We start from the raw sequence: 56,309 nt of genomic DNA on the forward strand, positions 1-56,309 counted from the left end.
GGATAGGGCGTTTCGCACAGGCCCGCGACCTTGAACACTTGCGGCAGCCAGCTTGCGGGCGGCAGACCGTCGACGATCGGCTGAAGGGCATCGAAACCGCAACTGAAGCCGGGATGCGACTGCACATAGACGTGACGTGCGGCGGTGGCGAGGCCGCCGAGCGCCGAAACCGCGACGAGCGTCTCCAAAAGCGCAATGCCGCGCCAGCTACGGAAAGCCGCGCCGAGAAACGCGAAGACCGCGATCAGCACGAAGAAATAGCGCTGGATGATGCACAGCGGGCAGGGATCTTCGCCGTGGAAGAATTGTAGATAGAGCGCGCCGCCGACGAGACTGAGACTGACAAAACCGAGCAGCACGAGCAGGCGGCGCTCGCGGCGCATCACCCGGTCATCCTGATGCATCGTGAAGTGATTCAAAGAGTTGTTCATTATTTCGCAACGATTCGAGAAGGAAGCACCTGAGTTGCGCGCGTATCGCGGTGAATTCTAGCGCGAACACCCGATGCGCAAAATCGGCCGCGACGTTCAGCCCATTTTCAGGCGCTCAGCGCGTCGTTTCCAGCACCGCTTCGACCGCGCGTCCGATCGACAGCAGCGTGTCGTCGGCGTTCGGCGCGGCCGCGAGCATCAGGCCCACAGGCGCTTCGCCGCGCGGATGGCACGGCAGCGACAGCGCGCACGCATCGAGAAAATTGAACGCGGTCGGGTTGCGCAGGATCAGCGCATTGGTGCGCGTGAAGGCGTCGTCGTCGCTTTCGAGATCGGCGATGCGCGGCGGCAGCACCGGCACCGTCGGGCAGATGATCGCGTCGAAACGCTGCCACAGCGTCGTGCGCGCTTCCTCGATCATCGCGGCGCGCGCTTCACACAAGTCGATGTAATCCGCCGCGCTCGCCGCTTCGGCGCGCTTCAGACGCGCGAGCACGCGCGGGTCGTATTCGTCGCCGCGCTCGGCCATCAATTTCCGATGCCACGCGTAAGCCTCGATCGCGACGAGCGGATAGCGATTGATCTCGGGCAGCCGGTCCAGCGGCGCGAAACGCACGTCTTCCACGAGCGCGCCCGCGGCGGCGAGATGATTGACCGCCGCGGCGACCGCACTCGCGACCGGCGATTCGACGCCATCGGTCACGTAGTTCGTGAGCACGCCGAGGCGCACGCCGTCGAGCGGACGCGTCGCGGGCACGCTGGAATCGCGTCCGGCGAGAATGCGGTCGACGAGCGCGCAGCACGCGACCGACACGCCGATCGGCCCGAACGAATCGAGCGTCTTCGACAGCGGCACGCCGCCTTGCTTTGGAATGCGGCTCGCGGTCGGCTTGAATCCGGTGAGGCCGCACAATGCGGCGGGAATGCGGATGGAACCGCCGGTGTCGGTGCCGAGCGCGACGGCGGCCATGCCGTCCGCCACCGACGCAGCCGCACCCGATGACGAGCCGCCCGCGATGCGCGCGTCGCCCGGCACGTTCGCATGCCACGGCGAACGCGGCGTGCCGTAGTGCGGATTCAGCCCGAGGCCGGAGAACGCGAACTCGCTCATGTTGGTGCGCCCGACGATCACCGCGCCCGCACGGCGCAGGCGCGCGACGGCGACGGCGTCGGCCTTCGCGGGAGCGGCGTTGCGCAGCGCCTTCGAGCCGGCGCGCGTCACTTCGCCTTCGATATCGAAAAGATCCTTGATCGACACCGGAATGCCCGCGAGCGGCGAGAGCACGGTGCCTGCGCGGCGCAGCGCATCGTGGGCGTCGGCGGCGGCGCGGGCGTGTTCGGCATCGACATGAAGGAAGACGGTCGCACCCTGGCCGGCAGGATCGGCGATACGTTCGAGCGCCGCTTCGACGAGCGCGCGGCTCGTCGTGCGGCCGCGCTTCAGATCGGCGGCGAGTTGGGCGAGCGGGGCGAACTGCGGCGAAGTGGTGGGCATGGCGTCGGGCAGTGGCGTGGCCGGCAGCGAGAAGGCCGGGCACGCCCGGCGCTTCGCATCGGCAGTGAAGGGATGGGCGCGCCGTGTCGCAAGGCTGGAGCGCTCAAGGTGGCAGTCATTCTAAGCCACCGGCGCCGATCGAACACCGCTCAGATCGTGCGCGAGAAGCGTCGCAGGCCCGCTTGTCCCAGATAACGGTCGAATACCGAGGCGACATTGCGCACCAGCATGCGTCCGGCGGGCAGCACGCGGATCGCGTCGCGCGAGAGGTCGATGAGGCCGTCTTCCGCCATCGGCGCGAGGCGCGCGAGTTCGTTGGCGAAAGTGGCGGGAAATTCGATGCCGTGTGCGCGCGCGACATCGTCGAAACGCAGTTCGCCGCCGCACATGAGACGCATGATGACGTCGCGGCGGAGTTGGTCGTCGGTGCCAAGACGCACGCCGCGCGTGATGGCGAGATCGCCCGCATCGATCGCGGCGGCGTAGTCGGCGAGATCGCGTGCGTTTTGCGCATAGACATCGCCGATCTTGCCGATCGACGACGCGCCGATGCCGATCAGATCGCAATCCGCCCGCGTGCTATAGCCCTGGAAGTTGCGCTGAAGCGTGCCGGCCTCGAACGCGCGCGCGAGCTCGTCGCCGGGCAGCGCGAAATGATCCATGCCGATGTACACATAACCCGCGTCGCACATGCGCGCGATCACGCGCTCGAGAATCGCGAGACGCACGGCGGGCGAGGGCAGCGCGCTCTCGTCGATCTGCCGCTGCATCTTGAAGAGCGTCGGCATGTGCGCATAGCCGAACACGGACACGCGATTCGGTTTCAGGTCGATGATCGCGTCGAGCGTGCGCGAAAAGCTCTCGACGCTCTGATGCGGCAGGCCGTAAATCAGGTCGACGCTCACGGACTTGAAGCCGTTCTTGCGCGCGGCGTCGAGCACCGTTTCGGTCATCTCACGCGGCTGGAGCCGATTGACGGCGCGCTGCACGCGCTCGTCGAAATCCTGCACGCCGAGGCTCAGCCGATTGAAACCAAGCTCGCGCAGCAACGCGATCGTCGCCTCCGATGCTTCACGCGGATCGACTTCGATCGAATATTCGGCGCGCTCGTCGTCGACGAGATTGAAATGCGCGCCCGTGGCGGACATCAGTTCGGCCATCTCCTCGTGCGAGAGGAAGGTCGGCGTGCCGCCGCCCCAGTGAAGCTGCGTGACCGGACGCGAGGTGTCGAAAAGCGCGGCCTGCAGAGCGAGTTCGCGCTTCATCCGGTCGAGATACGGGCGCGCGTGCGCGCGATTTTTCGTCGCGACCTTGTTGCAGCCGCAATAGAAGCAGACGGTGTCGCAGAACGGGATGTGGAAGTAGAGCGAGAGATCGGCGTTCGCTTTCGCCTTGCTCGCGGCTTCGCGATAATGCGCGGGATCGAAGGCGTCGGTGAACTGTACGGCGGTCGGATAGGACGTGTAGCGCGGGCCGTGCGCGTCGTAGCGCGCGAGCAGATCTGGGCGAAAGAACGGAGCGGCGGCAGTCATGGCGAACCTCGGGGAATCGTCCGAGTGTAATCGGGCGATGGGGGCGACATTTGCGTGATAACGTCGCAGCCCGATAGCAGCGAATTGACGAAGCGCAAAGCCGATGCGTGGGACAATATCGTTTCTTTTCATGCGGTTCAGTGTCGCCATGTCGATCGATTCTTCGTCTCATGCCTGCCGGGAAGCGTGCGGCGCCTGCTGCATCGCGCCGTCCATTTCGAGTCCGATTCCGGGGATGCCGGACGGCAAGCGCGCGGGCGAGCGTTGCGTTCAACTGGGCGACGATCTGCGCTGCAGGATTTTCGGAGATCCGCGCAGGCCGGCGTGCTGCGGCGGTTTGCAGCCGTCCGTTGAGATGTGCGGAGAGACGCGCGAATATGCGCTGACATGGATCGAACGACTGGAAGCGCAAACGCGGCCAACCGATGCCCGAACCGCGCCGCACGGCGCAGACTTGAAAAAAGCTTTGGAGGATTACGCATGACGGAACCCGTCGCGCCGCTGCGGCGCCGGTTCGTGCTGGCAGGACTCGTGTCCCTGTGCGCACTCGCATTCACATCGACGGCGCAATCCGCGTCGAACTCGATATTCCCCTTCATTCCGGACCACTACACATTTTCGACGCAGCAGGTGCAGGAAGCCGTCGCGCGGAAATTTCCGCTGCAACGTACGGCTTCGCAAATATTCGACGTCGTCCTGAGTAATCCCGTCGTCGGCATGGCGCCGGATCGTAATCGCGTGACGGTGCGCGTCGACGCGCGTCTGTCCACGCCGTTCATGCCGAATCCCGTGATCGGCGCGTTCACGCTCTCGACGCAACTCGGCTACGACGCGCCGAGCCGATCGGTCATTCTCGTGTCGCCATCCGTCGACGATGCGCAGTTCAGCGGCGACGCCGCGCAGTACAACCAACAGATTGCATCGGTAGGCGCGCAACTCGCGGCGCAACTGCTCGACCGCTATCCGATCCACACCTTCAAGCCAGAGGAACTCCAGTTCGCCGGCGTGTCTTACGAACCCGGTACAATCACAGTCCTTACAAACGGCATACGTGTGCAGATCGTTGAGAAGTGAGTCGAAATCTCTGCGCAATGTGCTCCATAAGCAACGGCGATAACGGCGAACAAGGGCTGAACGGATGGACTGGATATTGATGGTGAAGGCGCTCATTCTGGGCGTCGTGGAGGGCTTGACCGAATTTTTGCCGGTTTCAAGCACGGGGCATCTGATCGTCGCGGGCAGCTTGCTGAACTTCACCGACGCACAATCGAAAACCTTCGACGTCGTCATCCAGTTCGGCGCCATTCTTGCGATCTGCTGGGAATATCGCGCGAAGATCGGCTCAGTGGTCACGGGCCTGCCCGCACGCGCCGACGCGCGGCGCTTCACGCTGAACGTGATCATCGCGACCATTCCGGCCATCGTCCTGGGCTTGCTGTTCGAGAAGAGCATCAAATCAGTGCTGTTCTCGCCGGTGCCGGTGTCGGTGGCGCTGATCGCCGGCGGCGTCGTGATCTTGTGGGCGGAGTCGCGTCAGCGCGAACGCGCCGTCGCGCCGCGCGTACATTCCGTCGATGATCTTTCCTACGCGGATGCCTTCAAGGTCGGTCTCGCGCAATGCTTCGCGCTGATTCCGGGCACCTCGCGTTCCGGCGCGACGATCATCGGCGGGATGCTGTTCGGACTCGAACGACGCGTCGCCACGGAGTTCTCGTTCTTCCTTGCGATTCCGATCATCTTCGGCGCGACGCTCTACGAAATGGCGAAGTACTGGCGCACGCTGACCGTGAACGACTTCGGGCTCTTCGCGATCGGGCTCGTCGCGGCGTTCATCAGCGCCTTCGTCTGTGTGCGCTGGCTGCTGCGCTATGTCGCTTCGCACGATTTCACCGCGTTCGCGTGGTATCGCATCGGCTTCGGCTTGTTGATTCTGATCGTCGGATATAGCGGCGGCTTGAGTTGGGCCGACTGACCGCGCTTTCGCCGCGCACCATGCAAAACGCCACGGCTTGCCGTGGCGTTGTCGTTTCTGCGCGGCGCGTTCTTAGCGGCGGCGGAACATCAGATCCCACACGCCGTGCCCGAGCCGCAGTCCGCGTCGCTCGAACTTCGTGACCGGACGGAAATCGGGGCGCGGCGCGTAGCCGTCCGCGGTGTTTTCCAGCGCCGGTTCGGCGCACAGCACTTCGAGCATCTGCTCGGCGTAATTCTGCCAGTCGGTCGCGAGATGGATATAGCCGCCCGGCTTCATGCGCGACACGAGCAGCGCGACGAACTTCGGCTGGATCAGGCGGCGCTTGTGATGACGCGCCTTGTGCCACGGATCGGGAAAGTAGATGTGCACGCCGTCGAGACTGTCGGGCGCGATCATGTGTTCGAGCACTTCCACGGCGTCGTGCTGAAGAATGCGGATATTGCCGAGCCCTTGCTCGCCGATCAGCTTCAAGAGCGCGCCCACGCCCGGCTCATGCACTTCCACGCCGATGAAGTCGTCGCCCGGACGCGCGGCCGCGATTTCCGCCGTGGTCGCGCCCATGCCGAAGCCGATCTCAAGCACGCGCGCCGCGTGCCGGCCGAAGAGCGCATCCCAGTCGGCGGTCTGGGGCGTGTAGGGCACGACATAGCGCGGACCGAGATCGTCGATCGCGCGCTGCTGGCCCGGCGATACACGGCCCGCGCGCGTGACGAAACTGCGGATGCGTCGATGGCGCAGCGTGGCATTTTCGTTGACGTCGGACTGGTCGCCGGCGTCGTCCTTGGGATCGTGGTTCATGAGGCGATGCTGAAAACGGATGCGGGAAACTAAAAAGCCGCCCAAACGTGACTTGGGGCGGCTTTCGCTGGGATTCTGGAGCGGGCGATGGGAATCGAACCCACGTCAGTAGCTTGGGAAGCTACGGTAATGGCCATTATACGACGCCCGCTTGAGCCGGGTATTGTAAGCGCAACGCGTCCCGAGGCGCAATTGCGCGCGGCGCTCAGATTCCGAAGAGCGTCATCGACACGGCGACGCGCGTCACGACCATCAACAGCACCTGGACGATCACGAACAGCAGGATCGGCGAAAGATCGATGCCGCCAAGGCGCGGCAGGATGCGCCGCAGCGGATCGAGGAACGGCGCGGTGATCTGATAGAGCAGCGGCATCGCCGGCGATTGCGGATTGAGCCACGAAAGCAGCGCCATCAGGATCGTCACCCAGATGATCAGATTGAGCGCCCACTTGACGACGGTCAGCAGCGCGACGAGCAGAAGGATCGGCACCATGAGCGTCGGATCGACGCCCGCGAGGACGACCATCAGCGTGACATAGACAGCCGATGCGATGAACGCCGCGACGATGCTCGCCCAGTCGATCTTCCCGCCAGGCAGGATCTTGCGCAGCGGCAGGACGAGCCAGTTGGTCGCCTGCATGACGGCGTTCGACACTGGGTTGTAGGGCGGCATGCGCACGACCTGTATCCATGCGCGCAGCAAAAGCGCCGCGCCGAACAGGGTGAAAAGCGTGTTGAGCAGAAAACGGGCGATATCGCCGAACATCTCGGGTCCTCTAGGATGCGTGCGCAGTGTCGCGACGTGCGCCGGGTCGTAATGACGAAATGACGAAAGGGTGGTGGAACGCGCGGACGCTAGCGGGCGCGGATCCGCTCGATGGTGGTCCCGGAGGTGCGGCCGCCTGTACGGCGCGAATCGTGAATGCTGACCTTGATCATTGTTCGTTCTCTGGACTTGAGTGTCGTGCCGAAGTCAACGCGGCGCGCCGGTGCGCGATTTGCACCGTGCCCTTCGATGAAGCTTCGCGATTTACCGATGCGGCGACTCGAATTCCCCGCCCAAGAGGCGTGCCTGATGGGGCGCCGGACGTCACCATAACATGGCTTTAGGGCCGCTTGGGGACGTTGTCGCACGCGGCGCAAGCGATTCTCCGGACAATCACATGAAAGGCAAGTGAAAGTGGCCGGCAACGATGCTCGGACCGCCAATCCCGTCGTCGGAAAACCCTGTGTTGCCAATTTGAGACGGTCGCGAAAAGGCGCATTTCCCACAAAACTGGCAGGATATAAATAGGAAAAGCGAAAGTTCGAATGGTCGCACACCGCCCGAAGTTTTCTGGTGAAAGCACGGCGCGCGAAACGGATAAGCGGCTCCGCCCGAAGGGCATGTTTTCTGCTGTACGTGGTTGAACGCACAATCGACGGTAATTCTTGGTCTCTTTGCGAACATCGAGGAACGAGCAGGCGCTCAATACTAAAGAGAAGACGGATTCAGCGGGAGACGGCACATGGCCGAAGGCGGTCGCTCTCCCATCGAGGTTCATTCGCTACGTTCGGAGGTCGCCGTGAGCATTTTCTCTTATCGAAAGCATCTGCGATTCTTGAGCCAGGCCCAGCGGCGCCGCTGGTGGGATCAGAAAAAGCGCCTGACGCCGCGGGTGGTTATCGGCGGGGCGTATGTTCCGCCAAACGTCACGCGTGAATTCGCTTATGTGAAAGTAGGCTAAAACGCGCCCAACAATCTCGCGCTGTACGTGAAAAGCCCCGCCGGGCGCGTTGTCCGGCGGGGCTTTTCCGTTCATTTGTAAATAGACGTTACGCGTGTTTTATTACTCTCGACGAGGTACGTCGCACGCGTACCGCGGATGTCCGCCGAACGGCCGCTCCGCGCGCATTCGCGGGCGACGCCTGGCTTTCAATCCCGCGCCGACGTTAAGAAACTTGCAATTTGCAACAAATGGTCCATGCGACCGATCGTCTTTTTCGATAAATTGAGTTCATCCGTCGCTCGTGAGCCGTAGGATCCGGCCAACACGCGAAGCGGCGAGGAGAACTAAAGTGAAAAAGCTCGGTGGTTTGTTGGTTGCTGGTGCGCTCGGCGTCGGTTTTGTCAGTGCCGCGCAGGCGCATGTCTCGATTGGCGTGGGCATCGGGGTGCCGTCCTATCCGGTGTATGCGGCGCCGCCCGCGCCCGTCTATGTGGCTCCGCCGCAGCCGGTGTACGTCGCGCCGCCGCCGCCCGTCGTCTATGCGCCGCCGCCCGCCGTCGTCGTAGGCGGATACGGCTACTACGGCCGTCCGTACTATCGGCATCACGGCTACTACCGTCATGGTCCGGGCTGGCGTTATTGATCGGTCCAGTCGGCGAATCCGGAAGGCGATGCGAGCGTGCATCGCCTTCTTTCGTTTCAGGGCTTTTGAATTCGGCGACGGAACTGGGAGAATGGTGATTCCCTTCAACTCGCACGCCCACGCCGATGTCCTCTCTTCCCGCCCCGACTTTCGATGATGTCGCCGATGCCGCCCGGCGCATCGAAGGCGTCGCCCATCGCACGCCCGTCCTGACTTCGCGCACCGCCGACGCCATCGCGGGCGCGTCGCTCTTTTTCAAGTGCGAGAACTTCCAGCGCATGGGCGCGTTCAAGTTCCGCGGCGCGTACAACGCGCTCTCCCATTTCGACGACCGGCAACGCGCCGCGGGCGTCATCACCTATTCGTCGGGCAACCACGCGCAGGCGATCGCGCTGTCTGCGAAGCTCGCCGGCATCCGCGCGACGATCGTGATGCCCGAGGACGCGCCCGCCGCGAAGATGGAAGCGACGCGCGGTTACGGCGGCGAAGTGATCACCTACGACCGCTACACGCAAAACCGCGAGGAAATCGGCCGCAAGCTGGCCGAAGAGCGCGGCATGACGCTGATCCCGCCTTACGATCATCCGCATGTGATCGCTGGGCAGGGCACGTCGGCGAAGGAACTGATCGAGGAAACCGGGCCGCTCGATTATTTGTTCGTGTGTCTGGGCGGCGGTGGCCTCATCGGCGGATGCGCGCTCGCGGCGGCGGCGCTGTCGCCGGACTGCAAGGTGATCGGCGTCGAGCCGGAAGCGGGTAACGACGCGCAGCAATCGCTCGCGCGCGGCGAAATCGTGCATATCGAAGTGCCGCGCACGATCGCCGATGGCGCCGCGTCCACGCATGTCGGCGAATACAACTTCCCGATCATCCAGCGTCACGTCGACCGGATCGTCACCGTCAGCGATGCGCAGTTGATCGAGACGCTGCGCTTCTTCGCGCAGCGCATGAAGATGGTCGTCGAGCCGACCGGCTGTCTCGCGGCGGCCGCCGTGCTTCAAAAGGTCGTGCCGGTCGAAGGCAAGCGGGTCGGCGTGATCGTGTCGGGCGGCAACGTCGATCTCGCGAAGCTGGCTCAGTTCGTCGCGTGATGATGCATCGTCACGATGTCGCGTTGACGATCAAATCACGGTAGCCGTTGACGATCACGCTGTACGCGAAGTACGCGAATAGCACCGCGGACATCACGTGGCACGCGCGCAGGAGTTGAGTTCCGGCGCGCTTTCTGCCGTGGCTCGCGAGCGTGCAGATGAAGATCGTCCAGCCGAGTCCGCCGCAGAAGAACCCGATCAGAAACACGGACGCGGAGACGGTGCTCGTCGCGCCGGACTTCGCGATAAGCGCGCCGCCGACCGCCGCGAACCACAGAATCGCGCTCGGCGACGACACGGCGAGCAGGCATCCGCGCAAAAAGCTTTTCCAGTGCCCGGGGCGCGGCACGGCGAGATCCGCTTCCCCTTCGACGGGCGGCGCGGAAGCGGGATTGAGCGCCTCACGCGCCATCTTCCACGTCAAGACGAGCAGCACGATCGCGCCGCCGATCCACACGACCCAGCGCACCGCGGAAAACTGCAGCAGCGCGGACATCCCCGCGAGCGCGAGCATCGCGTAGACCAGATCGCCGAAACACGTCCCCAAGCCGAGCACGAGCCCCGGTTTGAAGCCGTGCGACAGCGCGAGCGAAATGATCGCGACGTTCGCGATTCCGATATCCAGACACAGCGACAGCGACAGAAAAAAACCGTCCGACAGCAACGACCACGAATGCATGTTTTTATTGATGGTTGTGAAGCGAGAAGCTCACGTCGAGACGGCCGGTCGGCACGTTCATCGTGTTGCGCGTCGGCGGATTGCGGAACGCGGCGAGCGCGTCGCGCTGCTGTTGTGTGCCGATGCCGAGCGTATCGAGCACATGGACGACGACCGCGTTGAGCACCGCTGTGTTGCCGTCCTCGACCTTCACCGCGATGCCGATCGGACCTTGCTCGCGGCGCACGCCGATCGCATAGCTCGCATCCGCGCCGGTCTTGCCGACGAGCGCGCCGCCGAACGCCTGCATCAGCAGCGTGCAGAAGCGTCCTTCGCCGGCGACGAGTTCCGGATGCGACGTCATCGCGCGATGGATGCGCGCAAGCGGCGAGCCTTCCGGTGCGGCGGCGATCTTCATGAAGAGCCGCGCGAGACGGTCGAGCGGGAAGGCGGGCGTCGGCAGATTGCAGCCGTCGATGGCCCATTGCACGTCGTCGTCGGCGAGATCGACGGCGCGCGCGACCGTGCGCTTCACGTGCGCCTGCAGCGGATGATCGGGCAGGTCGTAATCGACGAGCGGCGCGTTCATCGCCCGCGCGCCCGCGAGCATGCCGGCGTGCTTGCCGGAGCAGTTGCTGCACGCGGCGGTCGGCGTGAACTCGCGCCTGATCCAGTCCTTGTACACGGCATCCGAGATCGGCGGATGGCCGCCGCAGCGCAGATCGCTTTCGCTCGCGTTCGACTTGGCGAGCATCGCGAGCGCGCGCTCGACATGACGCGGCTCGCTGCTATGGGATCCGCACATCAGCGCGAGGTCTTCGTCGGTGAAACCGAAGCGCTCGAGCGCGCCCGTTTCGATGACCGCGAGCGCCTGCGCGGGCTTCGCCGCCGAGCGCGGCAACGTTACGCGATGCGGATCGCCGAAGGAATGCACGAGGCGTCCGTTTGCATCGACGACGGCGACGTGCGCCGCGTGCGTGTTCTCGATGACATCGCCTCGATAAAGCGTCGCCGCGATCATGATTTATCCAGTCCGATTTCAGTCCACAGCGCATCGACGCGACGCTTCACCGCTTCGTCCATGACGATCGGACGGCCCCATTCGCGATTCGTCTCACCGGGCCATTTGTTGGTCGCGTCGAGTCCCATCTTCGAGCCGAGGCCCGCGACCGGCGACGCGAAGTCGAGATAGTCGATCGGCGTGTTGTCGACCATGACGGTGTCGCGCGTCGGATCGACACGCGTCGTGATGGCCCAGATCACTTCCTTCCAGTCGCGCACGTTCACGTCTTCATCCACCACGACGATGAACTTCGTGTACATGAACTGCCGCAGGAAGCTCCACACGCCGAACATCACGCGCTTCGCGTGGCCGGGGTAGCTCTTCTTCATCTGCACGATCGCCATGCGATAGCTGCAACCTTCGGGCGGCAGATAGAAATCGGTGATCTCGGTGAACTGCTTCTGCAAGAGCGGCACGAACACTTCGTTGAGCGCGACGCCGAGCACCGCGGGCTCGTCGGGCGGCTTGCCGGTGTAGGTGGAATGGAACAGCGCGTCGCGGCGCATCGTGATTTTCTCGACGGTGAAGACCGGAAACCACTCCTGCTCGTTGTAATAGCCGGTGTGATCGCCGTACGGTCCTTCGAGCGCGTGCTCGTATCTCGCGGCGGCGGACGCCGATGGACGCGGCGGCGCGCCTTCGGGCGCGGGCGGCGGCGTACCGTCTTGCGGATAGATGAAGCCTTCGAGCACGATCTCGGCGCGCGCCGGCACCTGAAGCGCATCGACGTCCGGCGTCAGGCACTTCGCGAGCTCGGTGCGCGAGCCGCGCAAGAGGCCCGCAAACTGATATTCGGACAACGAATCAGGCACGGGCGTCACGGCGCCGAGGATCGTCGCGGGATCGGCGCCGAGCACGACGGCCACCGGATACGGCTTGCCGGGATTCGCGAGCGCGAACTCGCGGAAATCGAGCGCGCCGCCGCGATGCGCGAGCCAGCGCATGATGAGCTTGTTGCGCCCAATGAGCTGCTGCCGATAGATGCCGAGATTCTGACGCGGCTTGTTCGGCCCGCGCGTGACGGTGAGACCCCAGGTGAGCAGCGGTCCGGCGTCGCCGGGCCAGCATGTCTGTATGGGCAGCCGACCGAGATCGACGTCCTTGCCTTCCCACACCACTTCCTGGCAAGGCGGCGCGCTCACCGACTTCGGCGCCATGTCCCACACGGCCTTCGCGAGCGAGAGGAGCTTGCCCGCGTCTTTCAGGCCCTTCGGCGGCTCGGGTTCCTTGAGCGCGGAGAGCAGCCTGCCGACATCGCGCAGCGAACCGAGCGCGGCGACGTCGCTGCCGAGGCTGACATCGGCGCCGCTCTGCGCCTCGGTTTCGATGCCCATGCCGAGCGCGACGCGCCGGGTCGTGCCGAACAGGTTGGCGAGCACGGGCATCGTGTGGCCGGTGGGCGCTTCGAATAGCAGCGCCGGCCCGCCCGTGCGCAACACGCGATCCGAGACTTCGGTGATTTCGAGAACGGGGGAAACGGGCTGCCGAATGCGGCGCAATTCACCGAGCGCCTCGAGGCGGGCAGTGAAGTCGCGCAGATCTTTGTATTTCATCGATGGTCGAAATTGGACTCGAAGGCGCCGGAGCGCGAGGCTCGACGGCGGGACGGCTGCGCGCGAAGCGATTGTCGATTTTACCTGCGTCGGCGTCAGTGCGTTGGGGGACATTCAGCGAATTCCGCTGGAAATCGCCCGTGAGACGTAGTTTCCAGACGTTGAACACTGTTCAATATAACTGTAAGTAATTGAAACACAAGTCTTTAGCATTGACGGATAATTAAACCCTGTTAGAATCCGTTGGAATCCATTGCAGGTTTTGAAACTTTTTACCTTCGCCTCAGGTCTGTCTGACGCAACATGCGTCGCCTGCGCCGTTCCTGCCCGGCGACTCATGGTGTTTGGTTGTCATTGCCGGCGTTTCTCGCGCCGGTTTTTCGCGTGGAAAGCCACGTGCGCATTGAGGGCATGAAGTTCGTGCCGCGCAGCCCGGCAGTTTTTTGCCGGATCGGCTTTCCAGACGGCGCATGCCGTATCCCCGATGCCGCTGACGCTTGCCGAGAGCGAGCGGTGTCTGATTTGCGCTCCGAATACGTGCTTTATTCGTATTCATCTGCGCAAATCATGCAACATTGGGAGTATCGATGAACACTTCGGTTTGGTGGGGTTCCGACACCCGCGCCGCACAGTTCGTGCGCGTCGCGATACGTCGCGGACGCCGTTTGAGTCACCATGTCTTCGCGATGGTCGGTTGCGCCGCCGTCGTCAGCGCACTCGCACTGTGGTTGTTGCCCTCGTGGCGCACGAACTTTGCCGCAAGGATCATGCCTTTCGTGTCGGCTGCCGTTCAGGCAGGACCGGCGCGCCTGCTCGCGGGCCAGCCGCTGCCGCCCTTCTCGGCGGTCCATCGCGCGCCTGGCGACGCCGCGCTGGCGGTGAACGTCGCTGCGAACGCGGCTCCGTCGGATAGCGCCAAGGCGCCCGGCGCGGGCCCGTCGCTCGGCGCCGCCGCCAGCGACGACGCGAGCACGCATCAGCTCACTGGCGGCATCAGCCTCGCCGTGTCGCCCAACGGGCTCGATCCGCGCACCATGCCGTCTGTCGGCATGCTGGCGAGCATGATTCCGGCACAGCGCGTAGTCGCCGACGCACGCGACGACCGTGTGCTCGTATCGACGCGTGAGCAGAAGCTCGTCTCGAACTTCATCGCGAGACGTTACCGCGTGGCGGAAGAGCCTGTCGCCGAGCTCGTGCGCGCCGCGTTCGACACGGGTCGCGAAGTCGGCCTCGATCCGCTTCTGCTGCTGTCCGTCATGGCGATCGAATCGGGCTTCAATCCCTACGCTGAAAGCGGCGTCGGCGCGCAGGGCCTGATGCAGGTGATGTCGAAGGTTCATTCCGACAAGTTCGAATACTTCGGCGGCTCGCATGCGGCGCTCGATCCGCTCGCGAACATCAAGGTCGGCGCGCTCGTGCTGAAGGATTGCATCGCGCGTGGCGGTTCGGTGGCGGGTGGCCTGCGCTATTACGTCGGTTCGACGACGCAGGACGACGGCGGTTACGGCGCAAAGGTGCTGGCCGAGCGTACGCGTCTGCGCGATGTCGCGCGCGGCCGCAACGTGCCGATCAACGCGCCGCAGGCGCCGGTTCAGGCTGCGCCGAAGCAGGTTCTGGCCTCGACCGCCGCGGACAAGCGCGTACACGTCACCATCGATTCGGCTAAGAAGTCGGCCGCGCAAGACGACGGCGACGGCGAGACGAAGCACGTCGCATCGGCGGAGTTCGGCGCTTAAATATTTCGTCGGACACAAAGAGAAAGGGCACCTTGCGGTGCCCTTTTTTCGCTTCTGCGACTCGCTTTTATCGGCGGAACAGCGCGCCAAGCCGCTCGACCGCTTCTTCTAGCTTCGAATACGCCGTCGCATACGACAGACGGATGTAGCGCTCCGGCGCATGGAACCCGAAGTCCGCGCCCGGCACGAGCACAACGCCCGCGTCGTGGAGCATCGAGTGCGTGAGCGCGTCGCTGTTGCCGGCGGCGGGGTGATGAACCGTCGTCGTATCGGCGTAGACGTAGAACGCGCCGTCGGGCACGACCGGCACGCCGAAGCCGAGCGAGCGCAGCGCCGGCACGATGTAATCGCGCCGCCGCTTGAATTCGAGGCGGCGCGCTTCGTAGATCGCGATCGTCTGCGGCTCGAAACACGCGAGCGCCGCGTGCTGCGCGAGCGCCGACGCACAGATGAACAGGTTCTGCGACAGCTTTTCGACCGCGCTCACCATCGAGTGCGGCACGACGAGCCAGCCGAGCCGCCAGCCGGTCATGTTGAAGTATTTGGAAAAGCTGTTCACGGTGACGACGTCGTCGCCGAAGGAAAGGGCGGACACGGGTTTCGCGTCGTAGCTCAAGCCCTGATAGATCTCGTCGACGATCGTGAAGCCGCCGCGCGCGCGCACCGTGTCGACGATGCGCCGCAGTTCGTCCGGCTCGATCGACGTACCCGTGGGATTCGACGGCGACGCGAGCAGCACGCCGCGCGTGGCCGGTCCCCAGTTTTCGTCGACATGTTCCGCGGTCAACTGGAAGCGCTCGGCCGGACCGCTCGCGATGAGCACCGGCTTGCCATCCGCCGCTGACACGAAATGCCGGTTGCACGGATAGCACGGATCGGGCATCAGCACTTCGTCGCCGTTATCGACGAGCGCCATGCACGCGAGCAGCAGCGCCGCCGACGCGCCCGCCGTCACGACGATGCGCTCCGGATCGACCGTCAGGCCGAACGTATCGCGATAATGCCGCGCGATCGCCTCGCGCAGCGGCGTGATGCCGAGCGCGTTGGTGTATTGCGTGACGCCGCGCTTCAACGCATCGGCGGCGGCGTGGATCACGGGCTCGGGCGCGGTGAAGTCCGGCTCGCCGATGCTCATGTGGATGACGTCGCGGCCCGCGCGCTCGAGCGCCTGCGCCTCTTTCATCAGCTCCATCACGTAGAACGGCTCGATCGCATCGACGCGCGACGCCAGCCGGACGAGCGGTTCCGCACCCTGGTTCATTTACGCTCCGCGTCCGCGCGCCTGCGCCTCTGTGGGACGCATCACGACGGCGAGCTTGTCGAGCACGCCGTTCACGTATTTGTAGCCGTCCGAGCCGCCGAAGGTTTTCGTCAGTTCGACCGCCTCGTTGATGACGACGCGATACGGCACGTCGATGTGATGCTTGAACTCGAACGCGGCGACCAGCAGCACCGCGCGCTCGACCGGCGACAACTGCTCGATCGGGCGGTCGAGGCACGGCTGCAACTGTTCGGACAGCGCCGCGGATTCCTTGATCACGCCATGCAGGATCGCATCGAGATGCGCCTGATCGGCCTTGTCGAAGCCTTGCGCGTTGCGCAGTTGCGCGTCGATTTCGCCGGCGGGCGCGCCCGACAGCAACCATTGATAAAGCCCTTGCGTCGCGAGTTCGCGCGAACGGCGTCGAGCGCTCTTCATGCGCGGTCCTCGTCTTCTTCGTCTTCGTCTTCGTCATCGCCGTCGAGTTGCTCGAGCGCGACGGACAGATTCGCCATTTCGACCGCCACACGCGCGGCGTCGCGGCCCTTTTCCGTCATGCGCGCAACGGCCTGCTCGTCGTTTTCCGTCGTCAGCACGGCGTTCGCGACCGGAATGCCGAAATCGAGTGCGATGCGCGAGATGCCCGAGCCGCTTTCGTTCGACACGAGCTCGAAGTGATACGTCTCGCCGCGCACGACGGCGCCGAGCGCGATCAGCGCGTCGAACTGGCCGGATTCCGCGAGCTTCTGCAGCGCGAGCGGAATTTCGAGCGCGCCCGGCACGGTGACCAGCAGCACGTCCTGGCCGATCACGCCGAGGCGCTCCAGCTCCTCGATGCACGCGTCGGCGAGGCCGTTGCACACCGGTTCGTTGAAGCGCGACTGCACGATGCCGATGCGCAAGCCGTCGCCGTCGAGGTTCGGCTGGTATTGTCCGATTTCCATGAATGAGGTCCTTCCCTTGGAATTGTGTGGAATAGGTTTGTGCGGCCGGCGGTCTCAGGCCGAGCGCAACTGGGTGATGGCGGTTTCCGTCGGCGCGGCGGTGGCGGGGCAGCCGGGCATCGGCACGAAGCCCGTCACTTCGAGCCCGTAGCCGGACATGCTGCCGAGCTTGCGCGGCGTCGCGAGCACTTCCATCTTGCCGACGCCGATATCGCGCAGAATCTGCGCGCCGATGCCGTAAGTCTTGAAGTCTATCGGGCGGCGCTTCAGCTCGGCCGCCTTGTCCTGCTGATCGAAGGCGCGAAACACGTCGACGAGATGCTCCTTCGTGTCGCCGCAATTGAGCATGACGATCGCGCCGAGATCGCGCGCGGCGATCTCCTTCATCGCGGCGTCGATGGTCCAGGAGTGCGTCGACGAATCGATTTCGAGCAGATCGAGCACCGAGAGCGGCTCGTGCACGCGCACCGGCGTTTCGCGGTCGGGATGCGGCGTGCCGCGCACGAGCGCGATGTGCGGCGAGTGCGTCGGCTCGTCGCGATACAGCACCGCGCGGAACGGGCCGTGCGCGGTCTGCATCGTGCGTTCGCAGACTTTCTCGATGATCGACTCGGTGCGGCTGCGATAGTGGATCAGATCGGCGATCGTGCCGATCTTGATGCCGTGCCGCTCGCCGAATTCGATGAGATCCGGCAGGCGCGCCATCTCGCCGTCGTCCTTGATGATCTCGCAGATAACAGCGGCGGGCGTAAGGCCCGCGAGCGCGGTCAGATCGCAGCCCGCTTCGGTGTGGCCGGCGCGCACGAGCACGCCGCCCGGCTGCGCCATGATCGGGAACACGTGGCCCGGCTGGACGATGTGCTCGGCACGCGCGTCGTGCGCGACCGCCGTGGCGATCGTCTTGGCGCGGTCCGAGGCGGAAATGCCGGTCGTCACGCCTTCGGCGGCTTCGATGCTCACCGTGAAGGCCGTGCCGTACTGCGTGCCGTTGCGATGCGTCATGAGCGGCAGGTTCAGTTGACGGCAGCGCTCCTGCGTGAGCGTGAGGCAGATCAGGCCGCGGCCGTGCTTCGCCATGAAGTTGATGGCTTCGGGCGTGACGAATTCGGCGGCGACCACGAGATCGCCTTCATTTTCGCGGTCTTCTTCGTCGACGAGGATCACCATCCGGCCGGCTTTAAGTTCAGCGATGATCTCAGGAGTGGAGGCGAGCGACATGATGACGTCCCGTGCGGGTCCGGTTTGGGGAAAGCGCGTATTTTACGCCACGGCCGATGGACAGTCGGTGAAATCGGCGGGCAGGCGGGCCGGAAGCCTTCGTTGCAAAACGAGCGGCCCGGCGCTGCGCCAAAGAGGCTCAGGTCACTGTGCGCTCATCATCCGCTCGACGTATCGGGCGATCAGATCGATTTCCAGATTGACCTTCACATCCCTGGAAAGCGCCCTGAGCGTCGTGACTTGGACAGTATGTGGAATCAGGTTGATGGAAAATTCGCAGCCGTCCGCACGGTCGCTGACGGAATTCACGGTAAGGCTCACGCCGTTCACCGTCACCGAGCCTTTGTAAGCCAGGTATTTGCCGATGTCCTTCGGCGCGACGATGCGCAGCTCATGCGATTCGCCGACGGGCTCGAACTTCGACACGACGCCCAGTCCGTCGACGTGGCCGGCAACGAGATGCCCACCGAGCCGGTCGTGCGCGCGCAACGCCTTCTCAAGATTCACGTCGACGCCCGCGGCGCCGAGGCCGACCGTCTTGTTGAGACTTTCGCGCGACACTTCGACATCGAACGCATCGGCCGACTTCTGGATTACCGTCATGCATGCGCCCTGAATCGCGACGCTGTCGCCGAGTTCGACATCGGCGAGATCGAGATCGCCCGCGGCGACCGTCAGACGAACGCCCGCTTGCGGCTCCGAACCGAGCGGCGTCACCTTCTCGATGCGGCCCACCGCCGCGACAATTCCTGTAAACATCGGCTTCGTTCCTTGAAATCGGTGTGTGATCAGCTTGCGACATTCGCCTCGGCGAAGCGCGCGAGTATGCGCAGATCGTCGCCGAGCCGGTCGATGCGATGAAATTTCAGATGCGGCCGCGCGTCGAGCGTGGCGGGCGGCGCGAAGTCGAACATGCCGGGCGCGCTGCCGAGCAGGCTCGGCGCGAGATAGACCAGCAGTTCGTCGACGCAGCCTTCGCGCAGCAGCGAGCCGTTCAGTTTGTGACCCGCTTCCACGTGCAGCTCGTTGATGCCGCGATCGGCGAGCGCAGTGAGCATTGCGGGCAGATCGACCTTGCCGTGCTCGTTCGACAGTTCGATCAGGTCCGCGCCTTTCTCACGCAGCGCGTCGATGCGCGCGGGATCGGCGTCGGCGGCATGGAAGATCCACGGCGGCGCGCCGTCGAGAATGCGCGCTTCGTTCGGCACGTCGAGACGGCTGTCGATCAAGACGCGTTGCGGCTGGCGCGGCGTGTCGACCGCGCGCACCGTCAGTTGCGGATCGTCCTCGCGCACCGTGCCGATGCCCGTCAGGATCGCGCAGGCGCGGGCGCGCCACGCGTGGCCGTCGGCGCGTGCGTCCTCGCCGGTGATCCACTGGCTTTCGCCGGTCGGCAGGCCGGTGCGGCCGTCGAGCGTGGCCGCGACTTTCATGCGCACCCACGGACGGCGGCGCGTCATGCGAGACACGAAGCCGATGTTCATCTCGTGCGCCTCGTTCGCGAGCAGCCCGCAACGCACGTCGATGCCCGCATCGCGCAGCATCGTGAGGCCGCGACCGGACACGGACGGGTTCGGATCTTCCATCGCGGCGATCACTTTCTCGACGCGCGCATCGATGAGCGCGTGCGCGCACGGCGGCGTGCGCCCGAAATGGCTGCACGGTTCGAGCGACACATACGCCGTCGCGCCGCGCGGATCCTTGCCGCGCGAACGGGCGTCTTTCAGCGCCTGTACTTCGGCGTGATCCTGGCCGGCAGGCTGCGTGTAGCCCATGCCGATCACTTCGCCGTTCTTGACGAGCACGCAGCCGACGCGAGGATTCGGCGTCGTCGTGTACATGCCCTTCGAGGCGAGCGCGAGCGCGCGCTCCATATACGTGAAGTCGGTTTGCGAGAACATCGGCGCGGTCCGCGAGCGTCAGGCGGCGAGCGACGCGAACGCGCCGCGCGCGGCGTCGAGGGTCGCGTCGATCACGGCGTCGTCGTGCGCGCTCGACACGAAGCCCGCCTCGAACGCCGAGGGCGCGAAATACACGCCCGCGTCGAGCATCGCGTGGAAGAACGCGTTGAAGCGCTGCGTGTCGCCCTGCTGGATCTGCGCGAAGCTGCCCGGCACGCGGTCCATGAAATACAGGCCGAACATGCCGCCGATCGAGTCGGCGGAGAAGGGCACTTTCGCATCGCGAGCAGCGGCGCCGAGGCCGTCGACGAGCTTGCGCGTCTGCTTGGCGAGATCGTCGTAGAAACCGCGGCGCTGGATCAGTTGCAGTGTCTTCAGGCCCGCGGCCACGGCGATCGGATTGCCCGACAGCGTGCCTGCCTGATACACGCCGCCGAGCGGCGCGAGATGAGCCATGATGTCGCGCCGTCCGCCGAACGCCGCCGCCGGCATGCCGCCGCCGATGACCTTGCCGAGACACGTGAGATCCGGCTTGATGCCGTAGACCTCTTGCGCGCCGCCGAGCGCGACGCGGAAACCGCACATCACTTCGTCGAAGATCAGCACCGCGCCGTACTCGGTGCAGCGCTCGCGCAGCGCGTTGAGGAATTCGGGCGTCGCGCGCACGAGATTCATGTTGCCCGCGACCGGCTCGACGATCACCGACGCGATTTCCGATCCGAACGCCTTGAACGCTTCGTCGAGCTGCTCGACGTTGTTGTACTCGAGCACGGTCGTGTGTTTCGCGATGTCGGCGGGCACGCCCGCAGACGTCGGATTGCCGAACGTCAGCAGGCCGGAACCGGCTTTCACGAGCAGGCTGTCCGCGTGGCCGTGATAGCAGCCCTCGAACTTGATGATGCGGCTGCGGTTCGTGAAGCCGCGCGCGAGGCGCAGCGCGCTCATCGTCGCTTCGGTGCCGGAGGACACCATGCGCACCTGTTCGATCGACGGCACGAGCTTGCAGATTTCCTCGGCGATCTCGATTTCGGCTTCCGTCGGCGCGCCGAAGGAAAAGCCGTCCGCGAGCACGCGCTGCACGGCCTCGAGCACTTCGGGATGGACGTGGCCGAGGATCATCGGGCCCCACGAGCCGATGTAGTCGATATAGCGCTTGCCGTCCGCATCCCAAAAATAGGCGCCTTGCGCGCGCTCGATGAAACGCGGCGTGCCGCCGACCGAGCGGAACGCGCGCACCGGCGAATTCACGCCGCCGGGAATGGTTCGCTGGGCGCGTTCGAAGAGAACTTGATTCTTGGACATGGATGAGGGCCTGCGCTGAAAATGGAAGCGGGGAGTCGCGAAGGGCGGACCGGCTCGAGCGGCGACGAGCGCGGCGTGCAGGACGCGGTCCGGCGCGAAGAAACGTTGCTGAAATTGTACCGGAGTCGTTGCAAACGGGCGGTGTCGCGCCTAGGTCGCGGGTGCTCGTTTCGCGGGTTTGCGCGTGACGCGGACGCTCGCTTCGCCGGGCATCGCGGGCGCGGACGGCGCGGGAGGCCGCGAGCGCCGTCCGGTTCGCTCGGTCCAGAGCTTTTCCAGCGCGCCCTCGGCCATCGGCTTGATGAGCGTGCCGGACATCTGCGCGTCCCACGTCTGCACGGAGAACGGATGCGCCCGCAATTCGTCGCGCGTGACGACGACCTCTTCGTGCGCATCGACGAGCCAGTCGTACACGAAGTCGATGCACAGCCGATAGCCGCGCTTGGCTTCGGCGTCGGGCACTTCGTACGGCGCGCGCGTCACCCAGCCGGACGCGAACACGCCCTTCGGTTCCTGCGACACGCGATGCACGAACACGCGATCGCCCGGCAAGAGCCCGCGCGCGGTCCCGCAGCCCCACACGTCGGCGACGGCTTCGCCCGTGGCCACGCGCCGCGCGAAGTCGGGCAACTCGGGCCACGGCCACTTTTTGGGGCTCCAGATCAGCAGAAAGGCGGTCATCGGATCGATGAAAAGAGAACCAAGCGAACGATGAGCTTATCGCAAGCAGGCGAACAGGGCCGGATCGCGGCGGGGCGTCGCGTACAATGATCGCTCGCGCGGCGCGAAGCCGCGTCGCATCCACATCCCCTTCTGCGAACTCCATGTCCGACACCATCCGTCGCCGGCCCGATGGCCGGCTGATCTTGTTGCTCGGCGCGCTCGCTGCGTGCGGCCCGCTGTCGATCGACATGTATCTGCCGAGCCTGCCTTCGCTCGCCGCCTCGTTCGGCACGAGCCCGGCGGCCGCGCAAAGCACGCTCACGAGTTTCATGTTCGGCTTCTCGTTCGGCATGCTGCTCTATGGCCCGATGTCCGACGCCTATGGCCGCCGGCCCGTCCTGCTCGGCGGCATCGCGTTGTATGCGCTCGCGAGCATCGGTTGCGCGGCGGCGCTTTCCATCGATGCGCTCGTCCTCGTGCGCTTTCTGCAGGCGCTCGGCGCGGGCGCGGCATCGGTGCTCGCGCGCGCCATCGCCCGCGACGCGCACGAACCGACCGACGCCGCCCGCGTGCTGTCGATGCTGTCCATCGTCACGTCGATCGGGCCGTTGCTCGCGCCGTTGATCGGCGGGCAATTGCTGCTGCTCGGCGGCTGGCGCGTCGTGTTCGTCGCGCTCACGCTCTTCGGCCTGACCTGCGCGGTGACCGCCTTTCTGCGCGTGCCCGAAACCTGGCCGAAGGAGAAGCGCGCGAGCGCGGCGGTCGGCAAGTCGTTCGCCGCGTATGGGCATCTGCTGACCGATGCCGTCACTTGGGGACACATGATGTGCGGCGGCATGGCGTTCGCGTCGATGTTCGCGTACATCACCGCGACGCCTTTCGTCTATATCGATTATTTCCACGTGAAGCCGCAGTACTACGGGCTGCTGTTCGGGCTGAACATCGTCGGGATCATCGCGGGGAATGTGCTCAACACGAAGTTCGTCGGCCGCGTTGGCGCAATGAAGATGATCTCCGCGGCGTCGTTCGTGAGTATCGCGGCGGCCCTCGCGGTCGCGCTCGTGTCGCTGACGGGCTGGGGCGGCTTGTGGTCGATTGTCGCGACGCTGTTTTTCGTCGTCGGCGTGGTCGGCTTATTGTCGGCCAATTGCACGACCGAGCTGATGCACCGCTATCCGCGCAACGCGGGCGCGGCCGCCGCCGTCTTCGGCGCGATGCAGCTTGCGCTCGGCGCGCTCGCGAGCCTCGCGGTCGGGCTTTTTCACGATGTATCGCCGCACGGCATGGGCATCGTGATCGGCGTATCCGGCGTGTTGACCTTCGCCGGGCGCACGCTCGTGTTGCGCTCGCATGCGGTGCCCGTGAAAGTCTGAGCGCCGCGCTTTCCGTCCGCGCAAAAGAAAAAACCTCGCGCGAGGGCGAGGTCGGAACTTGATGCTCATTGGGTCCTTGCAGGAGTACGCCTGGGTCAAAGGTGTGTACCGAGTCGAAGGCCGTTTTATGTGAGATCGGTCGAATCCTTGGGTCAAAAGGTGAAAGACCGTTCATGTGGGACTGCGGCAGGGGTCGATAAGCAATGTCCTCGTGTCGATGATCGGGTGAGCCAGGGTCAAAGGTGTTCCGATCGGGTTGCTTCGGTCAGTGAATATTCCCTGTTTGCCGGGCCCGCGCTCCACAACGCTGGCTTTACTCGCTTGCCGGTTTTGTCGACGAAACCGGCTTACGTGCTGCAACAAGGAATGCTTGTCACTATATTTGTCCGAGGCGGGCCGATGTATCGATGGAATTCGAATCCGAAATTTCCCTGCCTTTCACGCGCGAAACGGACTGTTTCGCGACAAGAGCACCGACTCGTCAGACGAGCGGCCCGATCGTCGATGCGAGGAACGTGAACGCGGCCGCTTCCGCCTGCGCGACCGCTTCCGGCTCGACCCCCGCGCCGTGGCCGCCTTCGCCGGTTTCCTGATACCAGACGTTCGCATGACCTTGCGCCTGCATCTTCGCCGCCATCTTGCGCGCGTGGCCGGGATGCACGCGATCGTCGCTCGTCGATGACGTGAAAAGCGCCGGCGGATACGCGACATCCGCCTTCACGTTCTGATACGGCGAGTAGGCCATCAGATGACGCAGATCGCCGGCGTCGTCGGGATCGCCGTATTCGTCGATCCACGATGCGCCTTGCAGCAGCAAGTGAAAGCGCGCCATGTCGAGCAATGGCACTTCCGACAGCACCGCGCCGAAAAGCTCGGGCCGCTGCACCATGCAGACACCCGTGAGCAGGCCGCCGTTGCTGCCGCCGCGGATCGCCAGTTGCTTCGCCGTGGTGACGCCCGAAACGATGAGCGCCTCGGCCACCGCGTTGAAATCGTCGAAGGAAATCTGGCGATTCTCGCGCAGCGCCGCCTGATGCCACGCGGGGCCGAACTCGCCGCCGCCGCGAATGTTCGCGACCGCGTAAAGCCCGCCGCGCTCCAGCCACGCGATGCCGGTCGTCGCGTCGTAGCCGGGATCGAGCGCGACTTCGAAGCCGCCATAGCCGTAGAGCAGACAAGGGCGCGCGTCCGTGCGCGTGTCGACGTCGCGTCCGATCAGCCAGTAGGGAATGCGCTCGCCGTCTTGCGCGATCGCGTGGCGGCGCACGGCCGAGAGGCCCGTCGCATCGAACTGCGCGGGAAGACGCGCGAGCAGTTGCCACGGCGTGTCGCTCGCGAGATCCGCGTGATACAGCGACGGCGGCATCAGAAAGTGCTCGACGTGGATGAGCACCGTGTCGTCGCGCTCGCTGTCGACGGAATCGACCCAGGACTGGCTCGCGTCCGGCAGCGCGAAGTCGCGCGATTGCCACGCCTCGTCGGGCATGACGGGTGTTATGGGCGGGCGCAGCAGCGTGACGCGCGGCGCGCCGTCGTCCATCTGCGAGACGATCAGCCAGTGCTTCGTGAAGTCGATGCCCGCGAGCACGAGGCGCTCGGACGGCGTGAAGAGCGCGGTGAACTGGCGCGAGCCCGCGAGAAACGCGTCGCGCCGGATGACAGTCAGTGTGCCGGGCGCGTGGCGCCGGCCGCCCGCGTTCCAGAACTTGCGCGGCGTCACGAAGAGCCAGCCGTTCCAGTGCTCGATTTCCGCATGCGCCGGCAGGTCGTACTGGCGCCATTCGTTCGACTTCTCATCGAGCCAGTAATTGAGCGTGTCGTAGAACGTCACTGCGCGCGAGGCCAGATGCAGCTTTTCGAGCGGATCGTAGTCCACGCCCGCCGACACGTCGCGCCGGTTGCCTTCGAACACGACGGGCGCATCGGCGAGCGGCGTGCCGCGCTTCCAGCGCCGCGACTCGCGCGGAAAGCCCGATGTCGTAAGGGCGGGGCGCGGGTTCGTTTTGCTGTCGTCCCAGCCGACATAGACCGTGTCGCGATCGATCCACGAAATATCGTGCTTGCCGACATCGGGCAGCACGAAACCGTCCGCGACGAAGCGCTTCGACGCGATATCGAACTCGCGCACCGTGCATGCGTCCGAGCCGCCCGGCGACAGGCTCACGAGCGCGCGATCGTAATCGGGGTAGAGCATGTCGAAGTCGGCGAGCGCCCAGCGGGTGTCGTCGCGCTCGTCCGTGTTGAGGTCGAGCGCGTCGACGTCGAGGATCGTTTCCCAGACCGGCGCGCCCGCGAGCCATGCGCTCCACGGCGTGCGGCGCACGATGCCGAGCGGATGCGCGTCGTCCTGCCAGGTGTTGTAGGCCCAGTCGCCATAGCGCGAGCACGACATGATGCGATCCTGCGACGTGTACGCCTTTTCGAGCCTTTCGGCGAGCGCGCGCGCTTCGGGCGTGTTGCCGAATGCGGCTTCGGTGCGGCGGTTCTGGCTATCGACCCAGGCTTGCACGCGGGCGTCGTCGAGCGCTTCGAGGCCGATGAAGGGGTCGGGTGCGTCCGACGGAGTCCAGGCGAGTTCGGGATGCGAGGTGAGAAGTGTCATGCGGGGCGGGCCAATCGAAATGCAAAACGCCGATTGTGCCTGCAATGGAGCACAGCGGGTATCGCGCCGATCTGGAGCCTGTCAGGCACGTTCAATGACTAATGCTTGGCCGGTGAATGTGTCGGGCTTCTTTGGATGGCCTGATTTCGACATGCAAACGGGATCCGGCGAAAGCCCAGACGATCCGAACCGACCCCACCCCGTAAAAAAAAACGCCACGGCTGACCGTGGCGTCTGACATCGATCAAACAGCAAACTCAAGCCAGCCGTTCTTCCGTCTGCGGATCGAACAACACGGCCTTCGACACATCGAACAGCAGCGTCATGTTCGACGTCGGCTGCGGATTCGACGCCGGGTGCACGCGCGAGACGATGCGCTTGCCGTTCACCTGCGCGAACACGAGCGTGTCCGGGCCGGTCGGCTCGATCACGTCGACGCGCACCTCCACCGGCTGCAGGCTCGAATCCGACACGTCGTGCGCGCTGCGCGAATCGGTGATGCGCTCGGGGCGCAGGCCGAGAATCACGTCCTGACCGACGTTGCCACGCAGACGGCCCGCGTCGAACGGCAGATTCAATACCTTCTGCGCGATGCCGGTATCGAGCTGCAAACCGACGCCCGAGCCCGCTTCGACGAGCTTGCCGCCGATGAAGTTCATCGGCGGCGCACCGATGAAGCCCGCGACGAAGAGGTTGGACGGCGAATCGTAGATTTCCTGCGGCGCGCCAAACTGCTGCACGATGCCGTCCTTCATCACCGCGATGCGGTCGCCGAGCGTCATCGCTTCGATCTGATCGTGCGTCACGTAGACGATCGTCGTGCCGAGGCGCTGATGCAGCAGCTTGATCTCCGAGCGCATCTCGATACGCAGCTTCGCGTCGAGGTTCGAGAGCGGCTCGTCGAACAGGAACATCACGGGATCGCGCGCGAGCGCACGGCCCATCGCGACGCGCTGACGCTGACCGCCCGACAGTTGCCCTGGCTTGCGATCGAGCAGATGACCGATCTGCAGCGTCTCCGATACGCGATCGACGATCTTCTTCTGCTCGTCCTTCGGCACCTTGCGGATGTTCAGGCCGAACGAGATGTTGTCGCGCACGCTCATCGAAGGGTAGAGCGCGTAGGACTGGAACACCATCGCGATGTCGCGATCCTTCGGCGAGAGGTTATTGACCGTCTTGCCGTCGATCATGATGTCGCCGCGCGTCACGGTCTCGAGACCCGCGATCATGTTGAGCAAGGTCGATTTGCCGCAGCCCGAGCCGCCGACGAGGATCAGGAACTGACCGTCCTCGATGTCGATGTTGACGCCCTTGAGAACCGGCACCCCGTTCGGGTAGGTCTTGTACACGTCACGGATGGAAAGGCTTGCCATGTGAATCCTCTATATCTCTGTCGGACAACGCCCGCTTGTTGTCCGGTTAACCCTTCACCGCGCCGGCCGTCAGCCCGCGCACGAAATAACGTCCGGCGATCATGTAGACGAGAATCGTCGGCAATGCGGCGATGATCGCGCCCGCCATGTCGACGTTGTATTCCTTCACGCCCGTCGACGTGTTCACCAGGTTGTTCAGCGCCACCGTGATCGGCATGGAATCCACCCCCGAAAACACGATGCCGAACAGGAAGTCGTTCCAGATCTGCGTGAATTGCCAGATCAGGCACACCATGAAGATCGGCAGCGACACCGGCAGCAGGATCTTCGTGAAGATCGTGAAGAAACCCGCGCCGTCGATGCGCGCCGCCTTCACGAGCTCGGCCGGAATGCTCACGTAGAAGTTGCGGAAGAACATCGTCGTGAACGCGATGCCGTAGATCACGTGGACGAGCACGAGGCCGGTCGTCGTGTTCGACAGGCCGAGAAAACCTTGCAGGCGCGCCATCGGAAGAAGAATCGCCTGGAAGGGGATGAAGCAGCCGACGAGCAGCATCGTGAACAGGCCGTCCGCGCCGCGAAAGCGCCAGTGCGTGAGCACATAGCCATTGAACGCGCCTATGAACGACGAGATCAGCACGGCCGGAATTACCATGCGCACGGAGTTCATGAAGAACGGCTGCATGCCGTCGCAGCGCACGCCGGTACACGCTTCCTGCCATGCCTTGACCCATGGCGCGAAGGTGACGTGCGTCGGCGGCGTGAGCAGGTTGCCCGTGCGAAGCTGGTCGAGATCCTTGAAGGACGTCGACAGCATCACGTAGATCGGGAACAGGAAGTAAAGCGCGAACAGGATGAGCACCGCGTAGATGACGGCGCGGCTCAAGGTCATCTTAGGCTGCATTGCGGGTGCTCCTCGATTCGAGATACATGAGCGGCACGAGCACCGCGACGACCGTGGCGAGCATCATCATCGACGATGCGGCGCCCACGCCCAACTGACCGCGGTTGAACGAAAACGTGTACATGAAGATCGCAGGCAGCGACGACGACGTGCCCGGTCCGCCCGCCGTCAACGCGACGACGAGGTCGAAGGTCTTGATCGTGATGTGGCAGAGAATCAGCAGCACGGAGAAGAACACCGGCCGCATGCTCGGAATCACGATCTTGCGGTAGATGGTCGGCAAACCCGCGCCGTCCATCTGCGCGGCCTTGAAGATTTCGCTGTCGACGCCGCGCAGGCCGGCGAGGAAGAGCGCCATCACGAAGCCAGTCGATTGCCAAACGGCCGCGATCACGACGCAAAAAATCGCCTTGTCCGGGTCGCCCAGCCAGTTGAACGAGAAGCTCGTCCAGCCCCAGTCGTGGAACACTTTTTCGAGGCCCAGGCCGGGGTTCAGAATCCACTGCCACGCGGTGCCCGTCACGATGAACGAGAGCGCCATCGGGTAGAGGAAGATCGCGCGCAATGCGCCTTCGTTGCGGATCTTCTGGTCGAGAAGGATCGCGAGGAAAAGGCCGAGGAAAACGCAAATCGCGATGAACGGAATGCCGAACCAGCCGAGATTGGCGGCGGAAGTCCACCAGACGTCGTTGGCGAAGAGCTGTCGATAACGGTCGAAGCCCGCGAAATCGTAGCGCGGCATGAGCCGCGATTCCGAGAGCGACAGATACCCGGTAATGGCGATGAAGCCGTAGACGAAAACGAGCGCGATCACGACGCTGGGAGCGAGCACCAGCTTCGGAATCAGGCGATCGGCGAATGCCGCCGTCGGTGAGGCGCGACGGGGCGGGTTTTGCGGCTTTTTGTCCGCGGTGATGGAGGCAGTCACGACTCGACTCCTGGAAGATGCGCCGGCGCTTTCGTGCGTTTAGGTGCACTGATTTGCGCTTCTGTGGCGAATGCCTGCTGGCGCTGAAAGATGCGACGTTACAGATGCAGTCCTGCTTCGTCTTGCGCCGCCCGGCGCGCGCATGGGCGCGCGCGCCGGGCGGAAACTGCCTTACTTCGTCTTGGCGGCGTTCGCGAGCGCGGCGACCGCGCTCTTCGAATCCTGCGACGAATTCATGAACTTCGTCACGACGTCGGTCATGGCGCCGGCGACGGCGTCGCCCTGAGCCATGCCGTGCGCGAGCGACGGAACATAGCCGCCCGACTTGATCGCCGTCTGTTCATCAGAGTAGGACTTCTTCGCGCAGTCGTCGAACTTGTCCATCGGCACGCCGAGACGCACCGGGATCGACCCCTTGTTCAGGCTGAACTGCTCCTGGAACTCCGGCGTCATGATGGTCTTCGCGAGCGCGAGCTGGCCCGGTGTCGCGGCCTTCTGGCCCTTCTGCTGGAAGAACACGAACGAGTCGACGTTGAAGGTATAGGCCTTTTCCGTGCCCGGCACCGGCGCGCAGATGTAGTCCGAACCCGCCTTCTTGTTCGCGCCGGCGAATTCGCCCTTCGCCCAGTCGCCCATGAACTGCATACCGGCCTTGCCGTTGATGACCATGGCCGTGGCGAGGTTCCAGTCACGGCCCGTGCGGCCGCTGTCGAAGTAGCCCTGGATCTTGCGGACCGTGTCGAACACCTGAACCATCTTGTCCGAGGTCAGCGTCTTCTGGTCGAGATCGACGATCGCCTTCTTGTAGAAGTCCGCACCCTGCGACAGCACGACGTCTTCCCACAGCGTCAGGTCTTGCCACGGCTGGCCGCCCATCGCGATCGGCATGATGCCCGCGGCCTTCATCTTGTCGGCGACCTGGAAGAACTCGTTCCAGTTCGTCGGCACCTTGCCGCCGGCCTTGTCCAGCGCGGCCTTGTTGATGTACAGCCAGTTCACGCGGTGCACCGAGAACGGCGCCGCGACGTAGTGGCCGTCCGCATGGATGATCTTGTCGATTTCAGGCGGCAGGTTCTTCTTCCAGTCGCCCGCGACGGAATCGATCGGCACGAGCACGCCTTGCTCTGCCCATTCCTGGATCAGCGGACCCTTGATCTGCGCCGCCGACGGCGCGTTGCCCGAGATCACCTGCGTCTTCAGTGCGGTCATCGCGGCCGCGCCCGCGCCGCCCGCGACAGCGAAGTCCTTCCAGGTGTAACCCTGCTTCGTCATGTCGTCCTTCAGCACGCCGACAGCCTTGGATTCGCCGCCGGACGTCCACCAGTGCAGCACGGAAACGGCTTCGGCAGCCTGCACCGCCGACGCCGTCGCGCCGCACAGAAGACCTGCGGCGCACAGCGCGCCCATGAGCTTACGGACTTTCATTGTTTATCTCCTCCAGACACCTGAACAAGAAACGATTGGCTCCCGATGCCGCCAGAAGCATGGGTAAGAAGCGGTTGTCAAAAAAACGGTAAAACTGGATGGCCGGAAATCGGCGGTGTCGGCGGGGAAGCGGGCAGCGCGAGTCACCACGAACGCAGCGTGCCGGGCCGGCAGACCGATGTACGGCCGCACGGCTCTCAAGAGATGAGTGGGTTGAATCGCAACGGCTGTCTCCTCTTTTGATTTTTGCCCGGTTGTTCAAGCCTTGCCCCGAAGGGCCCGCTCGACAACGAGGCGCGAGGCCGGGCGCACCGGAATCGCAAGGCACGCCTTCCGTAGAAAGCGGCAAGCCGCGGGCTCCGTTAACATGCGCACAGAACGTCTGGCCGGAAAAAGCTGTCTCCAGATGGGTCTGGTTGACATCTCTAATTTTCGGTCGATGACATTTCCTCTTGATTTGGATTGTAGTTAAACTACAATTCAGTGTCAAAAAAAATTTTATCGGACTACGGGCTCATCGTGGTCTCATTGGGCGGCACGCCCCGATTCGACTCACATCCAGTTCTCGAACCCTCGTTCAGACTCATGCAAAGCGACTCGAACTTCATCTTCGTACTCTTCGGCGGCACCGGGGATCTCTCCATGCGCAAGATTTTGCCCGCGCTGTTCGAGGCGCATCGCGCGGGTCTGCTCAATCCGTCGGGCAGGATCGTGTCGGTCGCGCGCGAAGCCATGGAACAAGCCGAATACCGCGCCTGGGTCGAGAGTCACGTGAAACCGCACGTGTCCAAAGAAGGTCTCGACGAAGCCGTCTGGCGCAGCTTTCTCGACCGCTTTCAGTACGTCGGGCTCGACCTCGGGCGCGCGGAAGATTTCGTCGTGCTGCGCGACGTGCTCGCCCAATTCGACGGCACGCGCGTCTTCTATCTCGCGACCGGCCCGAAGCTCTTCGTGCCGATCTGCCGCGCGCTCGCCGATGTGGGCTTGAACCAGAACTCGCGCATCGTGCTCGAGAAGCCGCTCGGCTACGACCTGAAATCGTCGAACGCGATCAACGACGCCGTCGGCGAAATCTTCCAGGAAGAGCAGATCTACCGGATCGATCACTATCTCGGCAAGGAGCCGGTGCAGAACCTGCTCGCGCTGCGCTTCGGCAACGCGCTGTTCGAGCCGCTGTGGCGCCGCGAGTGGGTCGAGAGCATCCAGATAACGATCGCGGAAGAGCTGGGCGTGGAAGCGCGCGGCGACTTCTACGACAATACGGGCGCGCTGCGCGACATGGTGCAGAACCATTTGCTGCAACTGCTTTCCATCGTGACGATGGAACCGCCGCACTCGATGGACTCCGACTCCGTGCGCGACGAGAAACTGCGCGTGCTGCGGGCGCTCAAGCCCATCGACGAGCGCGACATCAGCCGCGTCGCGGTGCGCGGGCAATATCATGCGGGTGTCATTCGCGGCGCGTCGGTGCCGGCATATGCGACCGAGCCGGGGGTGCGTCCCGACAGCACGACGGAAACCTTCGTCGCGCTGAAGGTGGAAATCGAGAACTGGCGCTGGGCTGGCGTGCCTTTTTTCCTGCGCACGGGCAAGCGGCTCGCGGACCGCGTCGCGGAGATCGTCGTGAATTTTCGCGCGGTGCCGCATTCGGCGCTCGGCGCGAACGCGTTGCGCGCGGGCGCGAACCGTCTCGTGATCCGGTTGCAGCCCAACGAATCCATCCGCCTGTATTGCCTGGCGAAACAGCCCGGCGAGGGCATGAATCTCGCGAGCGTGCATCTGGATCTCGCGTTCGATCAGTTCTTCAAGGAAGGACAGATGGAGGCGTATCAGCGCCTGTTGCTGGACGTGATTCACGGCCGCCTCGCGCTCTTCGTGCGGCGCGACGAGCAGGAAGCGGCGTGGCGCTGGGTCGAGCCGATCCTGAATGCGTGGGCATCGGGCACGAACAAGCCGAAGCCTTACGCGGCGGGCACGTGGGGACCGGCGGCGTCGAGCGCGATGCTCGCGCAGGCCGGCACGTGCTGGCTCGAAGAAGAAAACTGATGGCATGACGCCGACGCGGCCCGTAAGAGGCGCGCGGCGAGCATGGGGAATACAAGAGACCGCTTCGCCCGTCGTTGCCATGGACCGGGCAGCAAGCGGATCGATAAACCAGAACAAGCAGGAGGAGCAATGATCGAGCTTCGCACTTTCGACGATCCGCGCGCCCACTCGGACGCGCTGGCGAAAGCCGTGAGCGACGCGCTTAAAGCGTCTTTGGCGGCGAGGGGCGCGGCATCGGCCGACGCCACGGGACAAACCGCTCACGCCACGCTCGCGGTGTCGGGCGGCACGAGCCCGAAGCCGTTCTTGCAGACGCTTTCGCGCGAGCCCCTCGACTGGGCGCACATCGACGTGACGCTCGTCGACGATCGCTGGGTGCCCGAGGCCGATTCCGCGAGCAACGCGCAGCTCGTGCGCAATACGCTGTTGCAGAACGCGGGCGCGTCGGCGTATTTTCTGCCGCTCGTGGACACCGCCAAGCCGCTGGAAACGCACATCGCCGAATTGAACGCCGATCCGCGCCGCCGTCTGCCGGATGTCGCCGTGCTCGGCATGGGCGAGGACGGCCACACGGCCTCGATATTCGCCGACGCGCCCGAGTGGGATGCCGCGATCTCGACGCCCGAGCGCTTCATCGCCGTGCATCCGGGCGCGGCGCCGCACGCGCGCGTGAGCTTGTCGATGTCGGCGCTGAAGCAGATCGGACAGTTGTATCTCTTCATCGCCGGTCAGAAGAAGCTCGACGTATTGAACGCGGCGCTCGCCGCCCCGCAAAAGAACGCCATCTCGACGCTGGCCCACGCTGAAGGAGTGAAGCTCGATGTCTACTGGTGTGCATAAGACCGCGACTCAGCACGCCGACGGACCGCGGCTTCTCGCCGATATCGGCGGCACGAACGCGCGCTTCGCGCTGGAGACCGCGCCTGGTGAGATCGGGCAGATCCGTGTGTATCCGGGGGCCGACTACCCCGGCATCGCGGAGGTGATGCAGCAGTATCTGAAGGACACGAAGGTCGGCCGCGTCAATCATGCGGCGATCGCGATCGCCAATCCTGTCGACGGCGATCACGTGAAGATGACCAATCACGACTGGAGCTTTTCGATCGAGGCGACGCGCCGTGCGCTCGGCTTCGATACGCTGCTCGTCGTGAACGACTTCACCGCGCTCGCGATGGCGCTGCCCGGCCTGACCGATGCGCAGCGCGAGCAGGTCGGCGGCGGCTCGCGCCGGCAGAACAGCGTGATCGGCCTGCTCGGGCCGGGCACGGGGCTGGGCGTGTCGGGCCTGATTCCGGCGGACGATCGCTGGATCGCGCTCGGCAGCGAAGGCGGCCACGCCACGTTCTCGCCGTTCGACGAACGCGAAGACGTCGTGATGCGCTATGCGCGCCGCAAGTTTCCGCACGTATCGTTCGAGCGCGTGTGCGCCGGGCAAGGGCTCGAACTGATCTACCGGGCGCTGGCGGAGCGCGACAACGTCACGGTCGCCGACGACTTCAGCGCCGCCGACGTCACGCACCGCGCCTTGCAGGGTGAAGCGCTCGCGCTCGAAGTGGTGAACTGCTTCTGCGCCATCCTCGGCACGTTCTCCGGCAATATCGCGGTGACGCTGGGCGCGCTGGGCGGCATCTATATCGGCGGCGGCATCGTGCTGAAGCTCGGCGAACTGTTCCACAAGTCGCCGTTTCGCGAGCGTTTCGAAGCGAAGGGGCGCTTTCAGCAATATTTGTCGGGCATTCCCACGTACATCATCACGGCGGAATATCCGGCGTTTCTCGGCGTGTCCGCGATTCTCTCCGAGCAGCTGTCGAATCGCGCGAACAGCGGTTCGTCGGCGGTGTTCGAACGCATCCGTCAGATGCGAGATGCGTTGACGCCCGCAGAGCGGCGGGTCGCCGATCTCGCGCTCAATCATCCGCGCTCGATCATCAACGATCCGATCATCGACATTGCGCGCAAGGCGGACGTGAGCCAGCCAACCGTGATTCGCTTTTGCCGCTCGCTCGGCTGCCAGGGTTTGTCCGATTTCAAGCTGAAGCTCGCGACGGGCCTGACCGGCACGATTCCGGTGAGCCACAGCCAGGTGCATCTCGGCGACACGGCCACCGATTTCGGCGCGAAGGTGCTCGACAACACCGTGTCCGCGATCCTGCAGTTACGCGAGCATCTGAACTTCGAAAACGTCGAGCGCGCGATCGATATCCTGAACGGCGCGCGGCGCATCGAGTTTTACGGGCTCGGGAATTCGAACATCGTCGCGCAGGACGCGCACTACAAGTTCTTCCGCTTCGGCATTCCGACCATCGCGTACGGCGATCTGTACATGCAGGCGGCCTCCGCGGCGCTGCTCGGCAAGGGCGATGTGATCGTGGCTGTGTCGAAGTCGGGCAGGGCGCCCGAGCTTTTGCGCGTGCTCGAAGTGGCGATGCAACAGGGCGCGACGGTTATTGCGATCACGTCGAGCAACACGCCGCTCGCCAAGCGCGCGACGGTGGCGCTGGAGACGGATCACATCGAGATTCGCGAGTCGCAGCTTTCGATGATCTCGCGCATCCTGCATCTCGTGATCATCGACATTCTCGCGGTCGGCGTGGCGATTCGCCGGGCCGCGCCGAAGCCGGGCGCGAAGATCGGCGAGACGGTCGCGAAAGCGCGTCAATCGAGCGATGACGATGCCGCAGCCGTGCTCGACTGGCTGAGCCACGGCGCGTCGGGCATGGCGCGCGATTAGCCGCGCTCTCGCGTCAAGGAAAAAGGCCGCCGATGTGAACATCGGCGGCCTTTTTCATGGGCTTTCTCGGCCAAAAAAAGTGCGATCCGCGTTTGGATCGCACCGCCGGTCGCCGCTCGCAGTAGCGTGAAACTCTCTCTTTGAAGCTAAGGCGCGTTTAGCTTCGCCGATCAGAACGAATGCTGGATGCCCGCATAGACGCCGCTCTGGCTGTGGCCGGCGAGCGGGTTGTCCGTCGCGGCGGACGAGCCGAAATCGTTGGCGTTCAGGCCGTAGTTCGCGGTCTTGCTGTTGCGCACGGTTGCAACTTGCAGATCGAGCAGGGTGCGCTTTGACAGGTTGTACGAACCACCGAGGGTGTAGATGGTCGCGTTGCCCGCGCCGTTGTTGCCGTTGACGTGATAAACCGCGCCGATCAGTGCCGCGGCCGGTGTCATCTGCCACGTGACGCCGCCCCATTCGTGATCGAGTGCGGTCGGCTGACCGGGCAATTGACCCGTCATGCCAGACGTGCGGATCGCCTGATAGCCTCCTTGCAGCTTGAACTGGCCGAGGAACACGTTGAGCATCGCGGTGTACTCGCGCGAATACGAGTAGGCGCCGTTGTTCAGGCCGTAGTCGCCGCCGAGCGTGCCGTCCGCCCGATTGCGGATCTCGTCATAAAGACCGCGCACCTGGAAGATCGGCGACGTGTACGTGATCTGCGCGCCCGCTTCACGGCCTTGCGCGGTGGTGCCGTTACCGTTCCAGTTGGTCGCGTTGGAGAACGCGTACTGGCCGTAGAAGTCGAAGCCCGCGACCTTCGGCGACTGGTACGACACGTTGTTGCTCGTTTGCGGCCAGTTGCGGCCACGCACGAGCGACGCCGACGACCAGTTCGATTGGCCGAACGGATCGAAGTCCCACACGCCGTTCGAGATGAAGAGTTCACGGCCCAGCAGCACCGTACCGAACTGGTTGTTCGCGATACCGACCGTTGCCCAGCGATTGAAGAGACCGCCGCCGCTCGGACCTTGACCCGACATGGTGTTGAAGCTGCCTTCCAGCTGGAACACGGCGCGGTTGCCGCCGCCCAGATTCTCGCTTCCCTTCATGCCCCACAAGCTCGTGCCCCAATCGCCGCTTTCCGCCCTGAAGCGATGCGACGTGCCGGTGGCCGCGCCGTTCAGACCGGCGCCCGTCGGCACGCCGTTCATGTACTCGAGCCCCGCGTCCAGACGGCCATACAGCGTCACGCTGCCTTGAGCATGCGCCGCAGCGCTGAACGCCAATAGCGCGGCCGAAGCGAGCAAAACCTTCTTCATCATCTCCTCCAAATCTCTGTCGAAAATTGAACCAACGGTTGCTGTCTGGCTCGATGCGAGCGCATCGAGCCGAACACGGGTATCGAGAACGACACGCGCGAAGGTGCGCGCGACGAAGCGTCGCGACGAGCCGCGATTGGCGTCGTTCCTCGGTTTTTTGAAAGATTGTGAAGTAGAACTACGTTTTAGGAGGCGCAGTTTTGTAGTTTTGATTGCCGATTTGACAAATGTCGTGTGCGAGCGAAAAAGCTTCCGCATCGAAGTTCGTCATGCTAAGCAAGGCCCGTCGGGAAAAATCGCGCGTCCAAATAAAAAACGGTGCGATACCCTTTCGGGCACCGCACCGATACGCGCCTCTCGCAGCAGCGTGAAAACCTTCTAAAAAGACTCTTCGGTCAGACTCGCCGGTTAGAACGAGTGCTGGATACCTGCGTACACGCCCGTCTGGCTGTGGCCGGGGAACGGGTTGTCCGTCGAAGCAGCCGAGCCGTAGTTGTTGGCGTTCAGGCCGTAGTTCGCGGTCTTGCTGTTCTGCACCGTCGCGACCTGAAGATCGAGCAGGGTGCGCTTGGACAGGTTGTACGAGCCGCCGACCGTGTAGATGGTCGCGTTACCCGCGCCGTTGTTGCCGTTCACGTGGTAGACCGCGGCGATCAGCGCTGCCGCCGGCGTTGCTTGCCACGTCACGCCGCCCCACTCGTGATCGAGCGTGGTCGGCTGGCCAGGCAGCTGACCCGTCATGCCCGAGCTGCGGATTGCCTGGTAAGCGCCCTGAACCTTGAACTGGCCGAGGAACACGTTGAACATCGCCGTGTACTCGCGCGAGTAGCCGTAGACGCCGTTGCCGCCCGTGCCGCCGTCGATCGCGTTGTACACGCCGCCCAGCGTGCCGTTTGCGGGGTTGCGGATTTCGTCGTACATACCGCGGATCTGGAAGAGCGGCGTCGTGTAGGTGACGTACGCGCCAGCTTCACGGCCTTGCGGCGTCGTGCCGTTACCGTTCCAGTTCGTCGCGTTGGAGAGCGAGTACTGACCGTAGAAGTCGAGGCCCGCGAACTTCGGCGACTGGTACGAAATGTTGTTGCTCGACTGCGGCCAGTTGCGGCCACGCACGAGCGATGCCGACGACCAGTTCGACTGGCCGAACGGATCGAAGTCCCACACGCCGTTCGCGATGAAGAGCTCGCGACCCAGCAACAGGGTACCGAACTGGTTGTTCGCGATACCGACTGTCGCCCAGCGATTGAAGAGACCGCCGCCGCCCGGGCCTTGACCCGTCATGGTGTTGAAGCTGCCTTCCAACTGGAAGACGGCGCGGTAGCCGCCGCCCAGATCTTCGACGCCCTTCAAACCCCACAAGCTCGTGCCCCAGTCACCGCTTTCCGCCTTGAAGCGGTGCGAAGTGCCGGTGGCAGGCGCGCCGGCCGGACCGGTCGGCACACCGTTCATATATTCGAGCCCCGCGTCCAGGCGGCCATACAGCGTCACGCTGCTTTGAGCGTGCGCGACCGCGCTGAACGTCAGCAGTGCTGCCGACGCGAGCAAAGCTTTCTTCATCATCTCCTCCAACCCTGTCAAGAAATAGAACCCAAGTGCTGCCGTGTGGTTCGATGCGAGCGCACCCAACCGAAAATTGTTTTCAGAGGAAGGACACGCGGGCTGTGGTGCTTGTGGCGATTCGCGCGTCGTGGGCGCGAACCTGACGCCGACCCGTCGATCGGTGCCGTTCCTCAGTTTCTTTTGGACTTTTGAAGTAAAACTACTTTTTGCGTACTTCGTTTTGGTACTTTCGTTACCAATTTAACAAAATACGTTATAACCGCCAAAGAAATTTGACGTTCGGCGAGCGTGTGTGTCAAAAATGCAATGCCCACGTGGTAGACACGCTACCCACAGGATGGGAAACATCCCGCAAACCCTTATCCCATCAGGGCTTTAGCGTCATGTAAGTTTCAGAGTCGGGTTTGTCGCCTATTGACGCGCATGCGTCGTAGCGCTAGGTCGTCGAAGGGCGCGAAAGAGGCCGATGCAACTGCGCCCGGACGCAAAAAAAGCGCCTCTGGGGCGCCTTTTCTGGAGTGGATGGTTGCCGAAACTGCCTCTCGGCTGCGAGCGCGAACTTTACTTCAGACTACCCGACAGGAACTGTTTCAGGCGCTCGCTCTTCGTGTTGACGAAGACATCGTCGGGATGGCCTTCCTCCTCGATGCGCCCCTGATGCAGGAACACGACGTGATTCGACACGTTGCGTGCAAACGCCATCTCGTGCGTCACGACGATCATCGTGCGGCCTTCTTCGGCGAGCGTCTGCATGACCTTCAGCACTTCGCCGACGAGCTCCGGGTCGAGCGCGGAAGTCGGTTCGTCGAAGAGCATGACGTCGGGGTGCATCGCGAGCGCGCGCGCGATGGCCACGCGCTGCTGCTGCCCGCCCGACAAATGCGACGGATACTGCTTCTCCACGCGCGGCGCGAGCCCGACCTTTTCCAGATACGTACGCGCGCGTTCCTCCGCTTCCTTCTTCGAGAGCCCGAGCACGTTCACGGGCGCCTCGATCACGTTCTCCAGCACGTTCATGTGCGACCACAGGTTGAAGTGCTGGAAGACCATCGACAACTTCGAGCGAACTTGCCGCAGTTGCTGCTGGTCCGCCGCCTTCAGCGCGCCGGTCTTGTCCTTCATCGTGCGGACTTCGGCGCCGTCGACGAAGATGCGCCCCTGGTTCGGCTGCTCCAGGAAGTTGATACAGCGCAGCATCGTGCTCTTGCCCGAACCGGACGAACCGATGATGCTGATCACGTCGCCGGCCTTCGCCTTGAGCGAAACGCCCTTCAGGACTTCGTTGCTGCCGTACTGCTTGTGAATATCGTCGACGAAAAGCTTGTGCATCTGGGAATTCATGAAGGGTCCTTGGCTGACTCGATGGTCTCATTTGCCTTGCGGCCGCAAATAAGCGAGCCAGCGATGCTCGGCGCGGCGGAACAGCCACACGAGCGCGAACGAAATGCAGAGATAGAGCAGGGCGGCGATGCCGAACGCCTCGAACGACTTGTACGTCGCCGAATTTACGTCGCGCGCGATCTTGAGGATGTCCGGCACGGTCGCCGTGAACGCGACGGTGGTCGCGTGCAGCATCAGAATGACTTCATTGCTGTAGTACGGCAGCGCGCGTCTCAACGCCGACGGAAGAATCACCCGTCGATACAGCGTGAAACCCGACATGCCGTACGCGCGCGCAGCTTCGATCTCGCCGTAGGGCGTCGCCTTGATCGCGCCCGCGAAAATCTCCGTCGTGTAGGCGCAGGTGTTGAGCGTGAAGGCGAGCAGCGTGCAGTTCATGCCTCTGCGGAAGAACTCGGCGAGCGGCAGGGAATCGCGCACGACCTGCAGGCTGTACAGACCCGTGTAGCAGAGCAGCAGCTGCACGTAGAGCGGCGTGCCGCGAAAGACGTACGTATAGAGCCACACCGAGCGCGACAGCAGCTTGTTCTTCGACACTCGCGCGACCGCGAGCGGCACCGACAGACAAAAGCCGAGGCCAATGGAGATGACGAGCAGCCACATCGTGATCGCGAGACCGGTGATGCGGTAGCCGTCGGTAAAGAGGTAGTTCTTCCAGTATTCCTGGATGATTTCGATCATGATCCCTGCCGCTCTTGAATGGACCGATTAGAGGTCGGCCTTGCGCACGCCGATGGAATAGCGCCGCTCCAGCCAGATCAGCACGAAATTCGAGATCGTGGTGATCGCGAGATAGATCGCGCCCGCGAGTAACGTGAAGAAGAAGAAGCGCAGCGTGCCCTTGCCCGCGTCTTGCGAAGCCTTGACGACATCCGCGAGACCGATGATCGACACGAGCGCCGTCGCCTTGACCATCACCTGCCAGTTGTTGCCGATGCCCGGCAGCGCGAAACGCATCATCTGCGGAAACATGATGCGCGAGAAGGTCTGCCACGGTGTCATGCCGTAGGCCGCGCCCGCTTCGAGCTGGCCGCGCGGCACGGAGAGAAACGCGCCGCGGAAGGTTTCGGTGAAATACGCGCCGTAAATGAAGCCGAGGACCAGAATGCCGGCGAGGAACGGATCGATGTCGATCTGATCCCAGCCCACCGCGTCCGTGAAGAGGTTCAGCCAGATCTGGATGCTGTAGAACAGCAGGAGCATCAGCACGAGGTCGGGCACGCCGCGGATGAGCGTCGTGTAGACGGTGCCGAAGCCCGACGCCACACGATTTTTCGACAGCTTAGCCGCCGCGCCGATCAGGCCGATCACAAAGGCGAACACGAGCGACAGCACCGCCAGCTTGACGGTCTGCCAGGTGCCCGCGAGGATCAGCGGGCCGTAGCCTTGCAACATGTTGATTCCTTGGTAAGGTGCCTAACGTGCATGGAGTGCGACGAGCGCGGTGCGCGGCGGTCGTTCGCGCGATGCGTCCCGGCGGTCGTACCCGTGGACGACAAAGCGGCGCGCGATACGAATGTAATCATGTCTCTTCCCGGCCGGGCGGCGCGCTTTTCCGCGCGTTTCGGCTGTCTTTCTCCGGCTCGCGCCTGCTTTGGGCCAGCGGTCGGTATTCTATGTGGTCAAAATTGCGGGCTCGCGATTGTCGGTTTTCCTGACGCCTCGGCCCATTGCGGCTGTCGCCATCCGTCGCCACCCTGAAAAGCGCGGTATTTTACCCGAAGCCGGCGAGCGCGCGAGGGCGAACCCGGAAGAGTCCGATTACGTGCATGGGTAGAACGATGTAGTGCCTTTGGGCGCGTTGTTCCGAAGCGGCGTCGCCCTTACATTCTCTCCATCGCAAATCAACGCCTCGGGCGGGAGCAAACATCATGTTCGAGATTCGCCGCAGCAACGATCGGGGCCACGCCAACCACGGCTGGCTCGACTCGTATCACAGCTTCTCCTTTGCCGATTACTACGATCCGGAGCACATGCACTTCGGCGCGCTGCGCGTGATCAACGAAGACCGCGTCGCGGGCGGCCAGGGCTTCGGCGCGCATGGCCATCGCGATATGGAAATCGTGAGTTATGTGCTCGATGGCGCGCTGGCGCACCGCGACAGCATGGGCAACGGCTCCACGATCCGTCCCGGCGACGTGCAGCGCATGAGCGCCGGCACCGGCGTGCGTCATAGCGAATTCAACGGCTCGCCGACGGACACCGCGCATTTCCTGCAGATCTGGATCATTCCGGATGCGCCGGGCGGCGCGCCGGGCTATGAGGAGAAGCGCTTCGCCGACGATGAGAAGCGCGGACGGCTGCGTCTGATCGCGTCGCCGGAAGCCACGGATGGCTCGGTCACGATCGGCGCGGACGCACGGATCTTCGCGGGCCTCTTCAATGGCGACGAGCGCGCGGACTTCGACGTGCCGGCGGGCCGCCGCGTCTATGTGCACGTGGCGCGCGGCGCGGTGACGGTGAACGGCGAGGCGCTCGGCGCCGGCGACGCCGCGAAGCTCGAGGACGTGTCGAAGGTCACGCTGGAAAAGGGCGATAACGCGGAGGTGCTGTTGTTCGACCTCGCGTAAGTCGTCATCGGCGATAAAAAAAGCCGCGGAGCGCCATGCTCCGCGGCTTTTTATTTGCCGCAACCGCCGCTTAGGGCTTTGCAGTGGCCGATGCGCCCGCCGCCGCGCCCGGGGCACCCTCTGGGCCGCCGCGGTGCTTGCCCCAGCGTTCATGCATCTTGTGCTCGTGCTCCCGCATCTTCGCGAAGTGCTTCTTGAGCGCCGTGCTGACGGTCGTCTTCTGCTGGTCGTTCAGGCCGTTGTAGAAATTGAGCCACGCGGTCGCGGTCTGCTCGCGCAGTTGCGCGTTCTGCGCCTCGATCTTCTGATGCGCCGCGTGCATCGCGTTCAGGTCGAGGATCGGCTGGCTTTCCATCGACTTGAACTGGTCGCGCATCTGCTTGTGGCTCTCGCGCAGCGCCTGATGATTCTGCTTCATCGTCGTGAGCGCGGTCTGCCAGAGCTTTTCCTGGTCCGCATTCAGCTTCAACTGGCCGTGCAGCTCGTCCAATTGCTTCTGCATGCGCATTTCCATGCGGTGGCCGCCGGGGCCGCCGTGGCCGCCCATCATGGCCGGGCCGCTGGCGGGCGCTGCGGGCGGCGCGTCGTTCGTGGCCGCGTAGGCCGTGCCGAACGTCAGCGCGATTGCAGCAGCGGCGGCGGTGAGAATGCGATATTGCTTGGCCATCTTGATACTCCCTTGATTGTTTTCGATGCCGAAGCCACGAGGCCTTGATCGACGTATCGGATGGTGTGTCGAGGTCTTGCGCTTGTCGGTGAGACACAGCGTAGGGGTTCGCGGCGGCCCGCGTGTTACGGCACGGTTCAGGCTTGTTACGCCGGTTTACGCCCCGCTTTCGTCGTAACACCCGGTAACCCTTATGGCATGGCTGTCATCAATCGAGGTCGGACTCACGCGCTAAACTTCATCTCATGACTACGCAAATACTTGTCGTCGACGACGACGCCGAACTGCGCGACCTTCTGCGCGACTATCTGGTCCGGCAGGGCATCGAAGTGTCGGTGCTGCATGACGCCGGTGGACTCGAACGCCGCATCGAACGCGAGCGGCCCGATCTCATCGTGCTCGATCTGATGATGCCGGGTGTCGACGGGCTGACTGCGCTCAAACAGTTGCGCGCGTCCGGCGACGATATCCCGGTCATCATGCTGACCGCGCGCGCGGACGACGTGGACCGGATCGTCGGCCTCGAACTGGGCGCGGACGATTACCTCGGCAAGCCGTTCAATCCGCGCGAACTGCTGGCGCGCGTGCAGGCCGTGCTGCGCCGCCGCCGCACGATTCCGTCCGCCGCGCCGGAGCAGCGCGAGCCGTATGCGTTCGGCCGCTTCCGGCTGGATTTTCAGTCGCGCACGCTGCAACAGGACGACAAGCCGCTGACGCTGTCCGGCAGCGAATTCGCTCTGCTCAAGATCTTCGTGAACAACCCGATGCGCACGCTCACGCGCGAGCGCCTGCTCGAACTGCTGCACGGCCCGGAATACGACGGCACCGACCGCGGCATCGACGTGCAGGTCTGGCGCCTGCGCCGCATCCTGGAGACGGATCCTTCGGCGCCGCGCTTCATCCAGACGGTGCGGGGGCGCGGCTACGTGTTCGTGCCGGACGGCGAGCAAAATGCGCCGGGCAATTGACACACTGTTCGGCCGGCTGGTCGTCATCGTCATCGGTATGCTGGTGCTGTCGCATGTTGCGTGGTTCGCGATCATCCGCTTCGAGCGGGACAACGTGCAGACGCGCTTCGCCGTGGAGGAAGCCGTTTTCCTCGTCGAAGCGGTTCGTCAGCACATTGCCAACACGCCCGATCAGCCTTTGCCGCCGCGCGTGCGGGTAGTTCCGCTCGCAAGTGCGGAGGTGCCGAAGCCGCCCGACGAGGACATGCCTCCGCCGTTGCAGCGCTTCGTCGAGGATTTGAAAGACCGTCTCCCCGACGGCACCGACGTGCGCCTGAACGATCCCGGCGGCCCGCCGAGCGTGTGGGTGCACGGCGTGAAGGATTCGGGCTGGATCGTCGTGCCGGTGCAGCCGCTGCGCCCGCCGCGCTCACGCGACCGCATGCTCGTGTGGCTCGCGCTGATCTTCTCGACGGCCGTGCTTGCCGCGCTGTTCGGCGCGTGGCAACTGCAATATCCGCTGCGCTCGCTCGCGCAGGCGGTCGGGCGCTTCGGGCGCGGCCAGCCGACGCCGCCGGTGCCCGAGCGCGGCCCGCGCGAGTTGCGGCAATTGACGCACGGTTTCAACCAGATGGTCCGCGAAGTCTCGCAGACCGAGAGCGACCGCGCCGTGATGCTCGCGGGCGTCGCGCACGATCTCAAGACGCCGCTCGCGCGCCTGCGCCTGCGCGCCGAAATGATGGACGACGAAAAGATGCGCGACGGCGTCGTGCGCGACGTCGATTCCATGGCGCATATCGTCGATCAGTTCCTCGTGTTCGCGCACGATCGGCCGGACGGCAGCGAGCCGGTTCCCGTCGACGAACAATGCGAGCGGATCGCGCGGGCCTATCGCGCGGTGTCGCCGGGCGCGCAGCTGATTCGCCTGAAACTCCAGGCCGGGCCGGCTTTCGCGCTGCCCGCGGCCACGCTCGACCGGCTGCTGTCGAACCTGCTCGACAACGCGCATGCGTACGGTGCGCCGCCGGTCGTCATCGAGACGCGGCGGGAAGCAAAGGGCTGGGTGTTGTCGGTGTCCGATCACGGCAAGGGCATCGAGCCGGACGATCTCATCAAGGCAAGCCGGCCGTTCGTGCGGCTCGATCCGGCGCGCGGCGGCAGTGGCCATAGCGGGCTCGGACTCGCCATCGTCGAGCGGCTCGCGCGGCGAGTGGGCGGTGAGTGCGAGATCGGCAATCGTGCCGAGGGCGGATTGCAGGTCGTGATGACCTTTCCGTTCGACATCGCCACGCAGCCGGTGGAAGAGCGCCGCACCGGCCCGCAGCACGAGGAGCGCGTGCTGTAGCGGCGCGCTCGATCGTCAACGGGGGGCGGCGTCAGTCGAACAGCGTGTCGAGCGCCGATGCCGCTTCGCTGTCCACCGTGTTGTACGTCACCGTCGACGCCTCGAAGATGTAGTGCGTCGTGTACTTGCCGAGCCGCGAGAGGATCTCCTCCTGAATCACTTCGGGCGCGAGATCGATCTTCAGGAACCACGCCGTCGACGAAAGCCGCGTCTGAAACGAGCCGTACTCGGCGAGCAGGTGGTCGAACGTTTCTGCGTCCTGATCCCGGCACACGATGACCAGATTTCCCTTCATGCAATTCTCCCGATTCACGCCGGCGGCATGCGATTTCGAATATCGATGATACCTGCGCGATGCGTGCGCGTCGCGACATGCGCATGACCGTGCGATGTTCGATGCGCCGCTTACTTGCCCGCGAGCGTGTCTTCCGGGTGCCGCGTGGACGGACCGGGATCGGCGGGGCGCACTTCGCTGCGGTCGCGTCCGCGCGATTTCGCCTCGTATAGCGCGAGGTCGGCGCGCGAGAGAATCCATTCGAGCGCATCGTCCGATGCCAGCTCCGTGATGCCGATGGACACCGACAACGCCGCATCGTCCGGCAGATGCGCGCAGTGCTCGTGATGGAAACGCTTTCTCAGACGCTCGAGCACGGCTTGCGCATCGGCGAGCGAAGTTTGCGGCAGCAGGATGCCGAATTCCTCGCCGCCGAGCCGGCCGATCGCATCGCTCGGACGAAGCTGCGCGCGGCACACTTCGACGAAATGCTCGAGCGCGCGGTCGCCCGACGCGTGGCCGAAGCGATCGTTGATCTGCTTGAAGTGGTCGAGATCGGCGATCGCGACGGAAAGCGGCGTGCCGACCGAGCGTGCGAGCTCGACTTCATGACGCAGCGTGTCCAGGAAGTAGCGCCGGGAGAGCGCGCCCGTGAGCGCGTCGTGGCGCGCTTCGGCCGAAAGGAGCGTATTGGCCGATTGCAACTGCTCGGCGAGATCGCGCGTCGCGCGGTGCAGGCGCCGCTCGCGCGAGTACGACGTGGCGATCACGATCGCGAGCGTCACGACGCCGAGCATCGTCAGAAACACGAGGAAGCGGTCGCGGCTGTGATTGCGGCTGATTTCCGGCCAGCTCGTCAGCGGATGGACGATATGCGCCGAAAGCCCCGAATTCAGCCCCGTGCGTTCGTCGTAGAGCGAGGGCACGTTGCTGCCGTTCGCGGCGTAAAAGGTCTGCGCGAGCGCGGGCGCGAGCCAGTGCTCGGACGCGCGCATCTGCTCGCCGATATGCGACAGCCGCAGCTCCGGAAACGACTCGCGCCGATAATGCTCGATGCGCTCGCGCCCGGTCATGCGCGCGATGGGCGCATCGGGCATCGCTTCGTATTCGAGCCGGCCGTCGTGCGCCATCACGACGACGCCGTTTTCGTCGGTCACGAACGTGCCGGCGCGCGAGACCCAGTGTCGCAGCCGGTCGATGCTCACTTTGGCGATCACCGCGCCGACCAGAATGCCGTCCTCGTAGGCGGGCGCGGCGATGAAGATGCCCGGCTCGCCGGAAAGACGCCCCACGCCGTACATCTCGACGAAGCCGCCGAGCAGCGCGCGCGCGACATAGCCGCGAGCGCTCATGTCGTAGCCGATGAAGCTGTCGTTGTCGGCTGCGTTGCTCGATGCAATGCAGAACCCTTTGTCGTTGACGAGCCAGATCGAGTCGAGGCCGGAGAAGCCCTGCGCGTCGTGCAGGAAGTGATTGACCTTCTCCAGCGCGGGGCGCGCGGTCAAGTCCTTGCGGCGTTCGAGTTCCGTCCCCGCCGGGTTCGAGGCATAATTCCGCGACTCCGCGAGCGCTCGCTGCGTGAGGTCCATCTGCGCGAGCGTCGCGGGAATGGCGCGCGACATTGCCAGATCGCTCGCGATGATCTGCGCCATGTTGTCGACGATGGACGCCGCCATCTGGCGCTCGGTGCGCACCGTCGACGTCATCTCCTGTTGTACCATTCGGTCCGACAACAAGCCGGCGGCAATCCAGCACGCGAATGCCAGCGCCGCGATGCCGAGCGTCGCGATCGCGCGGTGCAGGATGAGCTTGTTCATCGATCTCGGGCGCACTGGACTTTCACGCCGTACGCACGCTGAACGCGCCGCGCCGCCCGAGCGGTCCGGTCTGCGCGAAGCGGGCAAGGCGGGTGTGCGGATTGCAGCGCATCATGTCTACCGCTGTCCGGCGCTCGCTCCCGATGGCGCGGCAGGCATGGCTCAGGCGGTTTTTCGTCTCGGATCGGGCGTCTCGCATCGCATCGGCGCTCAAATTATTGTTCGTGATAAGCCAAGATTGGACGATGTTTTGCGCCGCCTATCAAGTGACTTCTGTCGGCGAGCGACGTGCGTCCCACACAACGGATGCGCGCCGCGCAAAAGCGCGCTTTGCCGGGCCGTCCGACGCGAACGCGCCGTAGCCACATTGAAAGGAAGCGAAGGCACGCGGGTGTGAGGCGCATCCGGCGCGCATCGTCCTTCATTTTGCCCGTGCCGTGCCGAAGAGCAACAGAAACATCGCAGGAATGGCGCGCCGGGCCGCATGAAGGTTGTGCCTGTCACACGGGTTGGTGTAGTGTCGCTCGGTTCAGCGCGGGGAAACGTCTGACGCGGCGACTGCCCGGCGCCGTCATGCGTGCTGAACGTGTCGTCCGTTCGACGGCCGCGTGCGTTGAGCATACGGTTGTTCCGGGCAAAGGCTTCTTGCCCGCCGGACGGCCCGTTCGCCGTCTCAAGCAACATCCCGCGTTCGCGCGGTCGGAACAAAGCCTTACGGGGAGGGCCTTGCATGGAATTTGGTTTCAATCTGAATCGCACGGCGAACGCGTCGGCGTGGCGGATCCTGCCCAACCGCTGGGATTTCGTCGCCTTCCCGATGATCATCTGCATCATCGCGCTCGCCGCCGTCGGTTTTCACGAGACCCTGGCGCCGATCTCGACGCTGCAGACGCAGGCGATCTCGCTCGACCCCGCGAATCTTCCCGAATACGCGTTGCGCACGACCTTGCGCATGCTGCTGGCGATGGTCGCCTCGCTCATCTTCACGCTGGTCTACGGCACGCTCGCGGCGAAGAGCCGGCGTGCGTCGATCGTGCTCGTGCCGATTCTCGACATCCTCCAGTCGGTGCCGGTGCTCGGCTACATCTCGTTTACGGTGACGTTCTTCCTCGCGATGTTCCCCGGGCGCGTGATCGGCGCCGAATGCGCGGCGATCTTCGCGATCTTCACGAGCCAGGCGTGGAACATGACGTTCAGCTTCTATCAGTCGCTGCGCACGGTGCCGCGCGACCTGGACGAAGTCTCGCGCGGCTTTCACCTCACCAACTGGCAGCGCTTCTGGAAGCTCGAAGTGCCGTTTTCGATGCCGGGCCTCATCTGGAACATGATGATGTCGATGTCGGGCGGCTGGTTCTTCGTCGTCGCGTCCGAGGCGATCACGGTCGGCAACCGCACGATCGTACTGCCGGGCATCGGCGCGTATCTGGCCGCGGCCATCGGCGAGCGTAATCTCAGCGCGATCGGCTGGGTGATCCTCGCGATGACCATCGTCATCCTGGCCTACGACCAGTTGATGTTCCGCCCGCTCGTCGCGTGGGCCGACAAGTTCCGCATGGAGAACACGAGCTCGGGCGACGAGCCGTCTTCGTGGCTGCTCGACCTGATCCGCCGCACGCGCCTGATTCACCGTCTGCTCGTGCCGGCGGGTTGGATTCTCGCGAAGCTGGCGCGGGTGCCGATCAAGCTGCCGTCGCTGCAAGGCGCGCTCGAAAACGTCGGCTTGCCGCTGCGCGCCAAGGCGCCGTCCACGCGCGCGGGCGATATCGCGTGGGGCACGGTCGTGCTGCTGATCACGGTGTTCGTCGTATGGAAAGTCGCGTCGTTCGTCGCGACCGGCGTGAGCTGGAGCGAAGTCGGCCATGTGTTCGTGCTCGGCTTCATCACGCTCTTGCGCGTGGTGGTGCTGATCGCGCTCGCATCGGTGGTGTGGGTGCCGATCGGCGTGCTGATCGGCCTGCGCCCGGCGCTCGCCGAAAAGATTCAGCCGCTCGCGCAGTTCCTCGCCGCGTTTCCGGCGAACTTGCTGTTTCCGGTGTTCGTCGTGGTGATCGTGCGCTGGAATCTGAACCCGGATATCTGGCTGTCGCCGCTCATCGTGCTCGGCACGCAGTGGTATATCCTCTTCAACGTGGTCGCGGGGGCATCCTCCTATCCGAACGACTATCGCGAGGCCGCGAGCAACTTCCAGATCCGCGGCTGGCAGTGGTGGAAGAAGTGCATGCTGCCGGGCATCTTTCCGTACTACATCACGGGCGCGATCACCGCTTCGGGCGGCGCTTGGAACGCCAGCATCGTCGCGGAAGCGGTGTCCTGGGGGAAGACGGAGGTCGTCGCGCACGGCCTCGGCGCCTTTATCGCCCAGACGACCGCGGCGGGCGACTATCCGAAGATCATTCTCGGCATCGCCGTGATGTCGCTGTTCGTCACGCTGTTCAACCGACTGTTGTGGCGCCCGCTATACGCCTATGCCGAAGCTAGACTCCGGCTGGATTGAGGACGAGTTCCGATGCAGAACCTGAAAAATACGCAGACATCGGCGGGGCAGGGCTTTCAGCGCCCGCAAGGCACGCCTCCGCGACTTGGCGCGGAGATCCTGCGCGTGGCGAACGTCAGCCGCGGCTTCAACAAGACGCAGGGCGAACTGCTCGTGCTCGACGACGCAAATCTTTCGCTGCGCGAAGGGGAGATCGTCGGATTGCTCGGGCGTTCGGGCTCGGGCAAGTCGACGCTCTTGCGCATCATCGCCGGGCTGATCGAGCCGACGGCCGGCGAAGTGACCTATCTGAACGAACCGTTGCGCGGCCCGGCGAAGGGCGTCGCGATGGTGTTCCAGACGTTCGCGCTGTTTCCGTGGCTAACCGTGCTGCAGAACGTGGAAGCCGGTCTCGAGGCGCAGGGCGTGGGTGCGCGGGAGCGTCGCGAACGCGCGCTGGCCGCGATCGACCTGATCGGTCTCGACGGCTTCGAAAATGCGTATCCGCGCGAGCTGTCGGGCGGCATGCGGCAGCGCGTGGGCTTCGCGCGGGCGCTCGTCGTCGATCCGACGCTGCTTCTGATGGACGAGCCGTTCTCCGCGCTCGACGTGCTGACCGCCGAAAACCTGCGCACCGATTTGCTCGATCTGTGGACGCAAGGGCGCATGCCGATCAAGTCGGTGCTGATCGTCACGCACAACATCGAGGAAGCGGTGTTCATGTGTGACCGCATTCTGGTGCTGTCGTCGAATCCCGGTCGCGTGATGGCCGAGATCAAGGTGCCGTTCAAGCATCCGCGCAATCGTCTGGACCCGGCGTTCCGGCGTCTCGTCGACGATATCTACGCGAAAATGACCGCGCGTCAGATGGACGAAGCGAAGAAGAAGGGGCTCGAGCTCGGAAGCTGGCTGCCGTCGGTGTCGACCAACCTGATGGCGGGGCTCATCGAAACGCTCGCGGCCGAGCCGTATCACGGCCGCGCGGACATGCCGGAAATCGCGCGCACGCTGCATCTCGAGGTCGACGATCTCTTTCCGATCGCGGAAGTGCTGCAGCATCTGGGTTTCGCCGATGTGCGCGAAGGCGACATCTACCTCACGCCGCAAGCGCGCGTGTTCGCGGAGTTCGGGACGCAGGAGCGCAAGATGATGTTCGCGGAGCATTTGCTGCGGCATGTGCCGCTCGCCGCGCGGATCAAGAAGGTGCTGAACGAGCGGCCGGGACATCGCGCGCCGCGCGTGCGCTTCGAGCAGGAACTGGAAGACTTCCTCTCCGACAAGGCCGCGCAGGAGACGCTCGACGCGGTCATCGACTGGGGACGTTATGGGGAGATCTTCTCGTATAACGACCAGACGGAGATGCTGAGTCTGGAGGATGTGGAGGCTTGAGGGGAGTCGCTTCGGGCTGAATCGAGAGCGCGGTTGCCGGTGACGGCGCCGCGCTTTTTCGTTGTCGCCGGCCGTTTGCTGAATGTTCGTGCGCCGCGTTGAATCGTAACGTTTTCGTCTTGTAACGCTACACACGCAGCATTCCGAGATGAGATGGATTCATCGCGCTTGATACGGATGCTGCTGGACGACGGTATGGGAGCTCGTTCGCACTCGGGGCAGTCATGACCACTTTCGACACACAACCAAAGGCGGTCGCGTAACCGTGGTTCATCCGAATAAGACGTGGCGATCGGGACGGTCAGATCGGTCCTCAAAGGCGCCGGACTGTTCAACGGTCTGTATTCGTCGTAACGGAACCGGGCAATGGAATTTGCCCTCGCGATTCATAAATATCCTGAGAGCTGCTACGGAGTGACCGTGCCCAGCGTGCCGGGCGTTTTTTCGGCCGGAGATACGATCCACGAAGCGATCGAAAACGCGAAGGAAGCCATTTTTTTGACATCGAGACGATCATCCAGGACGGCGCGGAAGTCTCGATCACGTCGCGAAGCATTGAGGAACTAATTGTCGACCCCGATATCGCCAGACGCCATCTGGGCCTACGTCGAAGTGGACCTGTCCAAGCTCGATTCACGGCCGGAGCGCATCAACATCAGCCTGCCGCGATTCGTGTTGCACAAGATCGACAGCTATGTCGAAGCGCGCCACGGGACGCACAGCGGGTTCCTCGCGCGCGTCGCGCTGGAAGCGATCGCCAACGGCTGACGTCATGAAAAAAGCGCGGTGTCCGCAAGGAAACCGCGCTCTTCCGAAGACCGGCCGGGAAACTACTGCAAGTTCCCCCAGCGCTCGACCGCAGGCTCCGCCGACGCCCATTTCCATCCGCTCGGCTGTTGGCAAGCCGTCGCGATGAACCACTCGGCGGGCGCTTTCGCATCGTCACCATCGACGACCGAGAACGCGAATTCCTTGCACGTCGCGAGCGCGCTGCTGAACTCGCGCAGCACGCGCACTTCGCCGTGACCGTTTTCGACAGGCAAAGTGTGTTTGACCTTCCAGGGCCGCGTCTCGCCGACCTGCGAGACGCCCGCCGTCACCGCGATCATGACCTGCTGATCCTGATGCAGCGACTTGGTGATGCGCTTGACCGCCTCGTCGGTGGCGGCCTGCACTGCGATGCCCACGCCGAGGCCGATGGCCGGATTGGTCGTGAACGCGCCGGTCGCGATGCCGGCCGTCGCGCCCGCGGCGGCGCCGATCGACGCGCAACCGCTCATCGACACGCACGCGGCCGCGCCCGCCGCGATGAGCCCGAGGCGCAGCAGAGAAACGTCGAGAGACAGCGTCATTGCAGCGAGCCCCAGCGCGGCGTGGCGGGCTCGGCCGACGCCCACTTCCACTTGTCGCCGTCACGGCACACGGACGCGACGTAGAACGCGCTGTCGGCTGCGCGATCTTTTGTCGCGTCACGATCGACGGAGAACACGATCTCCTTGCAGTCGAGCACGCCGCTGCTGATGGTGCGGCTCACCGTCACGCGGCCTTTCTCGTCTTCTTCGATCGGCACCGAGTGCACCGCCTTCCACGGCGCGACCGCGCCGACCGCGAGCGGCCCGGCGACCGAAGCGATCTGATCCTGTGTGTTCGTGTGGATGACGCGCTGCGTGTATTGCACGCCCGCGCGCGCCGCGGCGACCGCGCCCAGACCGATGCCTGTCGCCACTGCGGCGTTGCTGGTGACGCTGTTCGCCACCGCCGCGCCCGCGATACCGGCGCCTGCCGTCGCGCCTTCGCTGTAGAGCGAGTTGCATCCACTGAGGCTCACGCAAGCGATGACACCTGAGATGACCGCGGCGAGCGCGGCGGCTCGCGGGCTGCGCCGATGGACCCTGATCTGCATGTTGCTTTTCCTTCGTCTACCGTTTTCCCGACGCTTGCCAATCGGGGTTCGAGGGCTCGAATCTTCTTGAGGTCTCGCCCTCAAGTCGCCGCCCGGCAACGAAAGAGCGCACGATGCGCGGGCTTCGCGCATTTTGAAGCATGCTTCTAATTACCGCTTCGAGAAAATTGCAAGAAATTGCAAGCGGCGCGAGTCCGTTTCGATCCGCGCAGCATCGCAGACAAAAAGAAGCGAGCGCGACCATGCGCGCTCGCTTCCCGATTCATGCAAATGCAAGCCGACAGGCTGTTCAGCTTTCGCTGCTGCCCGAAGCCGTATCGCCGCCGCCTTCGGTGTCCTCGTTTTCGTACGCACCGAGGCGGTTATACAGAGTCTTGAGACTCACGCCGAGCGCCTTCGCCGCTCGCCGCTTGTCGCCGCCGCAATGCTTGAGCGTGCCGAGAATGATCTGCTTCTGCGCATCGGCGAGCGGCGTGCCGACCCAGACGTTCATCGCGTCGCCCTGCGTGACGGGTTTCTTCACGCGCGACGCGAGATGCGGATGCGCGATCTCCACCGTCTTCTCCGCGAGGATGAACGCGCGATAGACCGTGTTCTTCAACTCGCGCACGTTGCCCGGCCACGAGTATGTGCGCAGCACGTCGAGCGCGCGCTTGCTGAAGACCTTGCTCGTGCCTTCCTGCGCGTTCATTTCCGAGAGGAAATGTTGCGCGAGCAGTTCACGGTCCGAATCGCGCTCGCGCAGCGGCGGCGCGCGCAGCGGAAACACCGCGAGGCGATACATCAGATCTTCGCGCAACCCATTTTCCTTCACGGCGATGATCGGATCGCGATTCGTCGCCGCGATCACACGCACATCCGAGCTGATGAGATCGTTGCCGCCGACGCGAAAGAACGTGCCCGTCTCCAGCGCGCGCAGCAGCTTTACTTGCCGCACCGGCGACATCTCGGTGACTTCGTCGAGAAAGAGCGTGCCGCCGTTCGCGTGCTCGAAATAGCCTATACGTCCCTGCACCGCGCCCGTGAAGCTGCCTTTCTCGTGACCGAAGAGCTCGGCCTCGATCAGGTTGTCGGGGATCGCGCCGCAGTTCACCGCGATGAACGGCGCGTCCTTGCGCGCGCTGTGGTCGTGAATCGTCCGGGCGACGAGCTCCTTGCCGGTGCCCGACTCGCCGATGATGAGCGCCGTCGCATCGGTTGCGGCGACGCGCTCGATTTGCGCGTACAACTCCAGCATCACGGGAGAAGAGCCATAGAGCAGTCCATAGGACTTCAAGCCCGGCACTTCTCCCGTGTTGCGCTTTCTTTGCGCGGGTGTATCGCCGACCGCGGTGGGCGGCGGATCCAGATCGGTTGACGCCATGTGTCCTGATCGTTCCAGTTCTGCGTATGTCGTGGGTGGGCGGCGGCCTGCGCGGGCGCCTCCGGTCGCAGCCGGCCTAAGGCAGTTCGGCGCGCACGAGCGGCGCAACCGTGGGTGACCGCGCGCATCGGCATATGACGCGCCCATGCGCGTTGCCCGTCGTGCTCACGCTAGCCGTGAGCCGCTCTTTCCTCGTGGTGCGTCGGTCCAGGATCGTCTGCATCGGGTGCTTTCACAGCGCCGATTCGTTGCAGGCGAACCTATCTCATAAACGCTATTTAACCATTCGCAACGACATTGCGGCAATGCGCCAACCGGCCTGCGGCGCATTTTGTCTGAACCGCGCGGCGAGTCGGCGCGCTTCCGGAAAGAGTCTCCTTTACGCCCGGAGACTTTACAAGGCCAGAGAGTAATAGTTACCCGACAGTCGGCTGTTCCGCGTCAATGGCGGGCGTGCAAGCCCAGTAGACGTGATTGGCACGAAAGCTGCGTTACGCATGGTCATCGTGACTCTTATCCAAAAAATCCGCCGACGAGCATCGCATCCGAGGCGCACACACGAGGATGGGCGAGAGAGGCAAACGCATCATGGAAAACTTCTTCAGTTTCGACGGGGCCGCGCAGGAGCGCACGATTCCCGCGAGGCCGGCCCGCCCGCGACGCACGAACACTGGCGGCGAGCGCCAGGAACTCGTGGCCGGCGAGCCGATCGACATCTATCACTGGGCCGCGGTCGCGCTCGTTACTGCGCTGATGTGCGCGGTGCTAGGCTATGCGGCAGGGACGCCCGCGCTTTCCCGCGCCGCGAACGTGACGAGCTTCGTCTTCGGCGCGATGGGTTGCGCGTTGATGGCAAGCGGCGTCGTGCGCAGCCTGCGGGCGCGGATCGAAGCGGGCGGGCGCATTTCCGTGGCCCGCCTTCCCGTCGCCGAAACGCGTTGATCGCACATCGGCGCGTCACATCAACCCGATTGGGCGAGGACTACATTTCATGAGTCAAACGACTGTCCAGCTTGCATTGGGCAAGCAAAAGATCATCGAAGATATCAAGGTGCTGCTGAACGATTCGGAGGAGTTGCTGCGCTTGTCCGCGACGCTGCCGGGCGAAGGCGTCGATGCGCTGCGTACGCGTTTGCGCGATCACGTCGATTCGGCGCGCTCCGCGCTCGAAGATGCGCAGGCGAGCGCGCAAAGCCGTTATCGCGCGGGCGTCGACTGCACCGAGAAATATGTGAAGGACAATCCGTGGCAGTCGCTCGGCATTGCCGCAGGCGTCGGCTTTCTGGTCGGACTGCTGGTTTCCCGCTGATTCGCCGCGTATTGCAATGAACGCGCGGGGTCGTCGCATTGGCGCGGCCGCGAATTAGTGACATTGGAGAGTACACAAATGGCACGTCCCTCGATCGGAATTTTCGGCGCGTTGTTCGCAGTCGGCAGCGTGCTCGCATGGAAGTGGGTGCAATCGCAGGAGGCCGCCGGACGGCGCACGGCGCGCGACCTGAACCGCTGGGAGGACGAGGGCGGCAAGGTGCTGACACCATCGACCGCCGCGAGCGCGACCGGCGTGAACGGCCACGGGGTCGTCGGCGGCACGACGGACGCGTGGCACTTTCCGCGAAGCTGAAACGCCGCGACTGCACCAGGCGATCACCGCTCTTTCAATGGTGCGAACAAAGAAACGCACGCTGGATCAGCGTGCGTTTTTATCGTGATAAACGCTTATAATCAGTGAAACTCCGGCCATAAGTTGTCTAAATGGAAAAACTTACGCTGGGTTGAACCAGGCGTGCGGATCATCGGAAATTATTCTATTTTTAGCGTATCGCGTCGTGCCGATTAATCAATAATCGGCCGTCATTGCGAATCGCACCGGCCTGCGCGGCGCCCATGCCGCACGGAGAAGACCGCGCCACCCACGGCGTGTGACCCTGAAAACGC

The 56,309-nt window shown here is 64.2% G+C and carries 52 protein-coding genes, 1 tRNA gene and 2 pseudogenes (1 of these 55 cut by a window edge); 22 read left to right on the forward strand and 33 right to left on the reverse strand.

From position 1 onward, the window contains the following. The 3 genes from NCS28_RS03490 to hemN form a co-directional block, all read right to left on the reverse strand. Positions 1–404: the 5' portion of a disulfide bond formation protein B gene (locus NCS28_RS03490; protein ID WP_250513049.1), read on the reverse strand. Its footprint begins 115 nt before the window's first position; only the first 404 of its 519 coding nucleotides appear in the window; it begins with the start codon at positions 402–404; its stop codon lies beyond the left edge, outside the window. A 142-nt stretch (positions 405–546) separates the two neighbouring features. Beyond that, entirely contained in the window at positions 547–1,926 is a 1,380-nt protein-coding gene (locus NCS28_RS03495) for an amidase (protein WP_250512487.1), read from the reverse strand. Between the two features lie 149 nt (positions 1,927–2,075). Further along, positions 2,076–3,458, reverse strand: coding sequence for an oxygen-independent coproporphyrinogen III oxidase (gene hemN / locus NCS28_RS03500; protein ID WP_250512488.1), 1,383 nt, complete (start codon positions 3,456–3,458; stop codon positions 2,076–2,078). Between the two features lie 148 nt (positions 3,459–3,606). Here hemN and NCS28_RS03505 point away from each other — a divergent pair, with 148 nt between their 5' ends. From NCS28_RS03505 to NCS28_RS03515, 3 genes are all read left to right on the forward strand, one after another. After that, entirely contained in the window at positions 3,607–3,942 is a 336-nt protein-coding gene (locus tag NCS28_RS03505; RefSeq protein WP_250512489.1) for a YkgJ family cysteine cluster protein, read from the forward strand. Next, on the forward strand, positions 3,939–4,532 hold the full coding sequence (locus NCS28_RS03510; protein WP_250512490.1) for a DUF1439 domain-containing protein: 594 nt from the start codon (positions 3,939–3,941) through the stop codon (positions 4,530–4,532). Before NCS28_RS03505 ends, NCS28_RS03510 begins: the two co-directional genes overlap by 4 nt. Before the next feature lie 64 nt (positions 4,533–4,596). Beyond that, positions 4,597–5,430 (forward strand): undecaprenyl-diphosphate phosphatase, encoded by an 834-nt coding sequence (locus tag NCS28_RS03515; protein ID WP_250512491.1) that lies wholly within the window; start codon positions 4,597–4,599, stop codon positions 5,428–5,430. 72 nt (positions 5,431–5,502) lie between these two features. Here NCS28_RS03515 and trmB read toward each other — a convergent pair whose 3' ends face one another. From trmB to NCS28_RS03530, 3 genes are all read right to left on the reverse strand, one after another. Then, positions 5,503–6,231, reverse strand: coding sequence for a tRNA (guanosine(46)-N7)-methyltransferase TrmB (trmB, locus tag NCS28_RS03520; protein WP_250512492.1), 729 nt, complete (start codon positions 6,229–6,231; stop codon positions 5,503–5,505). Between the two features lie 76 nt (positions 6,232–6,307). Further along, a tRNA-Gly gene (locus tag NCS28_RS03525) sits at positions 6,308–6,382 on the reverse strand. Between the two features lie 54 nt (positions 6,383–6,436). Then, complete coding sequence (locus NCS28_RS03530) at positions 6,437–6,997, reverse strand: YggT family protein (RefSeq protein ID WP_061135634.1); 561 nt, start codon at positions 6,995–6,997, stop codon at positions 6,437–6,439. 742 nt (positions 6,998–7,739) lie between these two features. Here NCS28_RS03530 and NCS28_RS03535 point away from each other — a divergent pair. From NCS28_RS03535 to NCS28_RS03545, 3 genes are all read left to right on the forward strand, one after another. After that, entirely contained in the window at positions 7,740–7,958 is a 219-nt protein-coding gene (locus tag NCS28_RS03535) for a hypothetical protein (protein ID WP_250513073.1), read from the forward strand. A gap of 331 nt (positions 7,959–8,289) precedes the next feature. Beyond that, positions 8,290–8,583, forward strand: a complete 294-nt coding sequence (locus tag NCS28_RS03540; protein ID WP_250512493.1) for a hypothetical protein — start codon at positions 8,290–8,292, stop codon at positions 8,581–8,583. Positions 8,584–8,708: 125 nt separating this feature from the next. After that, entirely contained in the window at positions 8,709–9,674 is a 966-nt protein-coding gene (locus NCS28_RS03545) for a threo-3-hydroxy-L-aspartate ammonia-lyase (RefSeq protein WP_035505400.1), read from the forward strand. A 10-nt stretch (positions 9,675–9,684) separates the two neighbouring features. Here the strand turns inward: NCS28_RS03545 and NCS28_RS03550 are convergent, their stop codons facing one another. The 3 genes from NCS28_RS03550 to NCS28_RS03560 are packed head-to-tail and all read right to left on the reverse strand — an operon-like array spanning position 9,685 to position 12,948. Continuing rightward, the gene (locus NCS28_RS03550) at positions 9,685–10,353 is read right to left on the reverse strand and encodes a LysE family translocator (protein ID WP_250512494.1); all 669 of its coding nucleotides are present in this window, start codon (positions 10,351–10,353) and stop codon (positions 9,685–9,687) included. A gap of 4 nt (positions 10,354–10,357) precedes the next feature. Then, positions 10,358–11,353, reverse strand: coding sequence for an asparaginase (locus NCS28_RS03555; protein ID WP_250512495.1), 996 nt, complete (start codon positions 11,351–11,353; stop codon positions 10,358–10,360). Further along, positions 11,350–12,948: a UbiD family decarboxylase gene (locus tag NCS28_RS03560; RefSeq protein WP_250512496.1), complete on the reverse strand. Its 1,599-nt coding sequence runs from the start codon at positions 12,946–12,948 to the stop codon at positions 11,350–11,352. Before NCS28_RS03560 ends, NCS28_RS03555 begins: the two co-directional genes overlap by 4 nt. A gap of 587 nt (positions 12,949–13,535) precedes the next feature. Here NCS28_RS03560 and NCS28_RS03565 point away from each other — a divergent pair. Next, positions 13,536–14,684 (forward strand): transglycosylase SLT domain-containing protein, encoded by a 1,149-nt coding sequence (locus tag NCS28_RS03565; protein WP_250512497.1) that lies wholly within the window; start codon positions 13,536–13,538, stop codon positions 14,682–14,684. A gap of 67 nt (positions 14,685–14,751) precedes the next feature. Here the strand turns inward: NCS28_RS03565 and NCS28_RS03570 are convergent, their stop codons facing one another. From NCS28_RS03570 to NCS28_RS03605, 8 genes are all read right to left on the reverse strand, one after another. Next, the gene (locus NCS28_RS03570; RefSeq protein WP_250512498.1) at positions 14,752–15,945 is read right to left on the reverse strand and encodes a pyridoxal phosphate-dependent aminotransferase; all 1,194 of its coding nucleotides are present in this window, start codon (positions 15,943–15,945) and stop codon (positions 14,752–14,754) included. Further along, positions 15,946–16,383 carry a transcription antitermination factor NusB gene (gene nusB, locus NCS28_RS03575; protein WP_061118886.1) on the reverse strand — a complete coding sequence of 146 codons (438 nt, stop codon included), beginning with the start codon at positions 16,381–16,383 and terminating at the stop codon, positions 15,946–15,948. Further along, positions 16,380–16,889 carry a 6,7-dimethyl-8-ribityllumazine synthase gene (gene ribH / locus NCS28_RS03580; protein WP_061118887.1) on the reverse strand — a complete coding sequence of 170 codons (510 nt, stop codon included), beginning with the start codon at positions 16,887–16,889 and terminating at the stop codon, positions 16,380–16,382. Before ribH ends, nusB begins: the two co-directional genes overlap by 4 nt. A 54-nt stretch (positions 16,890–16,943) precedes the next feature. After that, positions 16,944–18,107 carry a bifunctional 3,4-dihydroxy-2-butanone-4-phosphate synthase/GTP cyclohydrolase II gene (ribBA, locus tag NCS28_RS03585; protein ID WP_250512499.1) on the reverse strand — a complete coding sequence of 388 codons (1,164 nt, stop codon included), beginning with the start codon at positions 18,105–18,107 and terminating at the stop codon, positions 16,944–16,946. A 144-nt stretch (positions 18,108–18,251) separates the two neighbouring features. After that, entirely contained in the window at positions 18,252–18,866 is a 615-nt protein-coding gene (locus tag NCS28_RS03590; protein WP_250512500.1) for a riboflavin synthase, read from the reverse strand. Between the two features lie 29 nt (positions 18,867–18,895). Next, entirely contained in the window at positions 18,896–20,008 is a 1,113-nt protein-coding gene (gene ribD / locus NCS28_RS03595; protein WP_250512501.1) for a bifunctional diaminohydroxyphosphoribosylaminopyrimidine deaminase/5-amino-6-(5-phosphoribosylamino)uracil reductase RibD, read from the reverse strand. A gap of 18 nt (positions 20,009–20,026) precedes the next feature. After that, positions 20,027–21,310: a glutamate-1-semialdehyde 2,1-aminomutase gene (hemL, locus tag NCS28_RS03600; RefSeq protein ID WP_250512502.1), complete on the reverse strand. Its 1,284-nt coding sequence runs from the start codon at positions 21,308–21,310 to the stop codon at positions 20,027–20,029. 150 nt (positions 21,311–21,460) lie between these two features. After that, positions 21,461–21,991, reverse strand: a complete 531-nt coding sequence (locus NCS28_RS03605) for a hypothetical protein (protein ID WP_250512503.1) — start codon at positions 21,989–21,991, stop codon at positions 21,461–21,463. 143 nt (positions 21,992–22,134) lie between these two features. On the opposite strand from NCS28_RS03605, the gene NCS28_RS03610 reads away from it, so the two are divergent. Then, positions 22,135–23,346 carry a Bcr/CflA family multidrug efflux MFS transporter gene (locus tag NCS28_RS03610; RefSeq protein WP_250512504.1) on the forward strand — a complete coding sequence of 404 codons (1,212 nt, stop codon included), beginning with the start codon at positions 22,135–22,137 and terminating at the stop codon, positions 23,344–23,346. A gap of 481 nt (positions 23,347–23,827) precedes the next feature. Here NCS28_RS03610 and NCS28_RS03615 read toward each other — a convergent pair whose 3' ends face one another. The 5 genes from NCS28_RS03615 to NCS28_RS03635 all read right to left on the reverse strand — a co-directional run bounded on the left by NCS28_RS03615 (position 23,828) and on the right by NCS28_RS03635 (position 30,581). After that, a complete protein-coding gene (locus NCS28_RS03615; protein ID WP_250512505.1) occupies positions 23,828–25,948 on the reverse strand; it encodes a prolyl oligopeptidase family serine peptidase in 2,121 nt (706 codons plus the stop codon). Positions 25,949–26,205: 257 nt separating this feature from the next. Further along, positions 26,206–27,324, reverse strand: a complete 1,119-nt coding sequence (locus NCS28_RS03620) for an ABC transporter ATP-binding protein (RefSeq protein WP_250512506.1) — start codon at positions 27,322–27,324, stop codon at positions 26,206–26,208. A gap of 46 nt (positions 27,325–27,370) precedes the next feature. Further along, positions 27,371–28,228: a carbohydrate ABC transporter permease gene (locus NCS28_RS03625; protein ID WP_250512507.1), complete on the reverse strand. Its 858-nt coding sequence runs from the start codon at positions 28,226–28,228 to the stop codon at positions 27,371–27,373. Then, positions 28,218–29,156, reverse strand: a complete 939-nt coding sequence (locus tag NCS28_RS03630; RefSeq protein ID WP_250512508.1) for a carbohydrate ABC transporter permease — start codon at positions 29,154–29,156, stop codon at positions 28,218–28,220. The genes NCS28_RS03625 and NCS28_RS03630 overlap by 11 nt, the downstream gene beginning before the upstream one ends. Positions 29,157–29,327: 171 nt before the next feature. Further along, a complete protein-coding gene (locus tag NCS28_RS03635; RefSeq protein ID WP_250512509.1) occupies positions 29,328–30,581 on the reverse strand; it encodes an ABC transporter substrate-binding protein in 1,254 nt (417 codons plus the stop codon). A 585-nt stretch (positions 30,582–31,166) separates the two neighbouring features. Here NCS28_RS03635 and zwf point away from each other — a divergent pair. The 3 genes from zwf (at position 31,167) to NCS28_RS03650 (ending at position 35,358) form a co-directional block, all read left to right on the forward strand. Continuing rightward, positions 31,167–32,627, forward strand: coding sequence for a glucose-6-phosphate dehydrogenase (gene zwf / locus NCS28_RS03640; RefSeq protein ID WP_250512510.1), 1,461 nt, complete (start codon positions 31,167–31,169; stop codon positions 32,625–32,627). A 129-nt stretch (positions 32,628–32,756) separates the two neighbouring features. Further along, on the forward strand, positions 32,757–33,467 hold the full coding sequence (gene pgl, locus NCS28_RS03645) for a 6-phosphogluconolactonase (protein ID WP_250512511.1): 711 nt from the start codon (positions 32,757–32,759) through the stop codon (positions 33,465–33,467). Beyond that, on the forward strand, positions 33,448–35,358 hold the full coding sequence (locus NCS28_RS03650) for a bifunctional transcriptional regulator/glucokinase (RefSeq protein WP_250512512.1): 1,911 nt from the start codon (positions 33,448–33,450) through the stop codon (positions 35,356–35,358). The genes pgl and NCS28_RS03650 overlap by 20 nt, the downstream gene beginning before the upstream one ends. 170 nt (positions 35,359–35,528) lie before the next feature. Here NCS28_RS03650 and NCS28_RS03655 read toward each other — a convergent pair whose 3' ends face one another. Next, a complete protein-coding gene (locus tag NCS28_RS03655; protein WP_250512513.1) occupies positions 35,529–36,662 on the reverse strand; it encodes a porin in 1,134 nt (377 codons plus the stop codon). A 136-nt stretch (positions 36,663–36,798) separates the two neighbouring features. Between NCS28_RS03655 and NCS28_RS03660 the strand changes: the two genes are divergently transcribed. Then, entirely contained in the window at positions 36,799–37,044 is a 246-nt protein-coding gene (locus NCS28_RS03660) for a hypothetical protein (RefSeq protein WP_250512514.1), read from the forward strand. Positions 37,045–37,070: 26 nt separating this feature from the next. Here NCS28_RS03660 and NCS28_RS03665 read toward each other — a convergent pair whose 3' ends face one another. The 4 genes from NCS28_RS03665 to NCS28_RS03680 form a co-directional block, all read right to left on the reverse strand. Next, complete coding sequence (locus tag NCS28_RS03665) at positions 37,071–38,219, reverse strand: porin (protein WP_250512515.1); 1,149 nt, start codon at positions 38,217–38,219, stop codon at positions 37,071–37,073. A 564-nt stretch (positions 38,220–38,783) separates the two neighbouring features. Further along, on the reverse strand, positions 38,784–39,563 hold the full coding sequence (locus NCS28_RS03670) for an ABC transporter ATP-binding protein (protein WP_284504739.1): 780 nt from the start codon (positions 39,561–39,563) through the stop codon (positions 38,784–38,786). Positions 39,564–39,590: 27 nt separating this feature from the next. Beyond that, positions 39,591–40,304, reverse strand: a complete 714-nt coding sequence (locus tag NCS28_RS03675; protein ID WP_250512516.1) for an ABC transporter permease — start codon at positions 40,302–40,304, stop codon at positions 39,591–39,593. A 27-nt stretch (positions 40,305–40,331) separates the two neighbouring features. Further along, the gene (locus NCS28_RS03680; RefSeq protein WP_250512517.1) at positions 40,332–41,018 is read right to left on the reverse strand and encodes an ABC transporter permease; all 687 of its coding nucleotides are present in this window, start codon (positions 41,016–41,018) and stop codon (positions 40,332–40,334) included. Between the two features lie 476 nt (positions 41,019–41,494). Between NCS28_RS03680 and NCS28_RS03685 the strand changes: the two genes are divergently transcribed. Continuing rightward, complete coding sequence (locus tag NCS28_RS03685) at positions 41,495–42,193, forward strand: pirin family protein (RefSeq protein ID WP_250512518.1); 699 nt, start codon at positions 41,495–41,497, stop codon at positions 42,191–42,193. 70 nt (positions 42,194–42,263) lie between these two features. Here the strand turns inward: NCS28_RS03685 and NCS28_RS03690 are convergent, their stop codons facing one another. Further along, complete coding sequence (locus NCS28_RS03690; RefSeq protein WP_250512519.1) at positions 42,264–42,860, reverse strand: Spy/CpxP family protein refolding chaperone; 597 nt, start codon at positions 42,858–42,860, stop codon at positions 42,264–42,266. A gap of 245 nt (positions 42,861–43,105) precedes the next feature. Here NCS28_RS03690 and NCS28_RS03695 point away from each other — a divergent pair, with 245 nt between their 5' ends. Then, positions 43,106–43,828, forward strand: a complete 723-nt coding sequence (locus tag NCS28_RS03695) for a response regulator (protein ID WP_250512520.1) — start codon at positions 43,106–43,108, stop codon at positions 43,826–43,828. Further along, a complete protein-coding gene (locus tag NCS28_RS03700; protein ID WP_250512521.1) occupies positions 43,812–45,152 on the forward strand; it encodes an ATP-binding protein in 1,341 nt (446 codons plus the stop codon). Before NCS28_RS03695 ends, NCS28_RS03700 begins: the two co-directional genes overlap by 17 nt. Positions 45,153–45,183: 31 nt before the next feature. Here the strand turns inward: NCS28_RS03700 and NCS28_RS03705 are convergent, their stop codons facing one another. Next, a complete protein-coding gene (locus NCS28_RS03705; RefSeq protein WP_061179460.1) occupies positions 45,184–45,447 on the reverse strand; it encodes a double-stranded DNA-specific endonuclease in 264 nt (87 codons plus the stop codon). 110 nt (positions 45,448–45,557) lie between these two features. Beyond that, positions 45,558–47,243, reverse strand: coding sequence for a GGDEF domain-containing protein (locus NCS28_RS03710; protein ID WP_250512522.1), 1,686 nt, complete (start codon positions 47,241–47,243; stop codon positions 45,558–45,560). Positions 47,244–47,973: 730 nt separating this feature from the next. Between NCS28_RS03710 and NCS28_RS03715 the strand changes: the two genes are divergently transcribed. From NCS28_RS03715 to NCS28_RS03730, 4 genes and pseudogenes are all read left to right on the forward strand, one after another. Further along, the gene (locus NCS28_RS03715) at positions 47,974–49,737 is read left to right on the forward strand and encodes an ABC transporter permease (RefSeq protein ID WP_250512523.1); all 1,764 of its coding nucleotides are present in this window, start codon (positions 47,974–47,976) and stop codon (positions 49,735–49,737) included. 12 nt (positions 49,738–49,749) lie between these two features. Then, complete coding sequence (locus NCS28_RS03720; protein WP_250512524.1) at positions 49,750–51,105, forward strand: ABC transporter ATP-binding protein; 1,356 nt, start codon at positions 49,750–49,752, stop codon at positions 51,103–51,105. 238 nt (positions 51,106–51,343) lie between these two features. Next, a pseudogene (locus tag NCS28_RS33500) lies at positions 51,344–51,523 on the forward strand (hypothetical protein); the annotation flags it as partial. After that, positions 51,472–51,873, forward strand: a pseudogene (locus tag NCS28_RS03730) (type II toxin-antitoxin system HicB family antitoxin). The pseudogenes NCS28_RS33500 and NCS28_RS03730, both read left to right, overlap by 52 nt. A 62-nt stretch (positions 51,874–51,935) precedes the next feature. Here NCS28_RS03730 and NCS28_RS03735 read toward each other — a convergent pair. The 3 genes from NCS28_RS03735 to NCS28_RS03745 all read right to left on the reverse strand — a co-directional run bounded on the left by NCS28_RS03735 (position 51,936) and on the right by NCS28_RS03745 (position 54,371). After that, positions 51,936–52,457 carry a hypothetical protein gene (locus NCS28_RS03735; RefSeq protein ID WP_250512525.1) on the reverse strand — a complete coding sequence of 174 codons (522 nt, stop codon included), beginning with the start codon at positions 52,455–52,457 and terminating at the stop codon, positions 51,936–51,938. After that, entirely contained in the window at positions 52,454–53,008 is a 555-nt protein-coding gene (locus NCS28_RS03740; RefSeq protein ID WP_250512526.1) for a hypothetical protein, read from the reverse strand. The genes NCS28_RS03735 and NCS28_RS03740 overlap by 4 nt, the downstream gene beginning before the upstream one ends. A gap of 289 nt (positions 53,009–53,297) precedes the next feature. Further along, positions 53,298–54,371 carry a sigma-54 interaction domain-containing protein gene (locus tag NCS28_RS03745; protein WP_250512527.1) on the reverse strand — a complete coding sequence of 358 codons (1,074 nt, stop codon included), beginning with the start codon at positions 54,369–54,371 and terminating at the stop codon, positions 53,298–53,300. A 588-nt stretch (positions 54,372–54,959) separates the two neighbouring features. On the opposite strand from NCS28_RS03745, the gene NCS28_RS03750 reads away from it, so the two are divergent. The 3 genes from NCS28_RS03750 (at position 54,960) to NCS28_RS03760 (ending at position 55,995) form a co-directional block, all read left to right on the forward strand. Next, a complete protein-coding gene (locus NCS28_RS03750) occupies positions 54,960–55,313 on the forward strand; it encodes a hypothetical protein (protein ID WP_250512528.1) in 354 nt (117 codons plus the stop codon). A 49-nt stretch (positions 55,314–55,362) separates the two neighbouring features. Then, entirely contained in the window at positions 55,363–55,680 is a 318-nt protein-coding gene (locus NCS28_RS03755) for an ElaB/YgaM/YqjD family protein (RefSeq protein WP_250512529.1), read from the forward strand. 78 nt (positions 55,681–55,758) lie between these two features. Beyond that, positions 55,759–55,995, forward strand: a complete 237-nt coding sequence (locus NCS28_RS03760; RefSeq protein WP_250512530.1) for a hypothetical protein — start codon at positions 55,759–55,761, stop codon at positions 55,993–55,995. Positions 55,996–56,309 lie beyond the last annotated feature (314 nt).

Origin of the sequence: Caballeronia sp. INDeC2 (genome assembly GCF_023631325.1) — a bacterium.
Lineage (GTDB): Bacteria > Pseudomonadota > Gammaproteobacteria > Burkholderiales > Burkholderiaceae > Caballeronia.

Coding starts and splice junctions, on each gene's coding strand:
- NCS28_RS03495 (WP_250512487.1), bottom strand. CDS start 1,926: ATGCCCACCACTTCGCCGCAGTTCGCCCCGCTCGCCCAACTCGCCGCC.
- hemN (WP_250512488.1), bottom strand. CDS start 3,458: ATGACTGCCGCCGCTCCGTTCTTTCGCCCAGATCTGCTCGCGCGCTAC.
- NCS28_RS03505 (WP_250512489.1), top strand. CDS start 3,607: ATGTCGATCGATTCTTCGTCTCATGCCTGCCGGGAAGCGTGCGGCGCC.
- NCS28_RS03510 (WP_250512490.1), top strand. CDS start 3,939: ATGACGGAACCCGTCGCGCCGCTGCGGCGCCGGTTCGTGCTGGCAGGA.
- NCS28_RS03515 (WP_250512491.1), top strand. CDS start 4,597: ATGGACTGGATATTGATGGTGAAGGCGCTCATTCTGGGCGTCGTGGAG.
- trmB (WP_250512492.1), bottom strand. CDS start 6,231: ATGAACCACGATCCCAAGGACGACGCCGGCGACCAGTCCGACGTCAAC.
- NCS28_RS03530 (WP_061135634.1), bottom strand. CDS start 6,997: ATGTTCGGCGATATCGCCCGTTTTCTGCTCAACACGCTTTTCACCCTG.
- NCS28_RS03535 (WP_250513073.1), top strand. CDS start 7,740: ATGGCCGAAGGCGGTCGCTCTCCCATCGAGGTTCATTCGCTACGTTCG.
- NCS28_RS03545 (WP_035505400.1), top strand. CDS start 8,709: ATGTCCTCTCTTCCCGCCCCGACTTTCGATGATGTCGCCGATGCCGCC.
- NCS28_RS03550 (WP_250512494.1), bottom strand. CDS start 10,353: ATGCATTCGTGGTCGTTGCTGTCGGACGGTTTTTTTCTGTCGCTGTCG.
- NCS28_RS03555 (WP_250512495.1), bottom strand. CDS start 11,353: ATGATCGCGGCGACGCTTTATCGAGGCGATGTCATCGAGAACACGCAC.
- NCS28_RS03560 (WP_250512496.1), bottom strand. CDS start 12,948: ATGAAATACAAAGATCTGCGCGACTTCACTGCCCGCCTCGAGGCGCTC.
- NCS28_RS03565 (WP_250512497.1), top strand. CDS start 13,536: ATGAACACTTCGGTTTGGTGGGGTTCCGACACCCGCGCCGCACAGTTC.
- NCS28_RS03570 (WP_250512498.1), bottom strand. CDS start 15,945: ATGAACCAGGGTGCGGAACCGCTCGTCCGGCTGGCGTCGCGCGTCGAT.
- nusB (WP_061118886.1), bottom strand. CDS start 16,383: ATGAAGAGCGCTCGACGCCGTTCGCGCGAACTCGCGACGCAAGGGCTT.
- ribH (WP_061118887.1), bottom strand. CDS start 16,889: ATGGAAATCGGACAATACCAGCCGAACCTCGACGGCGACGGCTTGCGC.
- ribBA (WP_250512499.1), bottom strand. CDS start 18,107: ATGTCGCTCGCCTCCACTCCTGAGATCATCGCTGAACTTAAAGCCGGC.
- NCS28_RS03590 (WP_250512500.1), bottom strand. CDS start 18,866: ATGTTTACAGGAATTGTCGCGGCGGTGGGCCGCATCGAGAAGGTGACG.
- ribD (WP_250512501.1), bottom strand. CDS start 20,008: ATGTTCTCGCAAACCGACTTCACGTATATGGAGCGCGCGCTCGCGCTC.
- hemL (WP_250512502.1), bottom strand. CDS start 21,310: ATGTCCAAGAATCAAGTTCTCTTCGAACGCGCCCAGCGAACCATTCCC.
- NCS28_RS03605 (WP_250512503.1), bottom strand. CDS start 21,991: ATGACCGCCTTTCTGCTGATCTGGAGCCCCAAAAAGTGGCCGTGGCCC.
- NCS28_RS03610 (WP_250512504.1), top strand. CDS start 22,135: ATGTCCGACACCATCCGTCGCCGGCCCGATGGCCGGCTGATCTTGTTG.
- NCS28_RS03615 (WP_250512505.1), bottom strand. CDS start 25,948: ATGACACTTCTCACCTCGCATCCCGAACTCGCCTGGACTCCGTCGGAC.
- NCS28_RS03620 (WP_250512506.1), bottom strand. CDS start 27,324: ATGGCAAGCCTTTCCATCCGTGACGTGTACAAGACCTACCCGAACGGG.
- NCS28_RS03625 (WP_250512507.1), bottom strand. CDS start 28,228: ATGCAGCCTAAGATGACCTTGAGCCGCGCCGTCATCTACGCGGTGCTC.
- NCS28_RS03635 (WP_250512509.1), bottom strand. CDS start 30,581: ATGAAAGTCCGTAAGCTCATGGGCGCGCTGTGCGCCGCAGGTCTTCTG.
- zwf (WP_250512510.1), top strand. CDS start 31,167: ATGCAAAGCGACTCGAACTTCATCTTCGTACTCTTCGGCGGCACCGGG.
- pgl (WP_250512511.1), top strand. CDS start 32,757: ATGATCGAGCTTCGCACTTTCGACGATCCGCGCGCCCACTCGGACGCG.
- NCS28_RS03650 (WP_250512512.1), top strand. CDS start 33,448: ATGTCTACTGGTGTGCATAAGACCGCGACTCAGCACGCCGACGGACCG.
- NCS28_RS03655 (WP_250512513.1), bottom strand. CDS start 36,662: ATGAAGAAGGTTTTGCTCGCTTCGGCCGCGCTATTGGCGTTCAGCGCT.
- NCS28_RS03665 (WP_250512515.1), bottom strand. CDS start 38,219: ATGAAGAAAGCTTTGCTCGCGTCGGCAGCACTGCTGACGTTCAGCGCG.
- NCS28_RS03670 (WP_284504739.1), bottom strand. CDS start 39,563: ATGAATTCCCAGATGCACAAGCTTTTCGTCGACGATATTCACAAGCAG.
- NCS28_RS03675 (WP_250512516.1), bottom strand. CDS start 40,304: ATGATCGAAATCATCCAGGAATACTGGAAGAACTACCTCTTTACCGAC.
- NCS28_RS03680 (WP_250512517.1), bottom strand. CDS start 41,018: ATGTTGCAAGGCTACGGCCCGCTGATCCTCGCGGGCACCTGGCAGACC.
- NCS28_RS03685 (WP_250512518.1), top strand. CDS start 41,495: ATGTTCGAGATTCGCCGCAGCAACGATCGGGGCCACGCCAACCACGGC.
- NCS28_RS03690 (WP_250512519.1), bottom strand. CDS start 42,860: ATGGCCAAGCAATATCGCATTCTCACCGCCGCCGCTGCTGCAATCGCG.
- NCS28_RS03695 (WP_250512520.1), top strand. CDS start 43,106: ATGACTACGCAAATACTTGTCGTCGACGACGACGCCGAACTGCGCGAC.
- NCS28_RS03700 (WP_250512521.1), top strand. CDS start 43,812: ATGCGCCGGGCAATTGACACACTGTTCGGCCGGCTGGTCGTCATCGTC.
- NCS28_RS03705 (WP_061179460.1), bottom strand. CDS start 45,447: ATGAAGGGAAATCTGGTCATCGTGTGCCGGGATCAGGACGCAGAAACG.
- NCS28_RS03710 (WP_250512522.1), bottom strand. CDS start 47,243: ATGAACAAGCTCATCCTGCACCGCGCGATCGCGACGCTCGGCATCGCG.
- NCS28_RS03715 (WP_250512523.1), top strand. CDS start 47,974: ATGGAATTTGGTTTCAATCTGAATCGCACGGCGAACGCGTCGGCGTGG.
- NCS28_RS03720 (WP_250512524.1), top strand. CDS start 49,750: ATGCAGAACCTGAAAAATACGCAGACATCGGCGGGGCAGGGCTTTCAG.
- NCS28_RS03735 (WP_250512525.1), bottom strand. CDS start 52,457: ATGACGCTGTCTCTCGACGTTTCTCTGCTGCGCCTCGGGCTCATCGCG.
- NCS28_RS03740 (WP_250512526.1), bottom strand. CDS start 53,008: ATGCAGATCAGGGTCCATCGGCGCAGCCCGCGAGCCGCCGCGCTCGCC.
- NCS28_RS03745 (WP_250512527.1), bottom strand. CDS start 54,371: ATGGCGTCAACCGATCTGGATCCGCCGCCCACCGCGGTCGGCGATACA.
- NCS28_RS03750 (WP_250512528.1), top strand. CDS start 54,960: ATGGAAAACTTCTTCAGTTTCGACGGGGCCGCGCAGGAGCGCACGATT.
- NCS28_RS03755 (WP_250512529.1), top strand. CDS start 55,363: ATGAGTCAAACGACTGTCCAGCTTGCATTGGGCAAGCAAAAGATCATC.
- NCS28_RS03760 (WP_250512530.1), top strand. CDS start 55,759: ATGGCACGTCCCTCGATCGGAATTTTCGGCGCGTTGTTCGCAGTCGGC.